The 49,385-nt window shown below is 67.0% G+C and carries 50 protein-coding genes (1 of these 50 cut by a window edge); 26 read left to right on the plus strand and 24 right to left on the minus strand.

Annotated features, from left to right (window positions below):
- On the minus strand, positions 1 to 430 hold the 5' portion of the coding sequence (locus tag ACFTSA_RS00255; protein WP_377948517.1) for a GNAT family N-acetyltransferase. The gene continues 263 nt to the left of window position 1, outside the view; only the first 430 of its 693 coding nucleotides appear in the window; its start codon is at positions 428 to 430; its stop codon lies beyond the left edge, outside the window.
- A gap of 124 nt (positions 431 to 554) precedes the next feature.
- On the opposite strand from ACFTSA_RS00255, the gene ACFTSA_RS00260 reads away from it, so the two are divergent.
- Positions 555 to 1,451, plus strand: coding sequence for a rhodanese-related sulfurtransferase (locus ACFTSA_RS00260; RefSeq protein ID WP_377948520.1), 897 nt, complete (start codon positions 555 to 557; stop codon positions 1,449 to 1,451).
- Between the two features lie 9 nt (positions 1,452 to 1,460).
- Here ACFTSA_RS00260 and ACFTSA_RS00265 read toward each other — a convergent pair whose 3' ends face one another.
- The 3 genes from ACFTSA_RS00265 to ACFTSA_RS00275 all read right to left on the minus strand — a co-directional run bounded on the left by ACFTSA_RS00265 (position 1,461) and on the right by ACFTSA_RS00275 (position 3,220).
- The gene (locus ACFTSA_RS00265) at positions 1,461 to 2,024 is read right to left on the minus strand and encodes a hypothetical protein (RefSeq protein WP_377948522.1); all 564 of its coding nucleotides are present in this window, start codon (positions 2,022 to 2,024) and stop codon (positions 1,461 to 1,463) included.
- 133 nt (positions 2,025 to 2,157) lie between these two features.
- Complete coding sequence (locus tag ACFTSA_RS00270) at positions 2,158 to 2,601, minus strand: hypothetical protein (RefSeq protein WP_377948524.1); 444 nt, start codon at positions 2,599 to 2,601, stop codon at positions 2,158 to 2,160.
- Positions 2,602 to 2,611: 10 nt separating this feature from the next.
- Positions 2,612 to 3,220 (minus strand): hypothetical protein, encoded by a 609-nt coding sequence (locus tag ACFTSA_RS00275; RefSeq protein ID WP_377948525.1) that lies wholly within the window; start codon positions 3,218 to 3,220, stop codon positions 2,612 to 2,614.
- 148 nt (positions 3,221 to 3,368) lie between these two features.
- Here ACFTSA_RS00275 and ACFTSA_RS00280 point away from each other — a divergent pair, with 148 nt between their 5' ends.
- Positions 3,369 to 4,985, plus strand: a complete 1,617-nt coding sequence (locus tag ACFTSA_RS00280) for a methyltransferase (RefSeq protein WP_377948526.1) — start codon at positions 3,369 to 3,371, stop codon at positions 4,983 to 4,985.
- A gap of 137 nt (positions 4,986 to 5,122) precedes the next feature.
- On the opposite strand, the gene ACFTSA_RS00285 is transcribed toward ACFTSA_RS00280, so the two are convergent.
- The gene (locus ACFTSA_RS00285) at positions 5,123 to 5,431 is read right to left on the minus strand and encodes a hypothetical protein (RefSeq protein ID WP_377948527.1); all 309 of its coding nucleotides are present in this window, start codon (positions 5,429 to 5,431) and stop codon (positions 5,123 to 5,125) included.
- A gap of 185 nt (positions 5,432 to 5,616) precedes the next feature.
- Here ACFTSA_RS00285 and ACFTSA_RS00290 point away from each other — a divergent pair, with 185 nt between their 5' ends.
- The 5 genes from ACFTSA_RS00290 to proC all read left to right on the plus strand — a co-directional run bounded on the left by ACFTSA_RS00290 (position 5,617) and on the right by proC (position 12,128).
- The gene (locus tag ACFTSA_RS00290; RefSeq protein WP_377948530.1) at positions 5,617 to 6,297 is read left to right on the plus strand and encodes an ArsR/SmtB family transcription factor; all 681 of its coding nucleotides are present in this window, start codon (positions 5,617 to 5,619) and stop codon (positions 6,295 to 6,297) included.
- A 174-nt stretch (positions 6,298 to 6,471) separates the two neighbouring features.
- Positions 6,472 to 9,195: a type I DNA topoisomerase gene (topA, locus tag ACFTSA_RS00295; protein ID WP_377948532.1), complete on the plus strand. Its 2,724-nt coding sequence runs from the start codon at positions 6,472 to 6,474 to the stop codon at positions 9,193 to 9,195.
- Positions 9,196 to 9,257: 62 nt separating this feature from the next.
- Positions 9,258 to 9,707: an SseB family protein gene (locus tag ACFTSA_RS00300; protein WP_377948535.1), complete on the plus strand. Its 450-nt coding sequence runs from the start codon at positions 9,258 to 9,260 to the stop codon at positions 9,705 to 9,707.
- Between the two features lie 84 nt (positions 9,708 to 9,791).
- Positions 9,792 to 10,784 (plus strand): Ppx/GppA phosphatase family protein, encoded by a 993-nt coding sequence (locus tag ACFTSA_RS00305; protein ID WP_377948538.1) that lies wholly within the window; start codon positions 9,792 to 9,794, stop codon positions 10,782 to 10,784.
- Positions 10,785 to 11,294: 510 nt separating this feature from the next.
- Positions 11,295 to 12,128 (plus strand): pyrroline-5-carboxylate reductase, encoded by an 834-nt coding sequence (gene proC, locus ACFTSA_RS00310; protein WP_377948540.1) that lies wholly within the window; start codon positions 11,295 to 11,297, stop codon positions 12,126 to 12,128.
- A 190-nt stretch (positions 12,129 to 12,318) separates the two neighbouring features.
- Here the strand turns inward: proC and ACFTSA_RS00315 are convergent, their stop codons facing one another.
- Positions 12,319 to 13,005: a TrkA family potassium uptake protein gene (locus ACFTSA_RS00315; RefSeq protein ID WP_003797805.1), complete on the minus strand. Its 687-nt coding sequence runs from the start codon at positions 13,003 to 13,005 to the stop codon at positions 12,319 to 12,321.
- Positions 12,998 to 14,431 (minus strand): TrkH family potassium uptake protein, encoded by a 1,434-nt coding sequence (locus ACFTSA_RS00320; RefSeq protein ID WP_377948542.1) that lies wholly within the window; start codon positions 14,429 to 14,431, stop codon positions 12,998 to 13,000. The genes ACFTSA_RS00315 and ACFTSA_RS00320 overlap by 8 nt, the downstream gene beginning before the upstream one ends.
- A 105-nt stretch (positions 14,432 to 14,536) precedes the next feature.
- Here ACFTSA_RS00320 and ACFTSA_RS00325 point away from each other — a divergent pair, with 105 nt between their 5' ends.
- Positions 14,537 to 15,748 (plus strand): acetoin utilization protein AcuC, encoded by a 1,212-nt coding sequence (locus ACFTSA_RS00325; RefSeq protein ID WP_377948545.1) that lies wholly within the window; start codon positions 14,537 to 14,539, stop codon positions 15,746 to 15,748.
- A 98-nt stretch (positions 15,749 to 15,846) separates the two neighbouring features.
- The gene (locus ACFTSA_RS00330) at positions 15,847 to 16,506 is read left to right on the plus strand and encodes an ArsR/SmtB family transcription factor (RefSeq protein WP_377948547.1); all 660 of its coding nucleotides are present in this window, start codon (positions 15,847 to 15,849) and stop codon (positions 16,504 to 16,506) included.
- Positions 16,507 to 16,511: 5 nt separating this feature from the next.
- Here ACFTSA_RS00330 and ACFTSA_RS00335 read toward each other — a convergent pair whose 3' ends face one another.
- Positions 16,512 to 17,849, minus strand: a complete 1,338-nt coding sequence (locus tag ACFTSA_RS00335; RefSeq protein WP_377948549.1) for an alpha-hydroxy-acid oxidizing protein — start codon at positions 17,847 to 17,849, stop codon at positions 16,512 to 16,514.
- Positions 17,850 to 17,956: 107 nt separating this feature from the next.
- On the opposite strand from ACFTSA_RS00335, the gene ACFTSA_RS00340 reads away from it, so the two are divergent.
- Positions 17,957 to 18,646: a FadR/GntR family transcriptional regulator gene (locus ACFTSA_RS00340; protein WP_377948551.1), complete on the plus strand. Its 690-nt coding sequence runs from the start codon at positions 17,957 to 17,959 to the stop codon at positions 18,644 to 18,646.
- A 404-nt stretch (positions 18,647 to 19,050) separates the two neighbouring features.
- The gene (locus ACFTSA_RS00345) at positions 19,051 to 19,641 is read left to right on the plus strand and encodes a TetR/AcrR family transcriptional regulator (RefSeq protein WP_377948553.1); all 591 of its coding nucleotides are present in this window, start codon (positions 19,051 to 19,053) and stop codon (positions 19,639 to 19,641) included.
- A 112-nt stretch (positions 19,642 to 19,753) separates the two neighbouring features.
- Here ACFTSA_RS00345 and ACFTSA_RS00350 read toward each other — a convergent pair whose 3' ends face one another.
- Positions 19,754 to 21,769, minus strand: coding sequence for a beta-galactosidase (locus tag ACFTSA_RS00350; RefSeq protein WP_377948555.1), 2,016 nt, complete (start codon positions 21,767 to 21,769; stop codon positions 19,754 to 19,756).
- A 429-nt stretch (positions 21,770 to 22,198) separates the two neighbouring features.
- Between ACFTSA_RS00350 and ACFTSA_RS00355 the strand changes: the two genes are divergently transcribed.
- The 3 genes from ACFTSA_RS00355 (at position 22,199) to ACFTSA_RS00365 (ending at position 23,964) form a co-directional block, all read left to right on the plus strand.
- A complete protein-coding gene (locus tag ACFTSA_RS00355) occupies positions 22,199 to 23,335 on the plus strand; it encodes a 3-deoxy-7-phosphoheptulonate synthase (protein WP_377948556.1) in 1,137 nt (378 codons plus the stop codon).
- Between the two features lie 96 nt (positions 23,336 to 23,431).
- Positions 23,432 to 23,644 carry a helix-turn-helix domain-containing protein gene (locus ACFTSA_RS00360; protein WP_003797758.1) on the plus strand — a complete coding sequence of 71 codons (213 nt, stop codon included), beginning with the start codon at positions 23,432 to 23,434 and terminating at the stop codon, positions 23,642 to 23,644.
- A gap of 221 nt (positions 23,645 to 23,865) precedes the next feature.
- Entirely contained in the window at positions 23,866 to 23,964 is a 99-nt protein-coding gene (locus ACFTSA_RS00365; RefSeq protein ID WP_003792170.1) for a 30S ribosomal protein bS22, read from the plus strand.
- Between the two features lie 190 nt (positions 23,965 to 24,154).
- Here the strand turns inward: ACFTSA_RS00365 and ACFTSA_RS00370 are convergent, their stop codons facing one another.
- Complete coding sequence (locus tag ACFTSA_RS00370) at positions 24,155 to 24,973, minus strand: HAD family hydrolase (RefSeq protein ID WP_377948559.1); 819 nt, start codon at positions 24,971 to 24,973, stop codon at positions 24,155 to 24,157.
- Positions 24,974 to 25,056: 83 nt separating this feature from the next.
- Here ACFTSA_RS00370 and ACFTSA_RS00375 point away from each other — a divergent pair, with 83 nt between their 5' ends.
- Together ACFTSA_RS00375 and ACFTSA_RS00380 are read left to right on the plus strand one after the other, a co-directional pair.
- Entirely contained in the window at positions 25,057 to 25,314 is a 258-nt protein-coding gene (locus ACFTSA_RS00375; protein ID WP_377948561.1) for a glutaredoxin family protein, read from the plus strand.
- 86 nt (positions 25,315 to 25,400) lie between these two features.
- Positions 25,401 to 26,096: a redox-sensing transcriptional repressor Rex gene (locus tag ACFTSA_RS00380; RefSeq protein WP_377948563.1), complete on the plus strand. Its 696-nt coding sequence runs from the start codon at positions 25,401 to 25,403 to the stop codon at positions 26,094 to 26,096.
- Between the two features lie 53 nt (positions 26,097 to 26,149).
- Here the strand turns inward: ACFTSA_RS00380 and ACFTSA_RS00385 are convergent, their stop codons facing one another.
- The 3 genes from ACFTSA_RS00385 to ACFTSA_RS00395 form a co-directional block, all read right to left on the minus strand.
- On the minus strand, positions 26,150 to 26,998 hold the full coding sequence (locus tag ACFTSA_RS00385) for a hypothetical protein (protein WP_377948565.1): 849 nt from the start codon (positions 26,996 to 26,998) through the stop codon (positions 26,150 to 26,152).
- Between the two features lie 204 nt (positions 26,999 to 27,202).
- Positions 27,203 to 27,838: a hypothetical protein gene (locus ACFTSA_RS00390; protein ID WP_377948567.1), complete on the minus strand. Its 636-nt coding sequence runs from the start codon at positions 27,836 to 27,838 to the stop codon at positions 27,203 to 27,205.
- Between the two features lie 128 nt (positions 27,839 to 27,966).
- The gene (locus tag ACFTSA_RS00395; protein WP_377948570.1) at positions 27,967 to 28,515 is read right to left on the minus strand and encodes a YceI family protein; all 549 of its coding nucleotides are present in this window, start codon (positions 28,513 to 28,515) and stop codon (positions 27,967 to 27,969) included.
- Between the two features lie 198 nt (positions 28,516 to 28,713).
- On the opposite strand from ACFTSA_RS00395, the gene ACFTSA_RS00400 reads away from it, so the two are divergent.
- The 5 genes from ACFTSA_RS00400 to ccsB are packed head-to-tail and all read left to right on the plus strand — an operon-like array spanning position 28,714 to position 33,625.
- Positions 28,714 to 29,379 (plus strand): histidine phosphatase family protein, encoded by a 666-nt coding sequence (locus ACFTSA_RS00400; RefSeq protein ID WP_377948572.1) that lies wholly within the window; start codon positions 28,714 to 28,716, stop codon positions 29,377 to 29,379.
- 3 nt (positions 29,380 to 29,382) lie between these two features.
- On the plus strand, positions 29,383 to 29,994 hold the full coding sequence (locus ACFTSA_RS00405) for a TlpA family protein disulfide reductase (RefSeq protein WP_377948574.1): 612 nt from the start codon (positions 29,383 to 29,385) through the stop codon (positions 29,992 to 29,994).
- Between the two features lie 6 nt (positions 29,995 to 30,000).
- Positions 30,001 to 30,756 carry a cytochrome c biogenesis CcdA family protein gene (locus ACFTSA_RS00410; RefSeq protein ID WP_377948578.1) on the plus strand — a complete coding sequence of 252 codons (756 nt, stop codon included), beginning with the start codon at positions 30,001 to 30,003 and terminating at the stop codon, positions 30,754 to 30,756.
- On the plus strand, positions 30,756 to 32,519 hold the full coding sequence (locus ACFTSA_RS00415) for a cytochrome c biogenesis protein ResB (RefSeq protein WP_377948580.1): 1,764 nt from the start codon (positions 30,756 to 30,758) through the stop codon (positions 32,517 to 32,519). Before ACFTSA_RS00410 ends, ACFTSA_RS00415 begins: the two co-directional genes overlap by 1 nt.
- Positions 32,519 to 33,625 carry a c-type cytochrome biogenesis protein CcsB gene (gene ccsB, locus ACFTSA_RS00420; protein WP_377948582.1) on the plus strand — a complete coding sequence of 369 codons (1,107 nt, stop codon included), beginning with the start codon at positions 32,519 to 32,521 and terminating at the stop codon, positions 33,623 to 33,625. The genes ACFTSA_RS00415 and ccsB overlap by 1 nt, the downstream gene beginning before the upstream one ends.
- A 204-nt stretch (positions 33,626 to 33,829) precedes the next feature.
- Here the strand turns inward: ccsB and ACFTSA_RS00425 are convergent, their stop codons facing one another.
- Together ACFTSA_RS00425 and ACFTSA_RS00430 are read right to left on the minus strand one after the other, a co-directional pair.
- Positions 33,830 to 34,207 carry a hypothetical protein gene (locus ACFTSA_RS00425; protein ID WP_377948584.1) on the minus strand — a complete coding sequence of 126 codons (378 nt, stop codon included), beginning with the start codon at positions 34,205 to 34,207 and terminating at the stop codon, positions 33,830 to 33,832.
- A gap of 685 nt (positions 34,208 to 34,892) precedes the next feature.
- The gene (locus tag ACFTSA_RS00430) at positions 34,893 to 35,393 is read right to left on the minus strand and encodes a PLD nuclease N-terminal domain-containing protein (protein WP_377948587.1); all 501 of its coding nucleotides are present in this window, start codon (positions 35,391 to 35,393) and stop codon (positions 34,893 to 34,895) included.
- Between the two features lie 241 nt (positions 35,394 to 35,634).
- Here ACFTSA_RS00430 and ACFTSA_RS00435 point away from each other — a divergent pair, with 241 nt between their 5' ends.
- Entirely contained in the window at positions 35,635 to 35,958 is a 324-nt protein-coding gene (locus ACFTSA_RS00435; protein ID WP_377948588.1) for a DUF4229 domain-containing protein, read from the plus strand.
- A 17-nt stretch (positions 35,959 to 35,975) separates the two neighbouring features.
- Here the strand turns inward: ACFTSA_RS00435 and ACFTSA_RS00440 are convergent, their stop codons facing one another.
- The 5 genes from ACFTSA_RS00440 to ACFTSA_RS00460 form a co-directional block, all read right to left on the minus strand.
- The gene (locus ACFTSA_RS00440; RefSeq protein WP_377948589.1) at positions 35,976 to 36,857 is read right to left on the minus strand and encodes a 1,4-dihydroxy-2-naphthoate polyprenyltransferase; all 882 of its coding nucleotides are present in this window, start codon (positions 36,855 to 36,857) and stop codon (positions 35,976 to 35,978) included.
- 90 nt (positions 36,858 to 36,947) lie between these two features.
- On the minus strand, positions 36,948 to 38,099 hold the full coding sequence (locus tag ACFTSA_RS00445) for an AMP-binding protein (protein WP_377948590.1): 1,152 nt from the start codon (positions 38,097 to 38,099) through the stop codon (positions 36,948 to 36,950).
- A gap of 75 nt (positions 38,100 to 38,174) precedes the next feature.
- A complete protein-coding gene (locus ACFTSA_RS00450; protein ID WP_377948591.1) occupies positions 38,175 to 39,128 on the minus strand; it encodes a 1,4-dihydroxy-2-naphthoyl-CoA synthase in 954 nt (317 codons plus the stop codon).
- A gap of 21 nt (positions 39,129 to 39,149) precedes the next feature.
- A complete protein-coding gene (locus ACFTSA_RS00455; protein WP_377948593.1) occupies positions 39,150 to 39,590 on the minus strand; it encodes a VOC family protein in 441 nt (146 codons plus the stop codon).
- Between the two features lie 54 nt (positions 39,591 to 39,644).
- Positions 39,645 to 40,406 carry a CPBP family intramembrane glutamic endopeptidase gene (locus ACFTSA_RS00460; protein ID WP_377948595.1) on the minus strand — a complete coding sequence of 254 codons (762 nt, stop codon included), beginning with the start codon at positions 40,404 to 40,406 and terminating at the stop codon, positions 39,645 to 39,647.
- A 258-nt stretch (positions 40,407 to 40,664) separates the two neighbouring features.
- On the opposite strand from ACFTSA_RS00460, the gene ACFTSA_RS00465 reads away from it, so the two are divergent.
- Positions 40,665 to 42,476: an ABC-F family ATP-binding cassette domain-containing protein gene (locus ACFTSA_RS00465; RefSeq protein WP_377948597.1), complete on the plus strand. Its 1,812-nt coding sequence runs from the start codon at positions 40,665 to 40,667 to the stop codon at positions 42,474 to 42,476.
- 90 nt (positions 42,477 to 42,566) lie between these two features.
- Here the strand turns inward: ACFTSA_RS00465 and ACFTSA_RS00470 are convergent, their stop codons facing one another.
- Both ACFTSA_RS00470 and ACFTSA_RS00475 read right to left on the minus strand, forming a co-directional pair.
- Complete coding sequence (locus tag ACFTSA_RS00470) at positions 42,567 to 44,540, minus strand: hypothetical protein (protein ID WP_377948598.1); 1,974 nt, start codon at positions 44,538 to 44,540, stop codon at positions 42,567 to 42,569.
- The gene (locus ACFTSA_RS00475; RefSeq protein WP_377948600.1) at positions 44,537 to 45,010 is read right to left on the minus strand and encodes a hypothetical protein; all 474 of its coding nucleotides are present in this window, start codon (positions 45,008 to 45,010) and stop codon (positions 44,537 to 44,539) included. Before ACFTSA_RS00475 ends, ACFTSA_RS00470 begins: the two co-directional genes overlap by 4 nt.
- A gap of 400 nt (positions 45,011 to 45,410) precedes the next feature.
- Between ACFTSA_RS00475 and ACFTSA_RS00480 the strand changes: the two genes are divergently transcribed.
- Positions 45,411 to 46,874, plus strand: coding sequence for an amino acid permease (locus ACFTSA_RS00480; protein WP_377948601.1), 1,464 nt, complete (start codon positions 45,411 to 45,413; stop codon positions 46,872 to 46,874).
- Positions 46,875 to 46,944: 70 nt separating this feature from the next.
- On the opposite strand, the gene ACFTSA_RS00485 is transcribed toward ACFTSA_RS00480, so the two are convergent.
- Complete coding sequence (locus tag ACFTSA_RS00485) at positions 46,945 to 47,670, minus strand: dienelactone hydrolase family protein (protein ID WP_377948603.1); 726 nt, start codon at positions 47,668 to 47,670, stop codon at positions 46,945 to 46,947.
- 155 nt (positions 47,671 to 47,825) lie between these two features.
- On the minus strand, positions 47,826 to 48,002 hold the full coding sequence (locus ACFTSA_RS00490) for a CsbD family protein (RefSeq protein ID WP_003797692.1): 177 nt from the start codon (positions 48,000 to 48,002) through the stop codon (positions 47,826 to 47,828).
- 119 nt (positions 48,003 to 48,121) lie between these two features.
- Between ACFTSA_RS00490 and ACFTSA_RS00495 the strand changes: the two genes are divergently transcribed.
- Positions 48,122 to 48,580 (plus strand): SRPBCC family protein, encoded by a 459-nt coding sequence (locus ACFTSA_RS00495; protein WP_377948606.1) that lies wholly within the window; start codon positions 48,122 to 48,124, stop codon positions 48,578 to 48,580.
- The gene (locus tag ACFTSA_RS00500) at positions 48,580 to 49,269 is read left to right on the plus strand and encodes a pentapeptide repeat-containing protein (RefSeq protein WP_377948608.1); all 690 of its coding nucleotides are present in this window, start codon (positions 48,580 to 48,582) and stop codon (positions 49,267 to 49,269) included. The genes ACFTSA_RS00495 and ACFTSA_RS00500 overlap by 1 nt, the downstream gene beginning before the upstream one ends.
- Positions 49,270 to 49,385: the final 116 nt, after the last annotated feature.

Consider the following 49,385-nt stretch of genomic DNA (forward strand, 5'->3'; position numbering starts at 1 on the left):
CCAGAGTGTCCCCCGAGCGTACTTCGGCAAAGTGGACGCCGTTTGACTCCCACGTTTTCAGGGACAGGTCGTCGTCCGAGAGCCACGGGTCCTCTGCATCCTGCGTTTCCATGTCCACGACCATCATGGTCTGGGACGCTGACGTGGCGTTGAGGTTGTGTTGCTCAGCCAGGAGCTTGTAGCGCCCCACATCGTTGGTCAGGATGGTCAGGACCCGCTTGGGGGCCTCTGCCGTCTTCGCTGCCAGGTCTGCGAACTCGGCGTCCGTGGGATCGGAGGCGAAGTATTCCCAGTCCCCGGTCGTGTCCGCACGCAAGGCGGCGGGGAACCGTCCCTCGGTGCGCGTCTCGTAGCCCCGGCAGCCAGCCCAACCGGCTACCCAGACTTCAAGCAGATGAGTGATGTCTCCAACCATGGCTTCTGGCGTCATGTGTTGAGGGTATTCCAGCGCTGTCATAAGCAACAGAGCTTTGGCGCTTGCTTATGCAATTGTGATAGGAGGCTCTTGCCCGGTCCGAATCCGTCCCCGGCGGCCACCAAGTACCCTTAAATACGTGGCTTTGAACCGAATCGTACTCTTTTACGGCTTTACTCCCATCGCAGACCCGGACGCTGTTCGGCTCTGGCAGCGTGCCCTGTGCGAAAAGCTCGGCCTGACGGGACGGATCCTCATCTCCAAGGACGGCATCAACGCCACTGTCGGCGGGGAGATCGGGGCCGTCAAGCAGTACGTGAAGACCACCCGTGAATACAAGGGCTTCCACGGCATCGACGTCAAGTGGTCCGACGGCGGGGCGGAGGACTTCCCCCGGCTGAGCGTCAAGGTCCGCAACGAGATCGTGTCCTTCGGCGCGCCCGGCGAGCTGAAGGTGGACGAGAACGGCGTCGTGGGAGGCGGGACGCACCTGTTGCCCGAGGAACTCCACGAACTCGTCGATGTAAAGAAGGCCAGCGGCCAGGACGTCGTGTTCTTCGACGGGCGCAACGCGTTCGAAGCACAGATCGGAAAGTTCAAGGACGCCATCGTCCCCGACGTCGCCACCACCCATGACTTCATCACCGAACTCGACTCCGGCAAATACGACCACCTCAAGGACCAGCCAGTGGTCACCTACTGCACCGGCGGCATCCGCTGCGAGGTGCTGTCCAGCCTCATGGTGAACCGCGGCTTCAAAGAGGTGTACCAGCTGGACGGCGGGATCGTGCGCTACGGCGAAAAGTTTAAGGACCAGGGCCTCTGGGAAGGCTCCCTCTACGTCTTCGACAAGCGCATGCACCTCGAATTCAGCGGGGATGCCAAGACCATCGGCGAGTGCGTCCGCTGCCAGGCGCCCACGAGCAAGTTCGAGAACTGCTCGAACCCCAGCTGCCGCACGCTCACCCTGTACTGCGCCGGGTGCGCCGCCAACCCGGAAACCCTGCGCTGCCCGGACGGCTGCGCCGCCGCCTGAGCTGCAGAGTCAGATCCGGCTGATCCGGTAGGCGAAGTTCGCGTCCGAGCGCGCCTCCACCGTCACCCGAAGCACGGAGTCCTCGTCCAGGTGCACCACATTGACGCGCGACGTCCCGCAGCGGAGGCTCAGGTCCACCAGGGCGAACTCCGCATCGCGGATGGTGAAAGTAACCCGCCGCTCGCTCCGGCACGCAAGGATGAGCGAGTAGGTGCCGCCGGGCAGCTGCTTGGTGGATTCGGTCTTGCTGCGGCCCCTGGCAACGCTCCCGTAGCTGGTGTGGAAGACCTGTCCCTCGGCGTCGGGCAGGACTTCCTTCGCCCATTCGGTGAGTTCCTGACCCGAGACGGGCTGGTTCTCCAGCGGATCATGCGGCAACACGGGATCCGTCACCGCGGGTGCGGCATCCGGAAGTTCGCCCCGGCCGTCGTCGTAGCTGTATTCACAGCCGCCCAGGAGGGCTGCCACCAGCACAAAGAAAAGCACGACGGCGGCTGCCGGCGCCCGCAGCCAACGCTTGCGTTGCGCCCGCCCCAGGAAACGATGCGCGGAGGCCATCCGCACCGCGGGCATACCCCGACTTTAGGCCTCCCGGAGGCGCCGGTACAGAGCCGGTGCAGATGGGAATCCACCGGAAGAAAAACTTCTGCCCCGCCGTCCCCGACATGCGCGATGCGCATGGCTTCGCCGCCAAATCGGTGCCGGATTAGCGCGCAGGAACCAGGTGATAGGCGTACAGCAGCGGCGCGTCCACGCTGGACGCACTAATCTCCATGTGCCCGGTCTTCGGCACGGTGATCCTCGCGGTTTCCCGGCTGCCGTTGCAGGCCGCTCCGGCTTCCGTCAGCTCTTTGCCGGCCAGCGTCACGGCGAAGAACGCCTTGCCGCCGCCGTCGCACGTGATGGTCAGCGTGTAGTCACCCGCCGGGACGCTGGCCGCCTCCTGGACGATCCTGTTCCGGTTGAGGATCTTGCCGGAATCCTCCAGCACTGCCTGGCTGTCGGAGGGCAGGGCGGTGGCCCGCCACTGCGGAACATCGGCGTTTTCGACGGACACCACGGACGAGCAGGCAACAGTGGCCAGCAGAATGGCGGCGGATGCGGCCGCCCCGCCCAGGGCACGGGAAATCAAGGGTGAACGGTCAGGCATGACTTCAAACTTACCCGTTGGAGCTGGCGCCGGAGTCCGTGCCCCTCCTTGCGTCCCGCCGCGCGGCCACGAAAGAGACAAGTCTGTCTGCCTCGACCAGTACTTTGGCCGTGCCCGCGGAGTCCGCCAGAACCCGTTCGCCCCGGGACTCCAGGGTCACGGGGATGACAGCGGCCCGTCCCGCTGTGCGCAGTGGAGCGGCGGTTTCCCGATGTGGCAGTTGCGGTTCCGCAGCTTCCCGGTCCGGGGTCCCATGATTCGACAGGTGTTTCTCCGCCGGTTCCCGCCGGGCGCTTTCCTCGGACAGGGTCAGCGCATCGATCTTGGCGCCGCCGATCTTGTCCAGCAACTCATAGTCCTCGTCGGTGCACAGATCGCTGGCCGCAAGGTGCTTCAGTGCCACCAGGCCAACGACGGCCCTGCTGGAGTCGCGGTCCATGGCAAGGTCGATGGCCCACTGCGTCCGCTTCCACCACTGGTCCCGCCGGTCAGCCTCGCGCCGCTGGGCGAGCGTCCGCCACGCGATCCAGGCAGCAATGACGGCGGCCAACAGCGGTGCGAAGGCCACCGCGTACCGCAGCCAATCGGGATCGGCCGCCACTGCCTGGGTTCCGAGCATGGCCCCACTGTAGCCCCAGCCGCCGACAATCATCAGGCACCACAGCAAGGGGCCCCGGCCCGAGGCGGCCGAAAGGAGCATGGCCGGCACGCAGTCGCGACCATCACGCGACCGGCACGCAGGCATGGCCGGGAAATAGACTTGGCCGGTGACCGAACCAACGCACTTCACCGCCGGCAACACTCCCGACGCACCGCGCAGCGACCTGCCCGACCTCCTGCAGGCGCTGGCCGCGGACCTCCGCGAGGCGGGCTACACCCTGGAAGGCGTGGCAGACCTGCTGGGGGAGCCGGCGTACGCGGCCCTCAACCGTGACCAGCTCATCCCGGCACTGATCGCGACGGAAGCGGCAGCCGCCGGCGAGCCGCGCACCGCGGCCCTGGCCGCCGTCGTGCGTTTCTGGCTTCTGGCCGTGCCGCAGGAAGCGGCGGTGCTCGACGGCGCGCTGCCGCGGACCCGCGCCGAAGGCCTCGTAGCGCTGGGGCTGGCGAAAATCACCGGGACAAAGGTGGCCGCCGAGGCGGACCTGCGCCCCTACGGCTGGGATTCCGGCGACGGCGGCGTCGAAATCTGGGTGGCCAGCGACCTCGCCGCACACCAGCGGCCCGGCGTCCTCAGGCACGACCACGTCCTGGGCATCGGGCAGGCGTCCACCACCCTGGTCCAGTCGACCATCCGCCGGCCCGCCGGAAGAGCGCTGGACCTGGGCACCGGCTGCGGCATCCAGACCTTCCACCTCCTGCAGCACAGCGGGCACGTCACCGCCACGGACATCTCCGAGCGCGCCCTCGCCTTCACGCGCTTCAACCTCCTGCTCAATGCCGAAGCCCTGGACATCAATCCGGTGCGGCCCGACGAGCGGGTGAGCCTGCGCCTCGGATCGCTCCTCGAGCCCGTTGCCGGCGAGGCGTTCGACCTCGTCGTGTCCAATCCGCCTTTCGTCATCACACCGCGCACTGCGGGCGAGGCCGCAGCTGACCAGTTCACCTACCGCGACGGCGGCCTGCCGGGGGACGAGATCGTCGCGTCACTCATCCGCTCCCTGCCGGAGGTGCTGGCCCCGGGCGGAACAGCCCAGCTTTTGGGCAACTGGGAGATCCCGGACGGCTCAACGTGGGATGAACGGCCGCAAAGCTGGGCCGGTCCGGACACCGACGCGTGGTTCATTCAGCGCGAACAGGTGGGGCCGGAGCAGTACGCCGAGACCTGGCTGCAGGATGCCTCCGAAGCCCGGGACCGCCGGCACTACCAGGAGGCCTACGCCGCGTATCTGGCGGATTTCGCCTCGCGGAATGTTGCCGGGATCGGCTTCGGAATGATCTTCCTGCGGCGGCCTGCCGGTGCGCGGCGTATCCACCGCTTCGAGGAGATTACGTACCCGATTGAACAACCGGTCGGGCCGCACCTGGGGGCAGCGGTCGACAGGGCTGACTGGCTGGCGGACCATGACGTCGCCGCGGCCCACCTGCTCGTGGCCGAAGACGTCACCGAGGAGCGCCACCAGCGCCCCGGCGCCGAACACCCCGGCGTCATCCTGTTGCGCCAGGGATCGGGTCTCCGCCGAACTAACCTGCTCAGCACCGAACTGGCGGGCTTTGTCTCCGCGTGCGACGGCGACCTGACCGCCGGACAGATCATCGGGGCCCTTGAGGCGCTGCTCGGCGGGACAGAGGAGTTCGACGGCGATGCTTTCCGGACCGGTCTGCTCACCGAGGTGGCCAATCTGGTCCGGGACGGATTCCTGCTCCCCGCTTCTCCGGACTGACAGCGTTCCCACGGCGCGAACGGACAGTTGTGGCCCCAAATCCCAGCGGATTCGGGGCCACAAGTGCCCGTTCGCGCCCAGGGCGCGGCCGGAGCACTCAGTTAAGCAGCAGTGCGTCAGTAAAGGGGCAGGGCCCGTCAGTTAATCAGGGCGCGGTCCATCCCTGGAGCGGGGACGTCCATGGTGAAGCCGCACATGCAGCGGTACGTCACGGCGTCGGCGGCACCCACGGCCTTCACCGAGCGGATCAGGCGCTCGCCGTCCACCCGGATGGCCATTTCCAGGGAGAACTCCTGATCCAGACGCTGCATCGGCCGCCGGCAGTGCTGCGGGGTGCCCGGTCCCGCCAGCAGGGAGCCGCTGGTGCCGGTGCCGTGGCGCGCGTCCGTCAGGTCAAGGGCGGGCAGGCCTGCCGGCGTCACTGCGTCTTCGTCGAGGGTAATCATGGTCATCCTTTGGGCTTCTCACGGGGCTGCCAACACTGGCTGCCCCGCCGCGAACTGCTTGCGGGAGGTCTGTTTACGCATGTAAGCAAAGCATGCTTAGTATTTCCGGGGCAAGCCGGCGGGTCCGGGAGTTTGGATATCAAGCATTTCTTTCAGAGCTTCCTGATGCTGCGTAGACTGAAGAAGTGAGTACTGACAGGCCGTCTTCGGCACCGGCGGGCACCCCGCCGTCGGACGCCGCGCCGCGCCGGAAAAACCGGCCGGAAAAGAAGGTGGAAATCACCGACCCCAAAGCGATCCGGGCCCTGGCCCATGCCGCGCGCCTGGAGGTGATCTCCGAGCTGTACTCCACCCAGTCCAACCGCACGGCCACGGAACTGGCCCAGCAGACAGGGCTCACCCCGAGCGCGATGAGCTACCACCTGCGGGCGCTGCAGAAGTGGGGCATCGTGGTCCCGGCCGAGGCGTCCGCCGACGCGCGCGAACGCCGCTGGAAGGCCGCCGGCACTGACTTTGCGATCAATTCGGGCGGGGCCGTGGCGGGCCCGGACTTTGCGGTGATCGACCTCGAACTGGATGCGTTCCGCCGCCGCGCCAGCGCCTACGCCCGGGCCCGGGACGAACAGCGCCGGCGCGGTGAGTCAGGGGAGCCGGCGTCGGCGGTTCTACTCGCCAGCAACCTCCTCTACCTGACGGCCGAGCAGCGCAGCGAACTGACCGAAAGGGTTTTTGACCTGCTCCGGGACTACGAACTGGAGGATCCCAGCCGCATTCCGCCCGGTGCCGAGCGGACCGCCACCATGTGGTCCCTGATTCCGGACGACCGCACCCTGCCGGGGGCCGCGGGCGGCCGCGAAGGCGCCTGACAAGCGCGGGGGACAGCCCCGCGCTGGTCCTCGGAGACGCGGCCGGGCAGCCGGCAGCCCGGCCCGTGATGGGGGCCACCGTTTTCCACATGACTGCGCAGAATTCTGCAAAATATGGTGAACTAGGCCAATATGGGCTGATCTGCCCGAGCAACCTTTTTCTGTAGGAGCACTGTGCCAAGCAAGGCCAAAACCGGCAAGAAACTCGTGATCGTGGAGTCTCCGGCCAAGAGCAAGACCATCGCCAAGTACCTGGGCGAGGGCTTCATTGTCGAGGCCTCCATCGGTCACATCCGCGACCTGCCGCAGCCGTCCGAGCTCCCCGCGGACCTGAAGAAAACCTCCCTGGGCAAGTTCGCCGTCGACGTCGAAAACGACTTCAAGCCCTACTACGTCGTCTCCCCGGACAAGAAGAAAAAGGTGGCCGAGCTCAAGGCCCAGCTCAAAGACGCCGACGCGCTCTATCTCGCAACCGATGGGGACCGCGAGGGCGAAGCCATCGCGTGGCACCTCCTGGAGGTCCTGAAGCCCAAGGTCCCGGTGTACCGGATGACCTTCGGCGAAATCACCAAGGAAGCCATCCATCGCGCCATGGACAACCTGCGCGACGTCGATGCCGCCCTGGTGGACGCGCAGGAGACCCGGCGCATCCTGGACCGCCTCTACGGCTACGAGATCTCCCCGGTGCTGTGGCGCAAGGTGGCGCGCGGTCTGTCCGCCGGCCGCGTGCAGTCCGTGGTCACACGCATGGTGGTGGACCGCGAACGCGAGCGGATGGCGTTCAAGGCTGCGTCCTACTGGGACCTGACCGGCCAGTTCGGTGCCGATGCCGGCTCGTTCAAGGCCAAACTCGCCGCCGTTGACGGTGCCAAGGTCGCCACCGGCCGGGACTTTAACGACGACGGCGAACTCACCTCGCGCAACGTGGCGCACCTCAACGAGGAACTCGCCACCTCGCTGGCTGCGGCCCTGCAGGACGCCGACTTCCGAGTCCGCTCGGTGGACACCAAGCCGTACACCCGCCGCCCGGCCGCGCCCTTCACCACCTCCACGCTGCAGCAGGAGGCAGGCCGCAAGCTCCGGTTCTCGTCCAAGAGCACCATGCAGATCGCCCAGCGGCTGTACGAAAACGGCTACATCACCTATATGCGTACGGACTCCTCGGCGCTGAGCGACGAGGCCGTCACGGCCGCGCGCCGCCAGGCCGCCGAGCTGTACGGGCCCGAGTACGTTCCGCAGTCGCCCCGCGTCTACACCAGCAAAGCTGCCAACGCGCAGGAAGCCCACGAGGCCATCCGTCCCGCCGGCGACTCCTTCCGGACCCCCGCACAGGTGGCCAAGCAGCTCAGCGGTGACGAGTTCCGGCTCTACGAACTGATCTGGAAGCGCACCGTTGCCTCGCAGATGGGCGATGCCAAGGGCTCCACGGCCACCATCCGCCTGGGCGCGGTGGCGTCCGACGGGCGCGACGCCGAATTCTCGGCCTCCGGCACCGTCATCACGTTTCCCGGCTTCCTGGCAGCCTACGAGGAAGGCAAGGACGAAAGCCGCGGCGACGACGACTCCGACGAGGCCCGCCGCCTGCCGAACGTCGCGAAGGGTGACGGGCTGACCGCCTCGGACATCATCGCCGTCGGCCACGAAACCTCCCCGCCGCCGCGCTACACCGAAGCCTCCCTGACCGCGGAGCTGGAAAAGAAGGGCATCGGACGCCCGTCCACGTACGCCTCCACGATCTCCACCATCCAGGACCGCGGCTATGTGCGGAAGCAGGGCTCGGCCCTGGTGCCGAGCTGGATTGCCTTCTCCGTGGTGCGGCTCCTCGAGCAGCACTTCACGGACTATGTGGACTACGAGTTCACAGCCGACATGGAAGGCGACCTGGACAAGATCGCCAACGGCCAGGCCGTGGGCGCCGCGTGGCTTAAGCACTTCTACTACGGTGAAGAGGCCGATCCGGGCCTGCTGAGCATCGTGAACAACCTGGGCGAGATCGATGCCCGGGAGATCAACTCCGTGCCCATCGCGGACGGCATCACGCTGCGCGTCGGCAAGTTCGGCCCCTACCTGGAGAGTTCGCTGCCCACAGTGGACCCCAAGACCGGTGAGGTTGTCGAGTCGGCCCGCGCGAACGTCCCGGAGGACCTCGCCCCGGACGAGCTCACCGCCGCGAAGGCCGTGGAGCTCATGGAAACCGCCGCTCCGGAGGAACGGGTCCTGGGTGCCGATCCGCACACCGGGCACACGGTTGTCGCCAAGAACGGCCGGTACGGCGCGTACGTCACCGAGATCATCCCGGAGATGACCGAGGAGCAGCTGGCCAACCTGCCCGTGGAGTACTACAAGAACGGCAAGCCCAAGCCGCCGAAGAAGCCGGTCAAGGCCAAGCCGCGCACCGGTTCGCTGTTCAAGTCCATGACTGTGGAATCTGTCACCCTCGACGAGGCGCTGCAGCTCATGAGTCTGCCGCGCGTGCTCGGTGAGGATGCCGAGGGCAATCCGATCACGGTGCAGAACGGCCGCTTCGGCCCGTACCTGAAGAAGGGCACGGACTCGCGGTCCATCGGTTCGGAAGAGGAAATCTTCACCATTACGCTGGAGCAGGCGCTGGAGATCTATTCCCAGCCCAAGCAGCGCGGTGCCCGCGCCGCGGTGCCGCCGCTGGCCGAGTTCGGTCCGGACCCGGTGTCGGAGAAGAATATCGTGGTGAAGGAGGGCCGCTTCGGTCCGTACATCACCGACGGCATCACCAACATCACCGTGCCCCGCAGCACCTCCCTGGAGGAACTGACCCGGGAACGCGCCGTCGAGCTTCTGGCCGAAAAGCGGGCCAAGGGCCCGGTCAAGCGCACCGCCACGCGCAAGGCCCCGGCGAAGAAGGCGGCAGCGAAGAAGTAGGGGCCAGGAGCTGGAAAGGGAAGCGAATTGCTTCGTGCCGTGCGACGTGGTCGAGTAGATGCATGACTGAACAGCAGGAACCTGCAGACACCACGCCGCTGAACGACCTTGAGGAGAAGCTGGCCCGGGGCGGCCAGCCGGACGCCGATCCGGTGGACGTCATCCTGTCGTTCCTCAACAACGAGGTCTACATCATCAGTTCCGACGCGCTCGAAGGCGAGGACTCGCAGGTTGAGCCGCTGGTGCTGGGCAACGCGGACGGCCAGCCGGTCCTCGCGGTGTTCTCGCGCCCCAGCCGGGTGGACGCGGAGTACCTGGAGGCCGCCCCGAACGTGCTGGGCACTCAAGGCGCGGCGATCATCGCCAACATCGGTGATGAGCTGGGAATGGTCATCAACCCGGGTGCGGCCTACGGCTTTGAGATCAACCCCGAGGGCATCGCCAACATCAAGCGCGACTTCAAGCGCGCGGATGAAGTGGACCCCAACCCTGCCGGCCTCGAAGGCGAGTAACCCTACGCGGCTGTCTGCAGACTAAAGCCCGCAATGTAAGCGACGGGTTGTGTCCGCTGCGCCGGCGGGAGGAATAATGGCAGGATGCGGCTAGGCGTCCTCGACATCGGTTCAAACACTGTCCACCTCCTGCTGGTGGATGCCCACCCCGGCGCACGGCCGGTGCCTTTCGCCTCGCACAAGCGCCCCCTCTCGCTGGTGCAGTACCTCGATGCGGACGGCAACATCACGGACGCCGGCCAGCACGAGCTCACGGAGTTCGTGCTCGAGGCCTGGGAGTTCGCAGCCCGGCACAAGGCCGACGACCTGCTGGCCTTCTGTACATCAGCCATCCGCGAGGCCACCAACGGAGCCGCGGTGCTGGCCCGGGTGAAGCACGAAACCACCGTCACGCTGCAGGAGCTCACCGGCAGCGAGGAAGCGTCCATGACGTTCTTCGCCGTCCGCCGCTGGTACGGCTGGGGCGCCGGCACCGTCCTGAACTTCGACATCGGCGGTGGTTCCTTCGAAATGGCGCTGGGGCAGGACGAACTGCCGGAACTTGCAACCTCCGTGCCCCTGGGCGCGAGCCGGCTGACCCGCGACTGGCTGCACGAGGATCCACCGTCCGCGAATTGCGTCAAGGAACTCCGCCGGTACATCCGGACCACCCTCAAGCCGGTGGTCCGCAGCTTCAACGAGGTGGGCAGGGCAAACGTCGTGGCCGGCACCTCCAAGACCTTCCGCTCCCTGGCACGGATCGCCGGGGCGGCCCCCAGCGCCGCAGGCCCGTACGTGAAGCGCGACCTCAACCGCACGGACCTTGGCATCTGGGCCCAGCGGATTTCCGCCATGAAGTCCGAAGACCGGCTGCACCTGCCGGGCGTCTCCGAGGCACGGGCAAACCAGCTCCTCGCCGGTGCGCTGGTGGCTGAAGCGGCCCTGGAGCTCTTTGAGTACAAGAAAATCAAGATCTGCCCGTGGGCGCTGCGCGAGGGCCTCATTCTCCGGCGGCTCGACCAGCTGGTCTTTGACGGCCCGCTGGAACCTGCACCGCATGTGGGCGTCCCGCAGGTTTCGGCGCTGCCCGCCCTCTAGCGGTTACCTGCCGTCCGGTGGCCGGGCGATCTGGGCGCTGTCTTATAGCCGCTGCCTTATAGCCGCTGTCTTAAAGCCGCTGTCTTAAACGAGTAAGCGCCGGCCGGCTACGCAGAAGAAGCTGGGGGGAACACTTCTGCAACCGACCGGCGCCTCGCCAGTCCCGAAGGACCGGCTCCATCACTCGCACCTGTGAGGCGTCTATGACTCTAGCGGGGGAGTATGGGTGTTCTGCGGGATTTACCTGAAAGCAGGCTGGGAATTCTGTTTGCCGCCGCAGGAGGAGCTTAAAAGCAAAGACACCGACAGTCTGCTGCAGAAAAATGGGCAAAACCACTGCAGACCGTCGGTGCCTGACAAGCATCCCCATGCCTGCTTCATCACTCGCACCCTCAATGAGGTAATAACTAAGTTAGGGGCCGAAGGTGTGTGGAGCCTTCGACCAACATGTGAGCTTCCTGTGAGTGGCCGCGGTCTGCATCCGGCGTGCTGAACTGCAATGATGGAGCAATGAGCAACCGAATCGCATTCCTTGGCTGTGGATCAATGAACGAGGCCATCCTGGGCGGCCTGCTGGAAGGCGGCACGGATCCCATGGAGATCGTGGCCACCGTCCGCCGCGCGGAGCGGGCTGCGGAGCTGGCCGAACGGCACGCCGGCATCACGGCCATCGCGGGCAGCGAAGAACCTGACAACAACAAGCAGGCGGCAAAGGGTGCCGGCATCGTGATTCTCGGCGTGAAGCCCTTGGGCATCGCGGAGCTGGCCCGGGAAGTCAGCGGCTCACTTTCCCCGGACACGATCGTCATCAGCGTTGCCGCCGCCGTTTCCATCGCCCAGCTCGAAGCTGCCCTGCCCGCGGGCCAGCCGGTGATCCGGACGATGCCCAACACCCCGGCGAAGCTGGGGCGCGGTGTGGTCTCGGTGTCTGCCGGCACCAATTGCTCGCCCGAGCAGCTCCAGCGGGCCAAAGACATTCTCGGCGCAGTGGGAACCGTCGTCGAAATCCCGGAGGAGCAGGTGGACGCACTTGGTGCCATCAGCGGTTCCGGTCCTGCCTACGCGTTCTACCTGGCCGAGGCCATGGCCGCCGCCGGCGTTGAACTGGGCCTGGACGAGGAGCTGGCGCTCCTGCTGGCTCGCGAGACCGTGGCGGGAGCCGGCCTCATGCTGGCGGAACCCGGAGCCGAACCGGCGGCCCTGCGCAAAGCCGTGACCAGCCCCAACGGAACCACCGAGCGGGCCATCGCCACGTTCGATGAGCGCGGCTTGCCGGCAATCATCGCCGCGGGCGCCCGCGCCGCGGCTGACCGCTCTGCCGAGATCACCAAGCAGCTCGGGTAGTCCCCACCGGTACCCCACCACCTTCCGCGCCGGCACATCGGAGTTTTTGTCCAGATATCGCGGGTTCAAGGCCCTTGAGGGCCCGATATCTGGACAAAAACTCCCGACGGCGGGTGGAAAGTCAGGCGCGACGGCGGGTGGTGCGTTTGCGGGACGGCGGGTCGCCGTCGTCGGGCTTTTTGCCAACCCGTTAGGGCCTGGCGGCGAACCGCTCCAGGAGGTCCACGTGGCCGGAAACGATCAGCATGTCGCGGGCGGACACCTTGGTCTCGGGCCGGGCGTAGGTGAAGTCCTCGCCCGGGGACTTCACGCCCACGATGGTCACGCCGTACTTGGACCGGACCTTGGACTCGTCCAGCGTGAAACCGACCGTTTCACGCGGCGGATACATCTTGACGATGGCGAAGTCGTCGTCGAACTCGATGAAGTCCAGCATGCGCCCGGAGACCAGATGCGCGGCGCGGACGCCGGCGTCGGCCTCGGGGTAGATGACATGGTTGGCGCCGATCCGGGTGAGGATCTTCCCGTGCGACGGCGTGATGGCCTTGACCCACAGGTGTTCGATGCCGAGGTCCACCAGGTTCACCGTGATGAGCACCGAGGACTCGATGGACGTGCCCACGCCAACCACGGCTGAACTGAACTCCTGCGCGCCCAGCTGCCGCAGCGCGTCGATGTTGGTGGCGTCCGCCTCCACCACATGGGTCAGGACGGGAGACCACTTCTGGACCAGCGACCTGTCGCGCTCGATGGCCAGCACCTCACGGCCCTGCTTCACCAGCTGTTCGGCGGTGGAGGAACCGAAACGGCCCAGGCCGATCACCAAGACCGGTGCGTTGTGGGCGGGGCGGTTGGGGGCGCCTGACGAATTAGCCAATGATGGGCCTCTCTTCCGGGTAGTGGTACAGCTGGCTGCGCTGGCGCAGGGCCAGGCCGGCGGCAAGTGTGACGGTGCCGACGCGGCCGGCGAACATCAGGACGGCCAGCACATACACGCCCTCCGGCGGCAGCTCGGCGCTGAGGTTGGTGCTGAGGCCGACGGTGGCGAACGCCGAGATGGTTTCGAACAGCACCCGGTCCAGGGAGGCCCCGCTGATGTGCAGGAGCAGGAAGGCTGACGCGGATACCCAGGTGGCGCCGGCGACGATCACTGAGATGGCCACGCGCATGGTGCCCTCGGGGATGGTGCGGCCGTAAACCTTGACGTCGGCGTCGCCACGGGCTTCCGCGATGATGGCCAGGAACATGACGGCGATGGTGGTGACCTTGATGCCGCCGGCCGTTGACGCGGAGCCGCCGCCGGCGAACATCAGGGCGTCCGTGAGCAGCTTGGTGGTGGATTCCATCTGGTTCTGGTCCACCAGGTTGAAGCCGCCGGAGCGCGTCATGACGGAGGCGAAGAGCGAGTGCGTGATCTTGTCGCCCAGGCTCATGTTCCCGATGGTGCGGGTGTTGTCCCACTCCATGAGCGCCCACAGGACGGTGCCGGCCGCGAGCAGAATGAAGGAGACCTGGATGGTGAGCTTGGTGTGCAGGTTCCACTTTTTCCAGTTGAGCCCGTTTTGCTGCAGCACCATGACGACGGGGAAGCCCAGACTGCCCAGGAACACGCCGAGCATGAGCGGAATCAGGATCCAGAGGTCAGTCTCGTAGGGGACGATGCCGTCCGAGTGCGGGGTGAAGCCGGCGTTGTTGAAGGACGAGATCGCGTAGAAGACGCCGTGCCAGACAGACTGCCAAAAGGGTTCTCCGAGAACCATGAAGCGCGGGATCAGGGCGATCGCGAGGGCGGCCTCGATGACCACAGACGTGGTGATGACGATTCGCAGCAGGGTACCCACTTCACCGAGTCGTCCCGCGTTGTTCATGGCTTCCTGGGCGATGAGCTTGCCCCTGACGCCCAGCTTCTTGCTCACCATCAGGGCCAGCAACGAGGCCAGCGTCAGCGTGCCGAGGCCGCCGACGAAAATGCCGACGAGGATGATCAGCTGCCCGAAGAAGGACCAGTGCACGGCGGTGGACACCACTGTGAGGCCCGTGACGCAGACGGCAGAGACCGCGGTGAAGAGGGCCTGGTGAAGCGGAGTGAAGTCGCCCGTCGCCGATGATGCCGGCAGGGACAGGAGGGCGGTGAAAAGGACGATGACCACCACAAAGGCGCTCAGGGCAAGGCGGGCCGGCGACGTGTTGGCAATGTCATCGATGAAGTCACGGATGCCCGTGAATATCCACAGGCCCTCACGCTCCGGCGTTGCGGGTTGCCAGCTGGCCGGGCTCTTGGACCTCGACTGGCTTTGCGTCATGTGCGGCTGTTCCTCGATTGACTCTGCTTCCTCCAGTAGTAAACCACTAAACCCTCCGCCGTGGCCGGGCCAAGGGGCAGACCGGGCTCCGGTAGCCTGTCAGTAATGACATTCCAGCCCGGACTCAGCCTCCCCGCACTGCCAACGACGGTGGTGTGGGACGCCGCCATGACGGCGTACAACTTCGGCCCGGGCCACCCAATGGCGCCTGAACGCCTGGACCTCACCGCCCGACTGGCCGGGAGCCTGGGTCTGCTGGACCTTGCCCACGTCACGCTGTCCGCCCCGGACGTTGCCGAAGATGGTGAGCTCACCACCGTTCACAGCCCCGACTTCGTGGCAGCGGTGCGCCGGGCCAGCGACAACCCCGACGCCGCGGACGGGTCTTACGGGTTGGGCACCGAGGACGACCCGGCCTTTGCCGGCATGCACGAGGCCGCAGCCCGCCTGGCCGGCGGCTCCCTCCTTGCGGCGAGTTCCATCCTGGACGGCTCGGCGGTCAGGGCCGTGAACTTCGGCGGCGGGCTGCACCACGCGTCCCGGGACCGCGCCAGCGGCTTTTGCGTCTACAACGATGCCGCCTTGGCCGTCCGGAAACTGCTCGACGGCGGCGTGCAGCGCGTGGCATATATCGACGTCGACGCCCACCACGGCGACGGGACGCAGAGCATCTTCTGGGACGACCCGCGCGTCCTCACCATCTCGCTGCACGAGACCGGCATGTCGCTGTTCCCCGGCACCGGCTTCGCCAATGAGATCGGCGGCCCCGGGGCGAGGGGCAGCGCGGTTAACGTGGCGCTGCCTGCGGGAACGGGAGACGCCGGCTGGCTGCGTGCGTTCCACGCTGTGGTCCCCCAGCTGGTGGGTGCCTTCTCTCCCGAGGTCATCGTCAGCCAGCACGGCTGCGACTCGCACCGGCTCGATCCGCTGACCCACCTCAACGTCAGCGTGGACGGGCAGCGCGAAGCCGCCGTCGCCGTCGCGAACCTCGCGGCCCGGTACTGCGGGGACCGCTGGGTCGCCACCGGCGGCGGCGGGTACCACATCACGGGCGTGGTGCCGCGGACGTGGAGCCACCTGATCGGCATCGCCGCGAACCGTCCGGTGCCGCTCCGCACGCCGGTGCCGGAGGCATGGCGGACGTACGTTCAGGAGCGCTACGGCGTGAACACCCCCGAGAGCATGGGCGACGACGCCGACGTCTGGTGGCGCTCCTGGGAAGTGGGATTCGACCCCAACGACGACATCGACCGCACCGTGATGGCCACACGCAAGGAAGTCTTCCCGCTGTACGGCCTGGATCCCTGGTTCGACTAGTTCCCTGACTAATTCCTTGGGCGACCCGTCCTTCACGGGCCCAACCACCGGCGAAATAGTAGATGCCATTCGGCGTATATGTCGCTAGGGTGGGTCTCATGGTGACAGACGACGTATTTGCCGTCATTGCTGAGGCAACGCGGCGCGACATTCTCGTGTCTCTCCAGTCGGGGGACAAAGCTGTGGGGGAGCTGGTCGAGGAGCTCGCCGCCAGCCAGCCCACCATCTCCAAACACCTCAAGGTGCTGCGCGAAGCAGACCTCGTCAGCATGCGCGCGCAGGGCCAGAAGCGCTACTACGCGCTCAATCCCAAGCCGCTGGCCGGCGTCGCAAGCTGGCTGGAGACGTTCGACGTCGGACGGGTGGCTTCCGCCTCAGCGTCACCGGACGCCGCACCCCAGCAGGCCGAGGAAGCCCAGACCGGGTCGGCGCGGGCCGCAGCCACTGCGAGCCCTGCAGCGGGGACCCCCGTGTCGGCCGCGGCCGGGCAGGCCGCAGAGCTCCCGGACGCGTTCGCGGCAGCGGGGGCCCAATCAGCCGCGGCACGTGCCGGCACCGCGGACGACGCCACCCACGCACCCGGGCGACCGGCGAGCGGCCAGCTGAGTCCCGCCGTCGTGGTTCCGGGCGGTCAGGTGCCTGGAAGCGCCGCCCAGGACGACACCGTCCCGCAGCAGATCGGCCGCACCGTGGGCCGCGCCGCGACGAAGGCCGCGGACCTGCTGGCGAACCTGCCCAAGTTCGGCCGCAAAAAGTAACGCGGCTACGTGCCGAGGATCCGCACGTGGTCCGGGGTCAGCTCGGAGATGTTGCTGACGCCCAGCAGTGCCATGGTACGGGCCATGTCCTTTTCGAGGATCTGCAGGACACGGTCGACGCCGGCCCGGCCGCCGGCCATGAGCCCGTAGAGGTAGGCGCGGCCGATGAGCGTGAAGTCGGCGCCAAGGGCCAGGGCGGCGACGATGTCCGCGCCGCTCATGATGCCGGTGTCCAGCATGATCGCGGCGTCGCTGTTGTCCGCCTTGAGCGCCTTCGATACTTCCGGGAGCAGGTGGAAGGGGATGGGGGCACGGTCCAGCTGGCGGCCGCCGTGGTTGGAGAGCACGATGCCGTCGGCGCCGTGGTCCACCACCTTGCGGGCGTCGTCCACGGTCTGGATGCCCTTGACCACAAGCTTGCCCTTCCAGGTTTCGCGCAGCCAGTCCAGGTCCTCGAAGGTGAGGGTGGGGTCGAACATCGAGTTGATGAGGTCGGCCACCGTGCCCGTGTACCGCGAGAGCGAGGCGAAGGTGAGCGGCTCGTGGGTGAGGAAGTTGAACCACCAGGCAGGGCGGTAGGACGCGTCCAGGACGGTCTTCAGCGTGAGCGCCGGCGGGATGGTCATGCCGTTGCGGACATCGCGCAGCCGCGCGCCCGCGACGGCGGTGTCCACCGTGACCATGAGGGTGTCGTTCCCGGCCTTCGCTGCGCGCTCGATCAGTTCGAGGGAGCGGTCCCTGTCCGTCCAGAGGTACAGCTGGAACCAGTTGCGGCCGTTGGGCGCCGCCGCGGCCACGTCCTCGATCGAGGCGGTGCCCATGGTAGAGAGCGTGTAGGGAATGCCCGCGGCCTCGGCGGCCTGCGAACCGGCGTATTCGCCCTCGGATTGCATCATCCGGGTGAAGCCGGTGGGCGCAATGCCGACGGGAAGCCGGGAGGACTTGCCCAGAATGTCGGTGCTCAGGTCGATGCTGGACACGTTCCGCAGGATGCCGGGGCGGAACTCGATGTCCAGGAACGCCTCGCGGGCCCGCCGCAGGGTGATCTCGGATTCCGCCGCGCCGTCGGTGTAGTCAAAGGGGGCCTGGGGCGTGCGGCGCTTGGCGATGTCGCGCAGTTCCCAGACGGTGCTGGCGCGCTTGAGCCGCGCTTCCTTGCTGAACTCGGGCTTCTTGAACTGCATGAGCGGGGCAAGGTCGGAGTACTTCGGGATGCGGCGCTTCAGCGCGGCCGGGACGGCGGCGGCCGCTGCGGCGACGCCGGTGGGCTGGGTGGCCGGAATGTCCGTCGTGTCCGGCCCCGGGGTGGTTTCCGGGTTGCTCGGCTGGATGGTGTGGGTCATGGCTTTCCTCCGTGGGCGTGCCGGGAGATGCTGAAATGGAGCCTCCCCAGTGTGGTCTAACCACACTCTAAGGCATGTGGTCCAACCACATCAAGTACCATGGGTTCATGCGTACGCACCAACTTGTCCTGCGGTGGATCGAGGACCAGCTCTCCGGCGGCCAGCTCGCCGTCGGCGGCCGCCTCCCTGCCGAGCGGAGCCTGGCCGAGCAGCTCGGCGTCTCCCGCACCTCCGTCCGCGAGGCCATCCGGGTCCTCGAGGCCATGGGTGTTGTCCGCGCCGGCGTGGGTTCAGGCCCCGAGGCGGGGACGGTGGTGATCTCGGATCCGACGGCGGCACTCGGTTCCGCACTGCGGCTGCATGTGGCCACGCAGCACCTGCCGGTGGAGGACGTGGTGGAAACGCGCGTGCTGCTCGAGTCCTGGGCGGCCGCCCGGGCCAGGCCGGATGCCCACGAGCTCGATGTGGCCGGGGCACTGCTCGACGACATGGACGAGGGCCACGGCATCGACGACTTCCTGGCCTTGGATGTCCGCTTCCACCTGGCCCTGGCGGACGCCGCCGGCAACGCCGTGGTCAGCGCCATGATGGGCTCGCTCCGGGAGGCGATCCAGGGCTATGCGGGGCAGCTGACCGCGAACCTGGCGGACTGGGACGCCACGGCGTCGCGCCTGCGGGCCGAGCACCGGGAAATCCTGGCCGCCATCCGGAAGGACGACGGCGGCCGGGCGGCAGAGCTGGTAGCCGCCCACATCCGGGAGTACTACAAGGAAGCCGGGCTGGGCCCGAAGGATTGACCTGGCCCGGCCGTAGCTGACCACGTGTGATGGAGTTTTTGTCCAGATAATGGCCGCAAAAGGGGCCTTAACTCGCGATATCCGGACAAAAACTCCAGGGAGGGTTAGCGGACGTCGACCTCCAGCGCCTGGTAGTCGTCCGCCGCGTGCCGGCCCACCAGCAGGCGCAAGGAGCGCGCTCAACCTGCCAGCCGCCGTCGTAATGGCCAAAGGCGCGGGCCCGCGGTGCTTTGCGGAGCCGCGGTCTCCTCGGAGAGGGATTCGACGGCCACATTGCCTCCTGGCGAAAAGTGGCCCACCGTTGGGCCTCGTGAAAAGCGTAACGCCAAAAACCTAGTGTTATTTGGTTTTCCACCATTTGACTTGGCGTCCAGCTGGCCGGGGCCGTGAAATAAACTGGCGCAATGTCTCCCACCAAGCCCCGCGGGCAGTACGCCAAAGGCGCCGAACGCCGCGAGCAGATCATCCAAACCGCCACCGATGTCTTTGCCACCGAAGGTTTCGAGGGGACGGCCCTCAAGCGCGTGGCCGAGCTTGTTGGGGTCAAGGAAGCCACGCTCTTCCACTACTTCAGCGGCAAGCAGGAGCTGCTGACTGCGGTGCTTGCGGAGCGTGACCGCCGCAGCAGGGAAATTGGCGGGTTGGACGAGTTCGGACTGCCGGTTCTGGCGACCGTGGCGGAGCGGAACAAAAAGGAGCCCGGCCTGACCACGCTCTATGCGGTGGCGTCTGCCACGGCCAATGACCCCGGGCACGCTTCCCACGGCTACTTCCAGGACCGGTACTGCCAGCTTGTCGAGGAGTTGGCGCTCGATATCGGGCGGCGCCAGGGTGCGGGGGAGGTCCGGTCCGACGTCGCGGCGGAGTCACTCGCCCGGCTGGTGATCGCCGCCTTCGACGGACTCCAGCTGCAGTGGCTGTATGACAAGAAGGTTGACATGGCCGGCAGCCTGACGGAGCTCGTCGACGTGCTTCTGGTCCCGGCCAAGCCTTAAGGCGGGCGCCCCAAAAGCGCCTCACGCGTGGAGTTTTTGTCCACGTATCGCGACTTCGGGGGCCTTTAGCGGCCATTATCTGGACAAAAACTCCACCCTCCCGGACGAAAACTCAGTCCTCGGCGATCACGGCCACCGCTCCGCCGGGAACGAGCCCGCCGAAACGCCCGCCGCCTAACAGTTCCTCGCCGTCGGCCTTTACCTCCGCACCGTCCCTGCCGTGGTTGATGGCGAAGAGGAAGCGGCGCCCGTCCGCGCTGACCCGGCGGGTGAGTTCGACGCCGGCAGCGGCTTCCGCGGCGGCCGCCACTCCCGCCTCGGCCAGGAGCCTGTCCAAGAGCCGTTCGATGCCGTCGCCGTCCGTGAGCGTGGCCAGGTACCAGGCGGCACCTCGGCCGGCGGTATTCCGGGTCAGGGCCGGGACCCCCTCCAGCGGGTAGCCGGTGAAGGTTGCCGCCGCCTCCGCCCCGGCAAGGTGCACATGCTCACTCCAGACCCGGCCAATGGTGCCGTCGCTCAGGGTCACCTGCCCGCCGTCAAGTAGCGGGTGGAACTCCTCTGTCCGGATGCCCAGCAGTTCCCGGAAGGCGCCCGGATAGCCGCCCAGCCGGATGTGGTCCCGTTCGTCGACTATGCCGCTGAAGTAGCTGACCAGCACCGTGGCGCCGGCCCCGGCCGCGGCGGCGATGTTGGCCGCGGCGGCATCGGTGACGCAGTAGAGCGTGCACACCAGGACCAGGCCGTAGCCCGTAAGGTCCGCCGTCGGATGGACGAAGTCCACGCCCACGCCGCGCAGGAACAGCGAGCGGTGGAACGCCCGGATCAGGTCGAGGTACTTCACATCCTCGCTCGGGTGCGAGTCCAGTTCGCTGGCCCACCAGGCCTCGTAGTCGAACACGATGGCCACCCGGGATTCCACCGTTGAACCCTTGACGGGGCCGAGCCGCTTGAGCGCTTGGCCGAGGGCCACCACCTCGCGCCACACCCGGGTGTCGCGGCCGCCGTGCGGCACCATCGCCGAGTGGAACTTCTCCGCGCCGGCAACGCTCTGCCGCCACTGGAAGAACATGACGGCGTCGGCGCCCCGGGCCACGTGCGCCAACGAGTTCCGCAGCATTTCGCCCGGCATTTTCGGCTGGTTGCGCGGCTGCCAGTTCACGGCCGACGTCGAGTGTTCCATCAGGATCCACGGCCTGTTGCCCGCGACGCCGCGGGTGAGGTCCGCGCTGAACGCCAGTTCGATCTGCCGCTCCGGGTCCGCGGCAACCAGGTAGTGGTCGTTGGCCACGACGTCCAGGTCCTTCGCCCAGTCGAAGTAGTCCAGGGACTTGGTGGCGCTGGACACCATGAGGTTGGTGGTGGCCGGAATGTCGGGGGTTACCTCACGGATCACCGCCAGCAGGCTCCGGTAGTAATCCATCAGTGCCCAGGAGCTGAACCGCTGGAAGTCCAGCCGCTGCGTCGGGTTGAGGGTGGTGGGGGCCGCCCGCGGCGGAATGATCTCCTCGAACGTGGCATAGTGCTGCGACCAGAAGGCCGTGCCCCAGGCCTCGTTCAGCGCCTCGATGCTGCCGTAGCGACGCTCCAGCCAGCGCCGGAACGCGGCGGCGTCCTCCTCGCCATAGAACTCCGAAACATGGCAGCCCAGCTCGTTGTCCACGTGCCACAGCGCCAGCGCCGGGTGGTCCCGATACCGTTCGGCCAGCTTCCGGGTGATGCCTGCGGCATACCGGCGGTAAACAGCGGACGACGGCGAGTAGTGCCGCCGGGAGCCGCGTTCCAGGACGGCGCCCTCCGCCGTTACCGGCAGGATTTCCGGATGTTTCCGCACCAGCCAGGCCGGGGGAGCGGCTGTGGCCGTGGCGAGCGCCACCTTAATGCCTGCGCCGTCCAGGTTGTCCAGCACCTCGTCCAGCCAGCCGAAGTCGTACTCGCCCTCGCTCGGCTCCAGGAGCGCCCAGGAAAAGATGGCTACGCTGAGCAGGGTCACCCCGGCCTCCTTCATGAGGCCGATGTCCTCCAGCCTGACGTCGGCCGGCCACTGCTCGGGATTGTAATCACCGCCGAATGCCAGGCCGGAGCCGCTGTTCCAGACCGGGGTTGGGGAAGCAGTGGTTTGCGGTGGCATGGGACTCCTTTGTTGGGTCGGAGGATCCGGCTCAGCGATCGTGTTCCGACCTTACGCCGAGGCCACCAGGGATGCGACGGCGGCCGGCGACAGTTCGCCGTCGCACACCCCCACGCTCAGGCTGCGCCGCAGCGGTTCCCAGCGATGCCACCGGCGGTTTCTCCGGGTAGAGCAGGAACGCTGCGGCGAGCCCGTGGGCCGGATGTGACGCAACCGATTTGGTGATCCACCGGCGCGGGTTTATGGTCGTTCCCATGACTAACCGTTGGTATGCGTATTTTTCGTTGGCTCTGGAGGGGCCCGCGTCTAACTGACACGCATCCAACTTTCCTTCAGAGCCAACAGGGCAGAGATCATTCTCTGCCCTTCGCCATTTCTACGGCGGGTTCTGACCAGGGGCCCGCTCCCACCCGGAACAGGACCCCGAACATGAGCGCAACAGCCACCGAAACCCAGCAGCCGACGTCGAAACGCCAGTCCACGTCCAACCTGCGGGTCAGCGAGATCACCGCCCTTCCCACGCCGCAGGAGATGATGGCGGAACTGCCGCTGGACGCCAAGGCGGCCGACGTCGTCGAACGCGGCCGGGACGAAGTCCGGGCCATCATGGACGGCGTGGACGACCGCCTGCTGGTGATCGTGGGACCGTGCTCCATCCACGACCCCAAGGCCGGCCTGGAATACGCCCGCCGGCTGGTCAGCCAGGCCGAGAAGCACAAGGAAGACCTGCTCATCGTGCTGCGGGCCTACTTCGAGAAGCCGCGGACCACCGTGGGCTGGAAGGGCCTCATCAACGATCCGCACCTGGACGGCAGCCACGACATCGCCGGTGGCCTCCGCGCGGCCCGCGGCTTCCTGCAGCAGGTCACCGCCCTGGGGCTCCCCACCGCCACTGAATTCCTTGAGCCCATCAGCCCGCAGTACATGGCCGACCTCATTTCCTGGGGAGCCATCGGCGCGCGGACCACGGAAAGCCAGATCCACCGCCAGCTCGCCTCCGGCCTCTCCATGCCCATCGGCTTCAAGAACGGGACCGACGGCGACCTCCAGGTGGCGGTTGACGCCTGCGGCGCCGCCGCGGCGGCCCAGGCGTTCCTCGGCATCGACGGCGACGGCCGGGCCGCGCTGGTCTCCACCGCGGGCAACCCCGACACCCACGTGATCCTGCGCGGCGGCCGCAAGGGCCCCAACTACTCGGCCGCCGACGTCGAGGCCGCCTCCGCCAAGCTCGCGGCCAAGAACCTCAACCCGCGGCTGATCGTGGACGCCAGTCACGCCAACAGCGGCAAGAGCCACCACCGCCAGGCCGAGGTGGCGCTCGAAATCGGAGCCCAGCTCGAGGACGCGGGAACGGCCGCCGGAGCGATCGCCGGCGTCATGCTGGAGAGCTTCCTGGTGGGCGGCGCGCAGAACCTCGACGTGGCCGAACACGCCGCCCGCCACTCGGCGCTGGTCTACGGCCAGAGTGTCACGGATGCCTGCATGGAGTGGGATGTGACGGCGTCGGTCCTCGAGCAACTGGCCGCATCGTCCCGGAAGCGGCGGGCTTTCACAATGGCCACGTGAGCATCTAGAGTAACTAGAACACGGTTGTTCGATGGCTCAGCATCGGCGCACCGCAGAAAGACCGGCGTCGTTGCTGAGAGCAAAGGAATATGGGTAATGTCCGCAGAGTCGAACTTCTCGAACGCCAAGTTCTTGACCGTGGCCGAGGTGGCTGAGGTAATGCGTGTCTCCAAAATGACCGTGTACCGCCTTGTCCATTCGGGGGAGATGCCCGCCGTCAGGTTCGGCCGCTCCTACCGTGTCCCGGAGACCGCCGTCGAACAGTACCTCAAGGGTGCTGTCGTGGACGGTCACACGGGCACCGCCTAACGGGACTACACTGACCGCACCGATCCCGTGGTTGCTGCAGCCGCCTTGGGGGCCGCTGCACGCCACGGGGCTGTGCTGGTCAGGGGACGCCCCGGATAAGCGGTACCCTGTTAAGGAACGTTTTACGTCATTGTAAGAATCTGTCAGTTGTTCAGTCTGTTGCTCAGTCCACGGACCTTCTCCATCAGACAGGTACTGCATCTAGTTTGTAAGGAACTTTCGTGGGTTCAGTTATTAAGAAGCGTCGCAAGCGTATGGCCAAGAAGAAGCACCGCAAGTTGCTTCGTAAGACCCGCCACCAGCGCCGCAATAAGAAGTAGAGTCCGCTCTACGCTTCAATGCCCGTTCCCTTTCGGGGGTGCGGGCATTTTTGCGTCCTCGACACGCAGGCCTGAGGACGCGGAAAATTTCCTGGGGACGCGGATTCGGAGGGGGGACACGCGGATTCGGGTGTCCTGGGAGATGTTCCGTGTCCGTGGGCCGGAAGTGTGTCCTGAGGCGGGCAGTGTGTCAGGCCCGCGGACCGCGGAAGCGGGAGTAGCCCCGCCAGAGGCCGTAGACCGCTCCGCCCGCCGTGGCTGCCTTAAGCCCCAGGGTGGCTGCCCGGCGGCCTGCGCGGAAGTCGTAGACCGGCCAGTTGTGTTCGCGGGCGTGCTTGCGCAGGCGGGCGTCCGGGTTGATCGCCACGGGGTGGCCCACCATTGTCAGCAGGGGGATGTCGTTGTAGGAGTCGCTGTACGCCCAGCACCGCTTCAGGTCCAGCCCGTGCTGGTCCGCGATGCCCTGGACCGCCACGGCCTTGGCGGCGCCGTGCAGGATGTCGCCTACGAGCCTGCCGGTGTAGAAGCCGTCCTTGGTCTCGCCCACCGTGCCGAGGGCGCCGGTGAGTCCCAGCCGCGTGGAAATCACGGTGGCCACCTCGATCGGCGTCGCCGTGACCAGCCAGACCTTCCGGCCCACGCGCAGGTGCTGCTCGGCCAGGGCTTTGGCGCCCGGCCAGATCCGGGAGGCGATCATCTCGTCATAGACCTCTTCGCCCAGTGCCTTGATGTCCTCCTCGGTGATGCCGGCGGCGAGCCTGAGAGCCGAATCCCGGACCGCGTGGACGTCGTTGAGGCTCTCGCCCCGGAGCACGAACTTGAGCTGCTTCCACGCCATGCCCGCCGCCTGCGCAATCGTGAAGGCTCCGCGCTGGTGCATTTTCCTGGCCACGTGGAACAGGCTCGCGCCGCGCATGAGGGTGTTGTCGACGTCGAAGAAGGCTGCCTCGCCGTGTTGCTGCTTCGCAACCGGACGGTGGGCCACAGCGACGTACTTCTCCTCGGGCATGTCACTGAGTCTAGTCAATGCGATACGCCACACCTGACGGCCGCCGCGTCGCCCGGCGCCGGGAACGGCGATACGGTTGAAGCATGGCAAACCCCGACGTCGTCCTCCTCACTAAAGCTGACTGTCACCTGTGCGCCGCGGCGCGCGACGCCGTCGGGCGGGTGACTGCCGGGCTGGGACTTTCCTGGTCGGAGCGGCAGCTGGACGCCGACGACGAGCTGCGCGACCGCTACGCCGAGGAGATCCCGGTGGTGCTGGTGGACGGCATCCAGCGCGACTTCTGGAAGATCGACGAGGCACGCCTGGAGCGAGTGCTTCGCCGTGCCATCGCGGGGGCCTAGGCGATTTCGAACAATGGCGTTGGCTTTGTTGGCATAACTGATGGGGATCTAGAGTGGACTCACAACGCGACGCAACGGAGCAGATAGTGACTTCGCTCGATTCACCTCCCCAGGCCCTGCCCGGTCCCACCGGGGCTGCCGGCAAGCAGATCCCGCCCGCGGCCGTGGCCCGGCTGACGATTTATCTGCGCGCGCTGAACTCGCTGCTGGCCGAAGGCACCGAGCGGGTCTCCTCCGAATCACTGGCTGAACTTTCCGGGGTCAGCTCCTCGACCCTCCGCAAGGACCTGTCCCATGTGGGTTCGTATGGCACCCGCGGCGTCGGCTACGAGGTGCAGTACCTGAGCCGCCACATCGCCGCCGCGCTGGGGCTGACGCACGACTGGAAAGTCGCTATTGTCGGTGCCGGCAACCTGGGCAAGGCGCTGGCGCGCTACGGGGGCTTCGAATCGAGGGGCTTTGACGTGGTGGCCATCTTCGACGCCGACCAGATGGTGGTGGGCAATGAGGTGGGGTGGCTGCGGGTCAGCGACGTCGCGGACCTGGAGACGGTCCTGGAGCGGACCGGAACCAACATGGTTGTTCTGGCGCTGCCGGCCGCCGTCGCCCAGAGCGTGTGTGACCGGGTGGTGGGCGCCGGCGTGCGCAGCATCCTCAGCTTTGCTCCGGTGATGCTCCAGGTGCCCGACGGCGTGACGCTGAGGAAGGTGGACATGGCCACCGAGCTGCAGATCCTGGCGTACCACGCGCAACGGGCGCAGACCCCCGGACAGCCGGCGTAACACCGGCCGGCGTTCCGGGAATCCGCGCCCCGTTGGCGGTTTAGGACTGCCTGCTAGTGGCCGTACGGGCCGCCCGGCTGCGAGTACGGGTTGGCGAACGGCTGCGGCTTCTGGAAGTACGGCGCCGATCCCGGCAGGTACAGCATCACGATCGCGGCGATGCCAAGCAGGCCCACCAGGGTGTTCAGGCCCGGCGGGAAGAGGCTGAACACAGACAGCGCTGCGAAGACGGTGCCCAGGATGCGGGCCCAGTTCTTCCCCTTCCGGACGTTGAAGGCCACCAGCGCGTAGATGCCGGCGCCGATCAGTGCAAAGACCACCATGGTTCCGATGATGAAGCCCTTGACGTCCTCGAACGCGATGTTCTGGCCGCTGCCGCGCAGCTGCTCCTCGAACGTGCTCCGCATGGCCGGGTCATCCAGGGTGGGAATCGTGACCAAGAGGTTCAGGATGGACAGGACGCCTGCGGCGATGATCATCCAAAAGGAATAATTCACGAGCTTCGGAACGCCGCCGGCGGTTGCTGCCTGCACCTGTTCGGACGGGTACTGCCCGTAGGGGGACTGGCCATAGGGACTCTGGCCGTAAGGCGACTGGCCGGACTGGGATTGACCATACTGTGGCTGCCCGTACTGCGACTGTCCATACTGGGGCGCGTTCTGACCGTACGGGGGCTGTCCGTACTGCGGCGCCCCGCCCTGTCCGGCCTGTCCGTACTGCGGCGGGTTCTGGCCGTACTGGGGTGCGTTCTGCCCGTACTGCGGACTGTTCTGCCCGTACTGGGGCGCTTCCTGGCCGTAGCGCGGCTGCCCGTTGCTCGGCTGGGAACCGTTGCCCGGTTCGTTGGAGCCCGGCTCGTTGGAGCCGGGGTCATTGGAATGCGGGAATGGAGGATTGCTCATGAGCGGTCCTTTGCGTAGTGACGTCTGAATCGGCTACCGGTTCAGACGCCTGCCCTCCCCAGCATGGTTCACTTCCCACCGTACCCCTCAGCGGGTGTGCGGTGGATCATTCCGGAGAGGTATTCCAAAGCCGGACCAACCTGCGGAAACGCTGCCGGAACGGGAGTGTCCGGCTCAGAAATCGGCGTTCCTGCATGGCGCTGGTCAGGGGCGGCCCCGTGCCGCAGCGAACCAGTTCTGCGAGTTGGGCACCCACATCAGCACCGTTGCCACGAGACTGAGCAGGAAGCCCAGCCAGTTCCCGCCCTGGCCCGAGCGGAAACCCGAGCTGACGATGGCCAGCAGCAGCGACACCCCGGCCGCAATGGTCAGGGCCAGCCGCGCCCATTCCTTGCCCTCCTTCAGGTTCAGCGCCAGCACAATCTCGGCCGCAGCCAGGGCCAGAGCCACCAGGACGAGCAGGAACACCAGGATCGCCACGCCGGGAATGATCGCGAAGAGGACCAGCACCCCAAAGAGGCCGATCACGCCGCCCAGCAGCCCCAGCAGGCCGCCGACCACCCAGATCCAGTAGGAAACCTTGAGCTCCGTCGGCAGGGCCGTCACGTCCAAGAGGCCGGAGAAGCCGCCACGTGGCAGGACCTCGCCAAAGTTCCGTGGCCGGTCTGCCGGCATTTCGAAGGCGAACCGGCCACCACCGGCGGGCGGCTGCTGCTGACCGGGGAACGGCTGTCCCGGTTCCTGCCCCGGGAACCGTTGTCCCGGCGTCGGACGTTCGTTGCCCGACGGCGGCACGTCGCCGGAATCACGGGGCTCCGGTTCATCGCTGGGGGTGCTCATGGCAATCACTTTAAACCCGGGATTTTGCCAACTCCAGAGGCCGGAAACGCCGAACGCCCCGTCTGCGGAGAGTCCGCGGACGGGGCGTTTCGGTGTCAGGAACAGTGGCTGAGGAACCAGCCGTGAACCTAGGCTGCAGGTGCGATGAAGGCCAGTTCCAGGTTGATGGCCACCTTGTCGCTGACCAGCACGCCGCCGGCTTCCAGCACGGCGTTCCAGGTCAGGCCGAAGTCCTTGCGGCTGATGGTGGTCTCGGCGGAAACACCGGCGCGGGTGTTGCCGAAGGGGTCAACGGCTACGCCGTTGAACTCAGTCTCGAGGGTGACGGGGCGGGTGACACCCTTGATGGTCAGGTCACCCTGGAGTTCGTAGCTGTCGCCGTTGGCCACGAGGCCGTTGGAGACGAAGGAGATCTCCGGGAACTTCTCCACGTCGAAGAAGTCCTCGCCGCGGACGTGGCCGTCGCGGTTGGCGTCACCGGAATCGAAGCTGGCGGTCTGGATGGTGGCCTCGACCTTGCTGGCCGTGACGTCGTCGGCGAGGTTCAGGGTGGCGGCGGCGTCCTTGAACTGGCCGCGGACCTTGCTGATGCCGGCGTGGCGGACGGTGAAGGCGATTTCGCTGTGGGAGTTGTCGAGGGTCCAGGTGCCGCGGGTGAGCTCGGTGGAAAGTGCCATGGTGGTTCTCCTTGTATCAGTGGGTCAATCGGGTGATCGTTGAAGCTTTTGTTGAAGTCTCAACTAACTGCTGCATCCAGTATAAACATGCATTTGCATCTTTTATTCCACCGGCCGGGAACTTTTTGAAAAATTTTTGAGTTCTACTTGATGTAGAAGATTTCGTCATTACCCCTGCCCTTTGAGAAACTGGTAGACATGCCCCAAGCCACTGTCCATTTGCTCCGCCACGGCGAGGTCCACAACCCCGAAGGTGTCCTGTACGGCAGGCTGCCTGAATTCCACCTCTCCGAACTTGGCCGGCAGATGGCGCAGATGCTCGCCGAGCACTTCCGCGACCGCGTAGCCCAGGGCGCCAACATCGTGTACCTGGTGGCGTCGCCGCTCACCCGTGCACAGGAAACCGCGCAGCCCACCTCGAAAGCGCTGGGGCTGGACATCCACACCGACAGCCGCATCATCGAGGCGGAAAACCACTTCGAGGGGCTGAAGGTCACCAAGGCCGAGCTGCGCAAGCCCAAGCACTGGCCGCACCTGATCAACCCGTTCCGTCCCTCGTGGGGCGAGTCCTACAAGCAGCAGGCAGCCCGCGTGACCGAGGCCGTCCAGGAGGCCCGCGCCAAAGCCATCGAACTGGGCGGCGACGGCGCCGAGGCCATCCTGGTCTGCCACCAGCTGCCCATCTGGGCCACCCGGCTCAGTGCCGAAGGCAAGCCGCTGTGGCACGATCCGCGGAAACGCGAATGCACCCTGACCTCCCTCACCTCCCTGGTTTTCGGCGACGACGGCGCCCTGCTGCGCGTGGAGTACAGCGAACCCGCCGCCGCCCTTCTTCCCGGTGCCTCGAGCACCCCCGGAGCCTAAGTTATGACTGAAACACCCAAGAGTTCCCGCCGCAGCGTCCTCGCCGCCGGCGGCCTGGCGCTCACGGCGCTCACGCTGGGCCTGTCCGCCTGCGCCCAGGAGGATGCCCTGGCCAAGCAGGCCAAGGCCGGGGACAACAAGAACTACGTGGCCGGCGACGGTTCGGTGACTGAGTTCGCCGTAGCGGAGCGCAAGTCCGGCATCCAGATCCAGGGCACCCTGTTTGACGGGACCGCCGTGACGCCCAAGGACTTCCTGGGAAAGGTCACCGTGCTGAACTTCTGGTTCGCGGCCTGCGCACCCTGCCGGGTGGAGGCGCCGTCCCTCGAAGCACTGCATCAGGAGTTCAAGACCAAGGGAGTGCAGTTCTTCGGTGTGAATCTGCGCGATGAGAAGGCCACGGCCGACGCCTTCGACAAGACCTTCGGCCTCACGTACCAGAGCTTCGACGACAAGGACGGCAGCGTGCTGCTGGCCGTTTCCGGCCTGGTGCCTCCGGGCGCCGTCCCCACGACGCTCGTCATGGACAAGCACGGCCGGGTGGCATCGCGTGTGCTGGGCGAGATCGAGAAGGGCACGCTCAAAGCCCTCATTCAGTCTGCCGTGGCAGAGTAACCTCCCGTGAACAGCCCCTTCGCCGAAGCCATCCTGAACGGTTCGCTGCTGCTCGCCATCCCCGTGGCGCTGCTGGCCGGACTCGTGTCTTTCCTCTCGCCGTGCGTGCTCCCGCTGGTGCCCGGCTACCTGGGCTACGTCACGGGGCTCACGGGCGTGGACCTGCAGAAGCAGAAGCGCGGCCGCATGCTGGCGGGCATCGGCCTGTTTGTGCTCGGCTTCTCCGTGATCTTCGTGCTGCTCGGCGGCGCGTTCGGGCAGCTCGGGTCGCTGATCTCGGGCGGCCAGAACGCCTGGATCACGCAGGTCCTGGGTGTCCTGGTGATCCTGATGGGCGTGGTGTTCATGGGCGGATTCTCCTGGTTCCAGCGTGACGCCAAGATCCATGCGAAGCCGCCGGCAGGCCTCTGGGGCGCGCCGCTGCTGGGGATCACGTTCGGCCTCGGCTGGGCTCCCTGCATCGGCCCCACCTACTCCGCCGTCCAGCTGCTGAGCCTCTCCGGCGGCTCGTCCGCCGCGAAGGGCGCATTCCTGGCCTTCGTCTACAGCCTGGGGCTGGGCATCCCGTTCCTGCTGATCGCCCTGGCGGTGCGCCGCGGCGCGGGCGTGATGTCCTACTTCCGCAAGCACCGGCTGGCCATCCAGCGCACCGGCGGGGGAGTCCTGATTGCCCTGGGCATCCTGATGGCCACGGGTCTGTGGGGAACCTGGGTCACCGAATTGCAGTACTGGTTCCAAACCGACGTGAAGTTGCCGATCTGATGAGCGAGCGTGTGAAGTCAACCGAGAAAACCCCGGCCGGGGACGCCCCGCAGCCCGGGCCCGCCCAGCATGACGCCGCTGCGCCCGAGGGCCGGAAAGCCAAGGACGCCGTGAAAGCCGCCAAGTCCGGGGCCGCCCTCCCGTCCCTGGGCTTCCTGGGCATGCTCCGCTGGGCCTGGACCCAGCTGACCAGCATGCGCACGGCGCTGTTCCTCCTGCTCCTGCTGGCGGTCGCCGCGGTGCCCGGATCGCTGTTCCCGCAGCGGCCGGCCAACCCCTCAGTGGTCACCCAGTACATCAAGGACCACCCGGACTACGGCAAGCTGCTGGACTCACTGCAGCTCTACGACGTCTACTCCTCGGCCTGGTTCTCGGCCATCTACATCCTGCTGTTCATCTCCCTGATCGGCTGCGTGGTGCCCCGCGCCATCGCCCACTACAAGGCCATGCGTTCGCAGCCGCCGCGCACCCCGAAGCGGCTCTCCCGCCTGCCCGAGTACGGCACCCTGGTGGTGCCTGCGGACGCCGGGATCCCGGCGTCGGACGCTATTGAAGACGCAGCAGCGCTGCTGAAGAAACGCGGATACCGCGTTGAGGTAAGGCACGACGGCGGCGCGCGGCCGTCTTTGGGGGCCGAGCGCGGCTTCCTGAAGGAAGTGGGAAACCTTGTCTTCCACACGTCGCTGATCGGCGTGCTGGTGTCCGTGGCCATCGGCGGTTTGTTCGGGTACAGCGGCCAGCGGATCCTGGTGGAGGGCGACACGTTCGTGAACACCCTCGTGGGCTACGACCAGTTCAACCCCGGCACCAACTTCCAGAGCAGCCAGCTGCAGCCCTACTCGATCCAGCTGGACAAATTCCAGGCCACCTTCGACCGGGAATCCCAGGGCAAGTACGGCCAGCCCATCGACTTCACGGCGGACGTCACCACCAGGGAAAACCCCTCGGCTCCGGCCAAGAAGGAAGTCCTCAAGGTTAACGACCCCGTCAACCTGGGCGGCACCAGCATCTACCTGACGGGCAACGGCTACGCCCCCGTGGTCACGGTCCGCGACGGTAAGGGCAACGTGGCCTTCCAGGGGCCTGTGGTGGCCAAGCTGCAGGGGCAGAACTACTACTCGTCCGTGGTGATCAAAGTGCCCGACGCGAAGCCCGACCAGCTGGGGTTCGTCGGCTTCTTCCTGCCCACGGCGCTGGTGACCGATAAGGGCATCTCCTTCAGCGGCGACCCGGACCTCATCAACCCGCAGCTGAGCCTGAACTCGTTCTACGGCGACCTCGGCCTGGACAAGGGCTCCCCGCAGAACGTCTTTGAGCTCGACGTGAAGAATCTCAAGGAACTCAACAGCCGGAACCTCAAGGCGGGCGGCATCACCCTCGCACCGGGGAACACCTACACGCTGCCCGAGAGCAAGGGTTCCATCACGTTCGACGGCGTGAAGAAGTACGTGGGCGTGGACATCCACCACAACCCCGGGCAGCTCTCCGCGCTGATCTTCGCGCTGCTTGCGGTGGCCGGGCTGATCGTCTCGCTGTACGTGAACCGGCGCCGCGTCTGGGTCCGCACCGGCACCCACGAGGACGGCCGGACCATGGTGGAGTACGGCCTCCTGGCCCGCGGCGAGGACCACCGCCTGGCCGGCGAGGCGGCCACGCTGCGGGGCCTCCTGCTGCGCAAGTGGAACCTCGACGCCGACAACCCCGAAACAGCACCTTCCAACTCCTCACCAGCAGGCTCGTCCGAGCCGAAGAAGGACCAGTAATGTTTCCCATCAACGAGACCATGGGCCAGTACAGCGAGCTCTTCATGCTACTTGCCGCCGGCACCTACACCATCGCCTTCATCGCGTTCGCGTGGGACCTGGCCCGGAGCAGCAAGGCCCTGAAGTCGATTGACCTCAAGGCTGCAGCGGCGGACACGGGTTCGTCCACGAAGGTTCCGGTGGGCGCCGGCGCGGCGGTAGGGTCCGCCTCGTCGCGGACCGCGGGCAGCGGTGAGGACCGCCTGGCCGGACCCGCAGACCGTGCCGAGCGGCCGTCGTCGTACTCCTCCGGCACCGCGAACGGCGCAGCCGGCCAGACCGCTGACGACAGCATGCTCTACGGCGAACGCCGTGCACCGGCCCGCGTGGCCGTGGCACTGACCGTCCTGGGCGCCGCGATCCACGCCGCCGCCGTGCTGACCCGCGCCGTGGGCGCCGGACGTGTGCCGTGGGGCAACATGTACGAGTTCCTCACCACCGGCGCGTTCCTCGTGGCGGCCGTGTTCCTCGTGGCGCTGGTTCGCCGCGACCTGCGCTTCCTCGGCACGTTCGTGGTGGGCCTGGTGATCATCATGCTGGTGGCAGCATCGGTGGCGTTCTGGACGCCCGTCGGCCACCTGGTGCCCGCGCTGCAGAGCTACTGGCTGATCATCCACGTCTCCATCGCGGTGCTGTCCTCCGCACTGTTCACGCTGACGTTTGCAATGTCCGCGCTGCAGCTGGTGCAGTCGCACCGGCAGAAGACCATTGCGGCCGGCGGTGCGGACAAGCTGGGGTTCATGCGCCTGGTGCCCTCGGCGCTGAGCTTGGAGAACCTGTCCTACCGGATCAACGCGATCGCCTTCATCGGCTGGACTTTCACCCTCATGTTCGGCGCGATCTGGGCGGAAAAGGCCTGGGGCCGGTTCTGGGGCTGGGACACCAAGGAAGTGTGGACCTTCGTTATCTGGGTGGTCTACGCCGGCTACCTGCACGCCCGCGCCACCCGCGGCTGGACGGGAACCCGCGCGGCCTGGCTGTCGATCGTGGGCTACTTGTGCGTGGTCTTCAACTTCACGATCGTGAACCAGTTCTTCAACGGCCTGCACTCGTACTCGGGGCTGTAGGGGGTTCTGGGGCTTCCTTCCGGGGCCGTTTTGCCAAAAAGGGCCGCATGGGCCCGTCGACTTGCCAAAAAGGGCCGCCTGGGCTCGCCGATTTACCAATATGGGCCGCTTGGCACGCTTGCTGGGCGGCCCTTTTTGGCGAAACGGCGAATGCGCGAGCGTCGTTGGGCTTCAGAGGTTGAGCGGAGGGACGGAACGTGGACGCTAGCGTGCGGGCTTCCAGCCACGGTTCGTTAGGGCCTTGCGTACCTTGGTGATGGCGCTGGGCTCCATGCCTAGTACCAAGGGGTTCAGGTCCAACTGCGTCAGAACCAAGACCAGCCAGCCGAGTCCCCGTGCGTTTTCGTCACGGTAGATGTCGCTTCTTCGCTGCGCTGGAGTGGCGTGGTGGCCGCCGTCGTACTGCAGGGCAATTTTGAACTCTTCGTAGGACATGTCGGGGTCCTGGACCCAGCCGCCTGTCTCATCGAACATGGGTACGTTGATGGCTGGCTCGGGTAGCCCTGCTCCGGCCAACAGGAGCCGCAGCTCCGTCTCCTTCGGTGAATCTGTGTTCGCGCGGATGAGAGCCCGGGCCTTCATTGCCTTGGGGTAGCCAGCCCTGCCCTTCTTCCCAGCGAGGAATGCGTCCAATGCCTCCGGCGTGGCGAGGGGAGCCTTGCGTTGCAAAAGGAAGTCGCCGGCAATGACTAGATCCTGCAGGGAGAGGATTCCGGCCAGGTCGAACCACGTCCGAAGCGGTGGCCGCAGACGTTCTTCCGCCGCACAGCCCTGGCGCCGTCCCGGCTGGTCAGATGGATCACAGCGTGGTCCTCGAAACGCAGGGGCAGCGGGAAACCCCAGAGCGCAGCAGCCGAAAGATGGCTGACGACGGCTCCGGTCGCGAGTGCCAGCCCCCCGTGCGCGAACAAGGAGCGTGATCTCCACGGCCGCTGGCGCGCGTACGCCGTGGCATGGGCTAGCCAAGTCGAGGGCGCGGGAACGCCTGCGGGTCAGGCCGGCGGCAGTGGCCTGGCGGATGGTGAACGGCTGTGCCTGCAGGGCGGGAGGAAGAGAGCGTGGACGTGGCATAGGAGCATTCTGCTGCCCGGAGCGGGCCTGCGTTCCGTTGTCCACAATTTAGGCCCGATGTGGAGGAATAGTGGGCGGTGACTGCTTCGCCGTGTTGGCACCGCGTGTTCCGCCGATTTGCCGGAAAGGGTCGTCCGGCTTGGTAGCTGGGCGGCCCTTTTGGGTAAATCGGTGACGGAAAAGGGGGCCGTGAAGGCTACTTCGCCTCGGGGTTGCCTTCGGCGTTGGCCTCGCCTGAGGCGCCCGGCTTGCGTGGTCCAGGCTCACCGGCGGCCGGGCCGCTGGCACTTGAACTGCCGCTGTTGGTGCCGGGGGCTGCGCCCGTGCTGCCGGTGCCCGTTGTGCCCGTGCGCCGGGTGCCGCCGTCGGCCTGGTTCTTCCGTGCCGCGTCGTCCCGCAGCTTGCGGAGGCGCTCCGCCTCGGCCTGGCGGCGGCGCTGCTCGAGGTTGCGCAGGAAGTCGGGATCGTCGTCGGGGGCTGTGGGGTGCTGCGGGTAAACGGGCTGGGCCACAACCGTGGCACGGGGGCGGCCGATCAGGAACCACAAGGCGGCGCCGATGAGCGGCAGGAGGATCACCATGATGAGCCACGTCGTTTTGGAAAAGCCGCGGGTGGAACGCTTGTCGGTCCTGATAACGTCCACCAGTCCGTAGACGTAGATGGCGAGAATGGCGACTGCGAGTGCAACACGAGGCATGCAATCAGTCTAGCCGCCGCGCGCCCCGGCGGAGATTACAGTATGCCCACAGTCACGCGCCAGCAAAACACCGAAGCGGAGCCCCAGATGACGCCGCAGCTGCACAGGCACCGCTCGGGTCCCGCGGCGGATTGGCCCGGTCAAAGCGCCGCGACCTGCCCCCCAATGACCGGCGGGCAAGCCGGCAGAGTGTCTACGGCAGCGGCAGGATACGTTCAGGCAGGACGGCTAAACTTGGACAGTGGCTTTTCTGAAATACTCCCTGATCCGGTTTGCGATCTTCCTGCCCCTGTTTGTGCTGTTCGTCTTCCTGCAGCTGGGGTGGTTCCTGGCCGTCATCTGCGCGGGGCTGATTTCCTTCGCCATCAGCTACCTCTTCTTCCAGAAGCAGCGCGATGACGCGACGGCGTCACTGCATGCCCGCTTCTCCGGCCGCGCCAAGCCCATCCGCACCGCCGGGGAAATCGATGACGCCCTGGCCGAAGACCATCTCGTCGACACGAACCCGGACATCACCATCCGCAACGACATCAAGAAGCGCGAACCCCGCGGCGGCGACGCTTAGGCTTTGCAGCCCGCTGCCTACAGCCCGGTACTCAGCACGAGCCCCAGCGAGAACAGCACGGCGTAGCCGAGGTTGATCAGGCCCGTCTGCTTCAGCACCGGGATGAGGCTCTTGCGCTTCCGTCCGTTGATCATGAGCCACGCCGGCATCAGGCAGGCCGGGATCAGCAGCAACACGATCAGCATCCAAGGCCGCGTGGGAGCCAAAATCACCACAAGCAGGATGGCCACCGCCAGCATCAGCACGTAGCTCTCGCGGGCGTGCTTGTCGCCCAGCCGCACCGCCAGGGTTTTCTTTCCGGCCTGGATGTCTGACGGGATATCCCGGACGTTGTTGGCCATGAGCAGGGCGCACGCGATCAGGCCCGTGCCGATGGCGCCGATGACGGCAGGCAGGCCGATCTGCCCCGCCTGCGTATACGTGGTGCCGAGCGTGGCCACGAGCCCAAAGAACACGAACACGAACACGTCGCCCAGGCCCATGTAGCCGTACGGGTTCTTTCCGCCGGTGTAGCCCCAGGCCGCCATCACGCAGCCCACGCCCACCAGCAGCAGCCACCAGGTCTGGGTGATGAGGACCAGAGCCAGCCCCACGAGCATCGCCAGGCCGAAGGCGCCGAACGCGGCGTACTTCACATGTTCGGGTCGGGCTGCACCGGAGCCGACCAGCCGCAGCGGCCCGACCCGGTTCTCGTCCGTCCCGCGGATCCCGTCCGAGTAGTCGTTGGCGTAGTTGACGCCGACCTGCAGCAGCAGCGCCACGAGGGCTGCCAGGACGGCATTGAGCGGGAGGAAGGAACCCATCTCATAGGCCGCTGCCGAGCCGATCAGGACAGGGGCGATCGCGGCCGGCAGGGTGCGGAGCCGGGCGCCTTGGATCCATTGAGCGGCTGTTGCCACGGTAAGTACCTCGTGTTGGGTCGGTGATACGTTCAAAAACCTTGGCGTGCGGTGGGCACGCGGAAGCCGCAGCGGCGCGGCAGGACTACTCTATTTTCCCTGATGGAGCGCGTTGAGCCGTTCAATCATGGCCAGGCGGTCCGGCTTCCCGTTTGGCAGCATGATCAGCTCGCCGGCCGGAAGGACGGTCTTGGGGGCCAGCAGCCCCAGCGTGCGGTGCCATTCCTCGGCCCACGCCGCCCCGTCCAGGGCAGCACCATCGGGTCCGGAAGCGGTCCCGGCCACTGCCACATAGGCGGCCACGGCCTGGCCCCATTTCGCGGACTCGACGCCGGCCACAAAAGCCGCCGTCACGCCGTCGGACTTTTCCAGCTCAGCCTGCACGTGCGCGGCGGAGACTTTGACGCCGCCGGTGATGATGACGTCGTCGGCGCGGCCCAGCACGGTGAGCCGGCCGTCGGCGTCGAGGGTGCCGAGGTCGTTGGTCCGGTACCAGCGGCTGCCGTCCTCCTCGACGAAGGCCTCGGCGGTCTGCCGCGCCGCCCCCAGATAGCCGGCCGCGAGCGTGGAACCGCCCAGGTGGATCCGGCCATCGTCGGCGAGCCGCAGGGCCACGCCCTCGAGCGGAAAGCCGTCGTACACGCAGCCGCCGCAGGTTTCCGCGGCGCCGTAGGTGGTGACCACCCTGAGGCCGGCGTCGCGTGCGGATTCGAGGAGCTCGGCAGAGGCCGGGGCGCCGCCGAGCAGGATGCCGTTGAAGCGTCGCAGCACGGCGAGTGTGTCCGCCGACGGGTCAGCGAGCAGACGCTGCAGCTGGGCGGGCACCAGCGACGTGAAGCGGATCTTGTCCGTCAGCTCCAGCGCGGCCGCGGTGAAGGCATCGGCGGTGAAGCCCCCGGACAGGTCCATGGCCCAGGGCCGGGTGCCGGCGAACAGCGACCGGACCAGCACCTGGACGCCGGCCACGTACTGCAGCGGCAGGGCCAGCAGCCATTGGCCCTCACCCTTGAGCGCGAAGGCGGTGGCCATCGACGACGCCGCCAGCGCGTCCACCGTCAGGACCGTCGCCTTGGGCGTACCCGTGGACCCGGACGTGCGGACCACCACGACGGCGTCCTCGAACCCGGGGGTCGGGACAGGTGTCACCACCGGTTCGCCGTCGGGGCCGGCGGAAAGTTCGACGGCGGGACCCTCACCGTGGAGGGCGGCCGCCAGCGCCTTGAGTGCCGGCTCGATATTCACTGCGTGCGCCTGCGCTGTGCGGACATAAGATGCACGGACCTGGGGAGCATGGGGTGCCTTCCGACGAGTGCGGGCTTAGAAGTAGTACGGGAACTTCGACCAGTCGGGGTCGCGTTTTTGCAGGAAGGCTTCCTTGCCCTCCACGGCCTCGTCCGTCATGTATGCCAAACGGGTGGCTTCGCCGGCGAACACCTGCTGGCCGGCCAGTCCGTCGTCGGCGAGGTTGAACGCGAACTTGAGCATCCTGATGGCCTGCGGGGACTGCCGGGCGATGTCCGCGGCGTATTCCAGGGCCACTTCCTCGAGGCGCTCGTGGTCCACGGCCTCGTTCACGGCCCCCATCCGGACCATGTCCTCCGCGGAATATTCGCGCGCGAGGAAGAAGATCTCCCGGGCGGCTTTCTGGCCGATCTGCCGGGCCAGCAGCGCGGAGCCGTAGCCGGCGTCGAAACTGCCCACCGTGGCGTCCGTCTGCTTGAACTTGCCGAACTGGCGGGAGGCGATGGTCAGGTCGGAGACAACGTGCAGGGAGTGCCCGCCGCCGGCCGCCCAGCCGTTGACGACGGCGATGACCACCTTGGGCATGGTCCGCATGAGCCGCTGGACCTCCAAAATGTGGAGCCGGCCGGCACGGGCGGGGTCGATCGTTTCCTGTGTCTCGCCGTCGGCGTAGCGGTACCCGTCGCGGCCGCGGATCCGCTGGTCGCCGCCGGAGCAGAACGAGTGGCCGCCGTCCTTGGGGGAGGGGCCGTTGCCGGTCAGCAGCACGGTGGCCACGTCCGGGGTCATCCGGGCATGGTCCATGGCACGGTAGAGCTCGTCCACGGTCCCCGGGCGGAAGGCGTTGCGGACCTCCGGACGGTTGAACGCGATGCGGACGGTGGGCAGGTCCCGGGTCACGGAGCCGTCGTCGGACCGCTCCACCTGCCGGTGGTACGTCAGGTCCTGGAAGTCGTCGAAGCCGGACACGGTGCGCCAGCGGGACGGGTCAAAGACGTCGGAAACCTTGGCGGGGAAATCGTTGCTCACCGTCCAAGTCTAGTAATCGGCTCAGCTGATGCAGAACTCGTTGCCCTCGGGGTCGGCCATGGTGTGCCATTCGTGCGGGCCCTGGCTGGCCGTCCAGAGGAAGGTGGCGCCGCGGGCTTCCAGTTCGGCGCGGACGTCATCCTTGTCCCGGCCATCCAGCCGGACGTCCCAGTGCACCCGGTTCTTGATGGTCTTCTGCTCCGGCACGGTCTGGAACAGCAGGCGCCGGGCGGGTGCCTTGGCGTCGATTTCCTCGGTGGGCCGGATCGCCGCACCGTCCTTCCACACGAGCCTGCCGTTGTGCGTCGTGGTCTGATCTTCGGTGGCGAAGCCCTGGCTGATCATGGACCGGATGAAGCCCTCGTCCTGCGGCTCCACGGACCAGTCCAGCGTTTCGGCCCACCAGTCCGCGAGGTCGTGCGGGTGGTGGCAGTCGATGGCGATCTGAATGTTGAGTCCCATGGCACCAAGCTACGACGCCGGCGCCGCCTCCGGATAGGGGCCGGGTCGGTGACTCTACGTCTGGGCCCGCTGCAACTGGTCCAGCAGTTCGGGCGGGATGGTGTAGAGGAAGACCGCGGCCAGCAGGTTCTTCGTGGCATGGACGAAGTAGGAGAACATCAGGTTCTTCCCCGTCCACACGTAGACAAACACCAGGGTGCCGCCCATGGCCAGGTACGGCATGAGCGCGGGGAGGGTGAGGGCTTCCTGGCCTACGATGTGCAGGGCAGCGAAGAACAACACGGACAGTCCGCAGCAGATCCAGATGTTGACGCGCCGGCTCAGCTTGCCGATCAGCAGGTGCCGGAACACGTACTCCTCCACGAACGGGCCCACCACGACAATCAGCGGCACCATCAGCCAGGCCGGCACCTGCCGCATGAGCGCCTGCAGCCCGGCCTGGTTGGCGGACGTCTCAGTGGTCCCGCCGACGGCCACCAGGATGGCGGTGACAATCATCATCGCGACGACGGCCAGTGGCACCATCGCGAGCGTGAACCAGGGCCGCGTGGCAAGCACTTTGAGGTCCCGGGACACCACGCCGCGGGCGGCAAACAGCGCCAGGGCGCCGACGCAGCCATAGAACAGAAGGTTAACGCCGTAGGAGGCGACGGCCGGCGTCGGGGCCAGTGCCCGGGGGAGCGGCAGGATCAGCTCCCCGGCCAGCGCGAAGAAGGCGGCGACGGCCACGTAAAGCCCCACGGCGGTGAGGTCCAGTGGCGAAAACCGGTAGAGTTCCGGCCGCGGAGCTGGAAGCATGCGTCTGGTGTTCACCATGCTTCCAGCCTAGTGCGCCACGCGCCCGCGGGCGGACTCGCGCGAACCCGACGGCGGTCCTCACCTTGACGGGGCCACCCGCCGCCGGGCACGCTTGACCCATGAAGTCCTAACCACGACGCCGGCACCGTCCGGCGTCGGCCATGTTCCGGCCGGTATCCAGTCACCTGGATCTGTCGACCAAGGCCCCGTTGAGCGTATGCACCGAGAGTTACGCATTGGGCTCCGGGGCCGCGCTTTTGACTGCGAGGACTTCCCATGACTGAACCACATTTCCGCACCGAACAGCTGCACCTGTCCGGTGTCACCCACGGCTACGGCGACCGCGAACTCTTCGCCGGCGTCGAACTGGTGATCGCCGCGGGAGAGCACGCCGCCGTCGTGGGTGAGAACGGTGCCGGCAAATCCACCCTGCTCCGGATCCTGGCGGGAATCGAGGCGCCCGCAGAAGGCACCGCCCGACGGCATGGCCGGGTGGGCTACCTGGCGCAGACCTCCGGACTCTCCGCCCGGCTGACCGTGGCCGATGCCGTCGACGATGCGCTCCGCGCACTGCGGGAGATGGAAGCCGAGCTGGAACGGCTGGAGGACGGCCTGGCATCGGCCGGGCCGGCCGAGCTGGAGACCTACGGAAACCTGCAGACCCAGTACCAGCTGCGCGAGGGCTACGCGGCCGAATCCCGTGTCGAGGCGGCGCTGGACCGGCTGGGCCTGGGCGGAGTGGACCGCGCCCGGACGTTGGGGTCGCTGTCCGGCGGGGAGCAGGAGCGCGTCGCGCTGGCCTGCCTGCTGGCCGATCCCGCGGACATCCTGCTCCTGGACGAGCCCACCAACCACCTCGACGCCAACGGTACGGCCTGGCTCGAGGGCCGCCTCGCAGCGCACCGGGGAGCCGTGGTGGTGGTCTCGCACGACCGCGTGCTGCTCCGGAAGGTCGCCGCCACCGTCATCGAGGTCGACGCCGAGCGGCGCACGGTGAACCGCTACGGCAACGGCTACGACGGTTACCTGAAGGAGAAACGGGCAGAACGCCAGCGCTGGGTTCAGCAGTACCACGGCTGGCTCGACGCCATGGCGGCCGAGCGGCGGCAGGCGGACACCGTGGCCGGCCGGATGGGCTATGCCCGCCGGCGCGACAACGACAAGGCCGCCTTCGACTTCAAGACCGGAACCTGGGAGCGCGCCGCCGCCAGCAAGATCCGCAACGCCCAGGAGCGGCTGCGCCGCCTGGAGGACAACCCGGTGGAGCGCCCGCCGGAACGCCTGAAGCTCGACGCCGGCCTCGACGGCGGGTTGAACGGCAGGCAGAACAGCGGCCCGGAAGGAGGGGGCGACAGCGGGTCCGGGGCCGCCGCCGGCTCCCGCGGCAGCGCTGTCGGCAGCACCGGCGTCGGGACTTCGGGGAACGGGCGCGGGGAAGCAGTCGAAGGGGTCCTGTGCGCCCGCAGCACCCGGGTGCCTGGACGGCTGGACGTCCCGGAGTTCCGTGTGGACCGGGGGCAGAAAATCCTCATCACCGGTCCCAATGGGGCCGGGAAGTCCACATTGCTCTCGGTCCTGGCGGGAACGCTCGAGCCGGCCGCGGGCCACGTGGTGCGCCACGGCCGGATCGGCTATCTGCAGCAGGAGCTGGAACTGCCAGCGTATCCAAATCTGCGGCTGCTGCCGGCCTTTGCCGCCGGGCTCGGCGGGAACATCGACGACCACGCCGAGGCGCTGCTGCGGCTGGGCCTCTTCCGCACCAGCGAATTCCATGTTCCGGTGGGCGCCCTCTCGGCAGGACAGCAGCGCAGGCTCGCACTCGCACGGCTGCTGCTCGGCCACAAGGACATCATGCTCCTCGACGAACCCAGCAACCATCTGGCCCCCGCGCTCGTGGAGGAGCTGGAGTCGGCGCTCGCGGAGTTCGACGGAACAGTGGTGATGGTCAGCCACGACCGGGCGCTTGGTGAGTGGTTCGACGCGTGCGCGGACCGGTCCCGTGGCCGGGCCGGGGAAGGTGCTTCCGGGAGATGGCTCCGGTACACCATGGCGGACGGCATGCTCGAGCCGGTGGCGCAGCCGGCCTGAGCCGGCGAAGCAGCCGGCCCCAGCCCGTCCAGGAGACGAAAAATCCCAGGCCCGGCGGGTTGCCGGGCCTGGGATTTTCGATGTGGAAAGCTACCGGAACAGGGCGCCGTACGTTCCCATGATGATCCGGTCGCCGGGCCTGGACTTCCTGATGTAATCCACCACGGCCCAGTCGTCGAGTGAGATGCAGCCCGCCGTCGGGACTTTATTCATGTGCAGGAAGATGGCGAAGCCGGCGTCCTGGATGATGTTGGGCCGGTTGTAGTTGATCACCACGCCCTGGCGGTAGTCATGCGTGGCGCGGGTGGCGAAATACCACATGTTCTCGTCCCAGCCCACCCACGAGGAGGACTCGAAGTACTTGTTGTACGTCGCGGTCCAGGGGTTGCCGCCCCACCGGGACCCGGGGTTCAGCGTCCGGTAGGGGAGCGCCGTTCCCGGATTGCCCAGCCCGAAGGCCTCCGTCACCGAGTACGAACCTGTGGGCGAGTACAGGTAGCGGGTGGGGCCTGAGGGGACGCCCGGCGCCTTGAAGCCGGAGGCGCCTACATAGCCGTCGGTCCGCCAGTCCTGCACGTATGTTCCGGCCATCCGGACGCAGTAGACGTTGGTGGCATACGACTGGCCGTAGCCCTGGGTGAACGTGAGCAGCACCCGGTTGGCGCCGTAGGTGGAGTACCGGGACCGACCGTTGTTCAGCTTCTGGCACTCGGTGATTCCGTATGCCCGGGTACCGCCGGCTTTGGTGTAGCCGATGAAGCCGCGCTGGAACGGCTGGATGCACTGGTCGCCGGCGCACCGTTCGTTCGACGTCGGGTAGCCCAGCCAGCCGCCCGCTCCGCCGTTGGCGGCAAATCGCTGGGCGATACCGGCCCGGACGATCCAGGCCGGCGTCAGCGGAGACCAGTAGATGGTGCCGCCCTGGAACCGCTGGATGCACCCGCCGGCGGCCTGCCCGCAGGCCTCGTTGGCCAGTGGATAACCCAGGGAGCTCCGGTTCCCGCCGGTGAGGATGTAGCGGGCGCCGATGCCGCCGCGCGCGATCCAGGCACCGGTGGCAGGCGACCAGTAGATGCTGCCGCCCTGGAACCGCTGCAGGCAGCCGCCTGCAACCTGGCCGCAGGCCTCCGTGGTGGTGGGGTAGCCCAGGACGCCGTTCTGCGCGCCGGCGGCACGCCAGCGGGAGCCGATGCCGCCGCGGATCACCTGGCCTCCGGTCTGCGGCGACCAGTAGATGGTGCCGTTGTCGAAGACCTGCGAGCAGCCCCCGCTTTTCAGGCCGCAGGTTTCACCGGCCGACGGCAGGCCCAGCACCGACTCGGCACCCGATGCTGCCCAGCGGCTGCCGATCCCCGTCCCGGTAGAAAAGTTGAGGAAACGGGTTCCGGTCCAGATGATCACCTTTCCGGTGGAAAATTTCTGCAGGGACCGTGACCCCAGGACGATTTCATCGCCGATGGGGTAGCCGAAGGCTGCGAGGCCGCCGCCCGCTGTCCACTGCGGGCCGGTGCGGCCGGAGGACAGCAGGACCGGATGGGCGCCCGACTTGGACGTCCAGTAGATCGAACCCCCGGCGAAGGTCTGCACGCAGAGCCCGGCCGAGCACTGCTCGTTCGACGTCGGATCGCCGAGCGCGCCGCCCGCTCCGCCAAGGCTCCGCCACTTGGCGCCGATGGCGCCGGCGGTGACAAATTCGGGATCAGGATCTGTGATGGCGGGGTCCGGTGCAGGATCTGTGATGGCAGGGTCCGTGACAGCCGGATCAGTAACGGCCGGGTCTGTGACAGACGCGTCCGACGGCGGCTCCGGGGCCGCTGGGTCCGGCACCGGATCGGTGGCCGGCGCAGTCGCCGGCTCAGTCGCCGGGTCGGGAACCGGGTCGCTTGCGGGCGGCGTGGCCGGGTCGGTGGTCCCCGGAGTGGCGCCCGCGGTTTCAGCAGCGGGGGAGGAGGAGTCGGTCGCCTGGCTGGGCGTCCCGGAACCGACCGCGAGGGCGGGAGAGGACGCGAGTGGCCCGGCCGCCAGGCTCAGGAGCAGGGCAGCAGCAAGTATTGGTTTTTTCACGAAGCATCCTCCACCGACACAACCGGTTCGCACGTGCCGGCCTGGCCCGTGGTTTTGGCGAAGTTCTCAGCAGAAACTTCAGCCGATTTCCCTGCCTGGACCGTTTCCGTGATCAGAGCGTGGCCCTGGACAGCGGCGCCGACGGTGACCGCAATGGCCACCGTGTACTTCTTGGCTTTGTCGGACGAGTTGACCAGGGTTCCCTTGAACGTCCACTGGCCGTCCGGACCGGCCGCGCAGGTGTGCTCCTGCAGGGCGTCGATCGCGTTCAGCGATGTGGACACATCGGTGGGGAGGGACGGGGCCGTAGTGGGTGGTGAGGATTCCGCCGGCGGCTGGGACACCGCCGTCGTACTGGTTGCCGATGGTGAAGCGCCGGGGCCGGTTCCGGGAGGGGCTGTGCCCCCGCCGGAACACCCCGAGGCTGCCAGCAGCAGGGCCGCGGGCAGCAGTAGTGCTCTCTTTCTCATAGTCCCCCCTGAAGAATGGCGCGAGTGCCGGCCTCCGCATGAGACGGTGCGGATGCCATGGCCGGGAACGGATCCCCGGCCATGGTGCTCAGAGTAGCCGCAATCCGGGCTCCTGAGGGAGCCTTTTCTCCATTCGAGTTAGTGTTTCGCAACGCCGCGTGGGTGCTTCGTGAATCCCGGGTCCAAAACCGGCCCTGGCCTGCGGAATGTTGCCCGCGTCACGGACTAGCCCGGAAATCTTGTACGATGGACGGGCCGTGCGAACCTTCGATGCTCCACGAGTTTTTGTGCGCATAGGACCTCATGAGGGGCCTGAAGTCGAATTATCTGTGCAAAAACTCCAGGTTTCGGAACCGGCAGCGCCCTACCCAAGGCAACCCCCGACCTACAAGGAACAGTTGTGCCTCAAAGTACCCCCACAGAACTTATGAGCCCGACGGCTCCATCCGCCGCCGTCGACTCGACCCTCAGCGCCGAGGGCTACAAGAAGACCCTGAGCCGGCGCCACGTCACCATGATCGCGATGGGCGGCGCCATCGGCGTTGGCCTGTTTATGGGAGCCGGTGGCCGGCTGGCCTCCACCGGACCCGCGCTGGTCTTCTCGTACGCCATTGCCGGCGTCATCGCTTACCTCCTGATGCGCGCGCTCGGCGAGCTCATCATGTACCGACAGACCTCAGGCTCCTTTGTGAGCTACGCGGGTGAGCTGTTCGGGAAGAAGGGCGCCTACCTGTCCGGCTGGATGTACTTCATCAACTGGGCCATGACCGGCATCGCGGAACTGATCGCGATTGGCCTCTACTTCCAGTTCTTCTTCCCCAACGTCCCCGTGGAGCTGTCCGCCATCGCAGCGCTGGTGCTGCTGGTGGCCGTGAACCTGCTCAGCGTCAAGGCGTTCGGCGAATTCGAATTCTGGGCGTCCTGCCTCAAGGTCGGCGCCATCGTAATCTTCCTGGCTGTGGGCACCTTCATGGTGGTCACCAACGCCAGGGTGGGCGCGGGCCATGCATCGGCAGCCAACCTCTTCGCCGGCGACGGCGGCATGTTCCCCAAGGGCGCGCTGGTGATGATCCTGGTGCTCAACGCCGTCATCTTCGCCTACAACGCCATCGAACTCGTGGGCATCACGGCCGGCGAGATGGAAAATCCGGAACGCGAAGTGCCCAAGGCGATCCGCGCCGTCGTAATCCGCATCGTTGTCTTCTACGTCGGTTCCGTGACCCTGCTGGCCATGCTGCTGCCGTCCGACCAGTACAAGGCAGGCACCTCGCCGTTCGTCACCGTCTTTGGGCAGATGGGGCTGCCGTGGATGGGCGACGTCATGAATATGATCGTCATCACCGCCGCGCTGTCCTCCTGCAACTCGGGCCTGTACTCGATCGGCCGGATCTTCCGCACCATGGCCAACAACGGCCACGCGCCGCAGTGGCTGACCAAGATGTCCAGCCGCCACGTGCCGTACGCCGCCATCCTGGCCATCGCGGCCGTGTACCTCGTGGGCATCCTGCTGAACATCTGGCTGGGCGGCTCGCACGCCTTCGACCTCGCGCTGAACACCGCCTCGATCGGCGTCATCTTCACCTGGGGCTCCATCTTTGCCAGCCAGATCGCGCTGCGCAGGAAGAAGGGCAACGTCTCCAGCCTGCCGATGCCGGGTTCGCCTTGGACCAGCTGGGCCGGGCTTGTGGCGCTGCTGGCCATCACCGTGCTGATCGGCTTCGACACCATGACGGACAAGGCCACGGGCGACGTCTTCCTGCTGGGCCTCTGGACCCTGGCCAGCATCCCGTTCTTCGCCCTGGTGCTGTGGCTGGGCTGGCAGAAGGTCAAGAACAACGAGCCGAAGAGCGAACTCTTCAGCTAGTTTCCTGTATTGATCACACTGTTTTGATCACGACGGCGGGGCCTCCTTTCCGGAGGCCCCGCCGTCGTAGTCAGTCCTTAAGGTGCCGCGCGAAGTGGTCCTCGATCCGGCGCCACGCTTCCGGGGCGGCGGCCGGATCCGGGCCGATGCCCATCACACGCGTCAGCGGGCGCAGTGCACGCGGGCCTTCCTCCTGGTCGTTCAGGAAGGAGTGGCCCGCCGTCGGGAACTCCTTGACATCATGTTCGACGCCGACGGCGTCCAGCGCGGATTCCAGCCTCGCGGCGGCGCCCCGCAGGGTGCGGTCCTGGGCGCCGTAGTTCGCGACGAGCGGGCAGGCGCCGCGGAGCGCCGTCTCGAGGTCGCGGGGGAGCCTGCCGTAGTTCACGGACGCCGCGTCGAAGCCGTCGTTGGCCGCCAACAGCGCGAACCCTCCGCCCATGCAGAAGCCGATGACGCCGGTCCGGCCTGTGCAGAGGGGCGACGCCTTCAGCCAGCTGCGCGCCGCGGCGATGTCGGAGAAGACGCGCCCCTCCCCGGTGATCATGGATTTCATGGTGCCGACCAGGCAGCGGCGCGGGCCGCCGTCGCTGTAGAGATCGACGGCGAGGGTGAGGTAGCCGGCGGCGGCCAGCCGGTCGGCGTGGCGGCGGATCTGGTCGTTGAGGCCGAAAGCCTCGTGGATCATCACGACACCGGGAAAGGGGCCCGCTCCGGCCGGTGTGGCGACGTATCCCCGAAGGTTCCTGGATCCGCCGGCGGCAGCCCCTGTCCCGCCCAGGCCTACGTGCGTCATGGGCTCAGTCTTGCACGGGCCTGCCTTGAGGTCTTTGCCTTGGCCGTCTTCTTTGCGGGGGCGGCAGGTTTACGTGGGCGGCAGGCCCGGCCCCAAAAACGGCGACGCCGGGCTCCCCCCAAGGGAGTCCGGCGTCGCCGTGTGGCGGTGGTGTGTTAATCCCGCTTGAATTCGTCCTTGACGTCTTCGCCGACCTTCTTGGCGTCTGCGACCACCTGGTCCTTCTGGCCCTCTGCCTTCAGGCGGTCGTTATCCGTTGCGTTGCCTGCGGCTTCCTTGGCCTTGCCGCCGAAGTCCTCTGCAGCGTTCTGGATCTTGTCTCCGATACCCATGAGGGGCACCACCTTCCGTTGCCGGTTGATCTGACAAAGCCATTTCAGCCTAACACGAAGCATGCTTACTATTTCAAGCAGGAGCCTAAAAATGTCCGTGCCGCGGATAGGCTCGAAGGATGGATCACAGCCTCAGCCTGAGTCAGCATGTCAACGCCAGTCCGGAGAAAGTCTGGCAGGTGATCTCGGATGTTCCGGGGTCCGCCGCCACGCTGTCCGGGGTCGAGTCCATCCAGATGGTCAGCGAGGGACCGTACGGCGAGGGTACCCGCTGGAAGGAGACGCGGTCCATGATGGGCCGGCGCGAAACTGTGGAAATGTGGGTGTCCCAGGCGGATCCGCCGCACAGCACCACGGTGAAGGCGCTGCAGGGCGGGGCGGACTACACGTCCCGGTTCACGCTGGAGGAGCGGGGCGGCGGGACCGACCTGACCATGACCTTCGGCGCCGAGGTCCTCAGGCCCACCGTATTGAGCCGGCTGATGCTCGCCGTGTTCGGGCGGTTGGGCATGAGCATGACGCGGAAGGCCCTGGCGAGGGACCTGGCCGAAATCGCCGCGAAAGCGGAGCAGCTCTAGTGGCCGGGCGGTCTGCGGGCAAACCCCGGCAGGGTGCTGCCTCGAAGGTCGTGCCGCCCAGGTTGGCACCGGTCACCCTGGAAGGCCTCCGGGATGACGATGCACCGGACTTCAGGCGTGCCGACCGGTATGACGGCATGCGGTACAGCCGAGCGGAAGCCGACGGGCTGGAGCTCAGCGGCATCACCTTCGCCGAGTGCGAATTCGCCGGCGTCTCCTTCAACGACGCCCAGCTGCGCGGCGCCACTTTCCGGGACTGCGTTGTGGCTGAGGCCTTTGCCCCCGTCCTGAACGCGGCCCGGTCCACCATGCACGACGTCGTCTTCAGCAACCCCAGGTGGGGGTCGGCGGAGCTGTACGAGGGCGGTTGGCAGTCGGTGCGGATCGACGGCGGCAAAATCGACTACCTGAACCTGCGGGGCTCCCGGCTGGCAGACGTGCAGATCAGCGACTGCATCATCAGCGAGCTGGACCTGGGCTCCGCCACTGCGGCGCGCGTGGCACTGAAAAACTGCACCGTCGGAAGCCTGGACGTTGCCGGCGCCAAGCTGAAGGACTTCGACCTGCGCGGCACGGATTTCCGGAGCATCAGCGGCCTGGGGAGCCTGGCCGGCGTCGTGATCGACGAGTACCAGCTGGGGCTCCTGGCCCCGCTGCTGGCGGCGCACCTGGGCGTCGTCGTCGCCTGACGTTTGGGAGGTGCGGAGTTTTTTTTCAATTTTGGGGGAGTAGTGGGACGCCCAAAACCGGAAAAATGTAAAAAAAAACCCGACCCATTAAACGGTTGCCGGGGGGGTTAAAAAAA

The organism is Arthrobacter sp. NPDC057013 (assembly GCF_042674585.1).
Taxonomy (GTDB): Bacteria; Actinomycetota; Actinomycetes; order Actinomycetales; family Micrococcaceae; genus Arthrobacter.

Coding starts and splice junctions, on each gene's coding strand:
- ACFTSA_RS00265 (WP_377948522.1), bottom strand. CDS start 2,024: ATGCCCGCGGTGCGGATGGCCTCCGCGCATCGTTTCCTGGGGCGGGCG.
- ACFTSA_RS00270 (WP_377948524.1), bottom strand. CDS start 2,601: ATGCCTGACCGTTCACCCTTGATTTCCCGTGCCCTGGGCGGGGCGGCC.
- ACFTSA_RS00275 (WP_377948525.1), bottom strand. CDS start 3,220: ATGCTCGGAACCCAGGCAGTGGCGGCCGATCCCGATTGGCTGCGGTAC.
- ACFTSA_RS00285 (WP_377948527.1), bottom strand. CDS start 5,431: ATGATTACCCTCGACGAAGACGCAGTGACGCCGGCAGGCCTGCCCGCC.
- ACFTSA_RS00300 (WP_377948535.1), top strand. CDS start 9,258: ATGACTGAACAGCAGGAACCTGCAGACACCACGCCGCTGAACGACCTT.
- ACFTSA_RS00305 (WP_377948538.1), top strand. CDS start 9,792: ATGCGGCTAGGCGTCCTCGACATCGGTTCAAACACTGTCCACCTCCTG.
- proC (WP_377948540.1), top strand. CDS start 11,295: ATGAGCAACCGAATCGCATTCCTTGGCTGTGGATCAATGAACGAGGCC.
- ACFTSA_RS00320 (WP_377948542.1), bottom strand. CDS start 14,431: ATGACGCAAAGCCAGTCGAGGTCCAAGAGCCCGGCCAGCTGGCAACCC.
- ACFTSA_RS00325 (WP_377948545.1), top strand. CDS start 14,537: ATGACATTCCAGCCCGGACTCAGCCTCCCCGCACTGCCAACGACGGTG.
- ACFTSA_RS00330 (WP_377948547.1), top strand. CDS start 15,847: ATGGTGACAGACGACGTATTTGCCGTCATTGCTGAGGCAACGCGGCGC.
- ACFTSA_RS00335 (WP_377948549.1), bottom strand. CDS start 17,849: ATGACCCACACCATCCAGCCGAGCAACCCGGAAACCACCCCGGGGCCG.
- ACFTSA_RS00340 (WP_377948551.1), top strand. CDS start 17,957: ATGCGTACGCACCAACTTGTCCTGCGGTGGATCGAGGACCAGCTCTCC.
- ACFTSA_RS00345 (WP_377948553.1), top strand. CDS start 19,051: ATGTCTCCCACCAAGCCCCGCGGGCAGTACGCCAAAGGCGCCGAACGC.
- ACFTSA_RS00350 (WP_377948555.1), bottom strand. CDS start 21,769: ATGCCACCGCAAACCACTGCTTCCCCAACCCCGGTCTGGAACAGCGGC.
- ACFTSA_RS00355 (WP_377948556.1), top strand. CDS start 22,199: ATGAGCGCAACAGCCACCGAAACCCAGCAGCCGACGTCGAAACGCCAG.
- ACFTSA_RS00360 (WP_003797758.1), top strand. CDS start 23,432: ATGTCCGCAGAGTCGAACTTCTCGAACGCCAAGTTCTTGACCGTGGCC.
- ACFTSA_RS00370 (WP_377948559.1), bottom strand. CDS start 24,973: ATGCCCGAGGAGAAGTACGTCGCTGTGGCCCACCGTCCGGTTGCGAAG.
- ACFTSA_RS00375 (WP_377948561.1), top strand. CDS start 25,057: ATGGCAAACCCCGACGTCGTCCTCCTCACTAAAGCTGACTGTCACCTG.
- ACFTSA_RS00385 (WP_377948565.1), bottom strand. CDS start 26,998: ATGAGCAATCCTCCATTCCCGCATTCCAATGACCCCGGCTCCAACGAG.
- ACFTSA_RS00390 (WP_377948567.1), bottom strand. CDS start 27,838: ATGAGCACCCCCAGCGATGAACCGGAGCCCCGTGATTCCGGCGACGTG.
- ACFTSA_RS00395 (WP_377948570.1), bottom strand. CDS start 28,515: ATGGCACTTTCCACCGAGCTCACCCGCGGCACCTGGACCCTCGACAAC.
- ACFTSA_RS00400 (WP_377948572.1), top strand. CDS start 28,714: ATGCCCCAAGCCACTGTCCATTTGCTCCGCCACGGCGAGGTCCACAAC.
- ACFTSA_RS00405 (WP_377948574.1), top strand. CDS start 29,383: ATGACTGAAACACCCAAGAGTTCCCGCCGCAGCGTCCTCGCCGCCGGC.
- ACFTSA_RS00415 (WP_377948580.1), top strand. CDS start 30,756: ATGAGCGAGCGTGTGAAGTCAACCGAGAAAACCCCGGCCGGGGACGCC.
- ccsB (WP_377948582.1), top strand. CDS start 32,519: ATGTTTCCCATCAACGAGACCATGGGCCAGTACAGCGAGCTCTTCATG.
- ACFTSA_RS00425 (WP_377948584.1), bottom strand. CDS start 34,207: ATGAAGGCCCGGGCTCTCATCCGCGCGAACACAGATTCACCGAAGGAG.
- ACFTSA_RS00430 (WP_377948587.1), bottom strand. CDS start 35,393: ATGCCTCGTGTTGCACTCGCAGTCGCCATTCTCGCCATCTACGTCTAC.
- ACFTSA_RS00455 (WP_377948593.1), bottom strand. CDS start 39,590: ATGGGACTCAACATTCAGATCGCCATCGACTGCCACCACCCGCACGAC.
- ACFTSA_RS00460 (WP_377948595.1), bottom strand. CDS start 40,406: ATGGTGAACACCAGACGCATGCTTCCAGCTCCGCGGCCGGAACTCTAC.
- ACFTSA_RS00465 (WP_377948597.1), top strand. CDS start 40,665: ATGACTGAACCACATTTCCGCACCGAACAGCTGCACCTGTCCGGTGTC.
- ACFTSA_RS00475 (WP_377948600.1), bottom strand. CDS start 45,010: ATGAGAAAGAGAGCACTACTGCTGCCCGCGGCCCTGCTGCTGGCAGCC.
- ACFTSA_RS00485 (WP_377948603.1), bottom strand. CDS start 47,670: ATGACGCACGTAGGCCTGGGCGGGACAGGGGCTGCCGCCGGCGGATCC.
- ACFTSA_RS00490 (WP_003797692.1), bottom strand. CDS start 48,002: ATGGGTATCGGAGACAAGATCCAGAACGCTGCAGAGGACTTCGGCGGC.
- ACFTSA_RS00495 (WP_377948606.1), top strand. CDS start 48,122: ATGGATCACAGCCTCAGCCTGAGTCAGCATGTCAACGCCAGTCCGGAG.